General features: G+C 72.6%; 54 protein-coding genes and 1 pseudogene (2 of these 55 cut by a window edge). 19 read left to right on the top strand and 36 right to left on the bottom strand.

Translation table 11 applies throughout. The annotated features are described in order from the left end of the window. Window positions 1–682, top strand: partial view of a cobyrinate a,c-diamide synthase gene (locus ACZ7IF_RS09030; RefSeq protein ID WP_470965549.1) — the 3' portion only. Its footprint begins 692 nt before the window's first position; 682 of the gene's 1,374 nt are visible here — the last part of the coding sequence; the start codon falls outside the window, past its left edge; the stop codon is at window positions 680–682. Between the two features lie 20 nt (window positions 683–702). Here ACZ7IF_RS09030 and ACZ7IF_RS09025 read toward each other — a convergent pair whose 3' ends face one another. Further along, window positions 703–1,458: a ZIP family metal transporter gene (locus ACZ7IF_RS09025; protein ID WP_470965346.1), complete on the bottom strand. Its 756-nt coding sequence runs from the start codon at window positions 1,456–1,458 to the stop codon at window positions 703–705. Between the two features lie 119 nt (window positions 1,459–1,577). On the opposite strand from ACZ7IF_RS09025, the gene cobC reads away from it, so the two are divergent. Beyond that, window positions 1,578–2,987: an Rv2231c family pyridoxal phosphate-dependent protein CobC gene (gene cobC, locus ACZ7IF_RS09020; protein WP_470965546.1), complete on the top strand. Its 1,410-nt coding sequence runs from the start codon at window positions 1,578–1,580 to the stop codon at window positions 2,985–2,987. A 116-nt stretch (window positions 2,988–3,103) separates the two neighbouring features. Beyond that, window positions 3,104–4,288 (top strand): CapA family protein, encoded by a 1,185-nt coding sequence (locus tag ACZ7IF_RS09015; protein ID WP_470965343.1) that lies wholly within the window; start codon window positions 3,104–3,106, stop codon window positions 4,286–4,288. 13 nt (window positions 4,289–4,301) lie between these two features. On the opposite strand, the gene ACZ7IF_RS09010 is transcribed toward ACZ7IF_RS09015, so the two are convergent. Next, window positions 4,302–5,225, bottom strand: a complete 924-nt coding sequence (locus tag ACZ7IF_RS09010) for an SCO1860 family LAETG-anchored protein (protein ID WP_470965341.1) — start codon at window positions 5,223–5,225, stop codon at window positions 4,302–4,304. 205 nt (window positions 5,226–5,430) lie between these two features. Further along, on the bottom strand, window positions 5,431–6,525 hold the full coding sequence (locus tag ACZ7IF_RS09005) for an amidohydrolase family protein (protein ID WP_470965339.1): 1,095 nt from the start codon (window positions 6,523–6,525) through the stop codon (window positions 5,431–5,433). Between the two features lie 64 nt (window positions 6,526–6,589). On the opposite strand from ACZ7IF_RS09005, the gene ACZ7IF_RS09000 reads away from it, so the two are divergent. Next, window positions 6,590–7,660: a pyridoxal-phosphate-dependent aminotransferase family protein gene (locus ACZ7IF_RS09000; protein WP_470965336.1), complete on the top strand. Its 1,071-nt coding sequence runs from the start codon at window positions 6,590–6,592 to the stop codon at window positions 7,658–7,660. A 60-nt stretch (window positions 7,661–7,720) separates the two neighbouring features. Here ACZ7IF_RS09000 and ACZ7IF_RS08995 read toward each other — a convergent pair whose 3' ends face one another. The 9 genes from ACZ7IF_RS08995 to ACZ7IF_RS08955 form a co-directional block, all read right to left on the bottom strand. Further along, window positions 7,721–8,788: an aminotransferase class V-fold PLP-dependent enzyme gene (locus ACZ7IF_RS08995; protein WP_470965333.1), complete on the bottom strand. Its 1,068-nt coding sequence runs from the start codon at window positions 8,786–8,788 to the stop codon at window positions 7,721–7,723. A gap of 93 nt (window positions 8,789–8,881) precedes the next feature. Then, complete coding sequence (locus tag ACZ7IF_RS08990; RefSeq protein ID WP_470965330.1) at window positions 8,882–10,774, bottom strand: DNA/RNA non-specific endonuclease; 1,893 nt, start codon at window positions 10,772–10,774, stop codon at window positions 8,882–8,884. Window positions 10,775–11,020: 246 nt separating this feature from the next. Next, window positions 11,021–11,728, bottom strand: a complete 708-nt coding sequence (locus ACZ7IF_RS08985) for a DsbA family oxidoreductase (protein WP_470965327.1) — start codon at window positions 11,726–11,728, stop codon at window positions 11,021–11,023. 61 nt (window positions 11,729–11,789) lie between these two features. Next, complete coding sequence (locus tag ACZ7IF_RS08980; protein ID WP_470965324.1) at window positions 11,790–12,281, bottom strand: GNAT family N-acetyltransferase; 492 nt, start codon at window positions 12,279–12,281, stop codon at window positions 11,790–11,792. Between the two features lie 63 nt (window positions 12,282–12,344). Then, the gene (locus ACZ7IF_RS08975) at window positions 12,345–13,793 is read right to left on the bottom strand and encodes a peptidoglycan D,D-transpeptidase FtsI family protein (protein ID WP_470965322.1); all 1,449 of its coding nucleotides are present in this window, start codon (window positions 13,791–13,793) and stop codon (window positions 12,345–12,347) included. Between the two features lie 62 nt (window positions 13,794–13,855). Continuing rightward, entirely contained in the window at window positions 13,856–14,521 is a 666-nt protein-coding gene (locus tag ACZ7IF_RS08970; RefSeq protein WP_470965319.1) for a response regulator, read from the bottom strand. Next, on the bottom strand, window positions 14,518–15,849 hold the full coding sequence (locus tag ACZ7IF_RS08965; protein ID WP_470965317.1) for a sensor histidine kinase: 1,332 nt from the start codon (window positions 15,847–15,849) through the stop codon (window positions 14,518–14,520). Before ACZ7IF_RS08965 ends, ACZ7IF_RS08970 begins: the two co-directional genes overlap by 4 nt. Window positions 15,850–15,909: 60 nt before the next feature. Beyond that, window positions 15,910–16,992, bottom strand: coding sequence for a hypothetical protein (locus ACZ7IF_RS08960; RefSeq protein ID WP_470965314.1), 1,083 nt, complete (start codon window positions 16,990–16,992; stop codon window positions 15,910–15,912). A gap of 93 nt (window positions 16,993–17,085) precedes the next feature. Further along, on the bottom strand, window positions 17,086–17,886 hold the full coding sequence (locus ACZ7IF_RS08955) for an IclR family transcriptional regulator (RefSeq protein WP_470965311.1): 801 nt from the start codon (window positions 17,884–17,886) through the stop codon (window positions 17,086–17,088). 136 nt (window positions 17,887–18,022) lie between these two features. On the opposite strand from ACZ7IF_RS08955, the gene ACZ7IF_RS08950 reads away from it, so the two are divergent. The 4 genes from ACZ7IF_RS08950 (at window position 18,023) to ACZ7IF_RS08935 (ending at window position 21,363) form a co-directional block, all read left to right on the top strand. Beyond that, window positions 18,023–19,549, top strand: coding sequence for an aldehyde dehydrogenase (NADP(+)) (locus ACZ7IF_RS08950; protein ID WP_470965309.1), 1,527 nt, complete (start codon window positions 18,023–18,025; stop codon window positions 19,547–19,549). Window positions 19,550–19,590: 41 nt separating this feature from the next. Continuing rightward, the gene (locus ACZ7IF_RS08945; RefSeq protein ID WP_470965306.1) at window positions 19,591–19,812 is read left to right on the top strand and encodes a hypothetical protein; all 222 of its coding nucleotides are present in this window, start codon (window positions 19,591–19,593) and stop codon (window positions 19,810–19,812) included. Window positions 19,813–19,865: 53 nt separating this feature from the next. Next, window positions 19,866–21,074, top strand: a complete 1,209-nt coding sequence (locus ACZ7IF_RS08940; RefSeq protein WP_470965304.1) for a TerD family protein — start codon at window positions 19,866–19,868, stop codon at window positions 21,072–21,074. Window positions 21,075–21,186: 112 nt separating this feature from the next. Next, complete coding sequence (locus ACZ7IF_RS08935; protein ID WP_470965302.1) at window positions 21,187–21,363, top strand: hypothetical protein; 177 nt, start codon at window positions 21,187–21,189, stop codon at window positions 21,361–21,363. 51 nt (window positions 21,364–21,414) lie between these two features. Here the strand turns inward: ACZ7IF_RS08935 and ACZ7IF_RS08930 are convergent, their stop codons facing one another. Both ACZ7IF_RS08930 and ACZ7IF_RS08925 read right to left on the bottom strand, forming a co-directional pair. Further along, window positions 21,415–22,863, bottom strand: coding sequence for an alkaline phosphatase PhoX (locus ACZ7IF_RS08930; protein WP_470965300.1), 1,449 nt, complete (start codon window positions 22,861–22,863; stop codon window positions 21,415–21,417). Between the two features lie 299 nt (window positions 22,864–23,162). Further along, window positions 23,163–24,659, bottom strand: coding sequence for a hypothetical protein (locus ACZ7IF_RS08925; RefSeq protein ID WP_470965297.1), 1,497 nt, complete (start codon window positions 24,657–24,659; stop codon window positions 23,163–23,165). 322 nt (window positions 24,660–24,981) lie between these two features. On the opposite strand from ACZ7IF_RS08925, the gene ACZ7IF_RS08920 reads away from it, so the two are divergent. From ACZ7IF_RS08920 to ACZ7IF_RS08905, 4 genes are all read left to right on the top strand, one after another. Further along, a complete protein-coding gene (locus ACZ7IF_RS08920) occupies window positions 24,982–26,823 on the top strand; it encodes an endonuclease/exonuclease/phosphatase family protein (protein WP_470965293.1) in 1,842 nt (613 codons plus the stop codon). A 58-nt stretch (window positions 26,824–26,881) separates the two neighbouring features. Further along, on the top strand, window positions 26,882–27,343 hold the full coding sequence (locus tag ACZ7IF_RS08915; RefSeq protein WP_470965290.1) for a GNAT family N-acetyltransferase: 462 nt from the start codon (window positions 26,882–26,884) through the stop codon (window positions 27,341–27,343). A 124-nt stretch (window positions 27,344–27,467) separates the two neighbouring features. Beyond that, window positions 27,468–27,722, top strand: coding sequence for a hypothetical protein (locus ACZ7IF_RS08910; protein WP_470965287.1), 255 nt, complete (start codon window positions 27,468–27,470; stop codon window positions 27,720–27,722). Window positions 27,723–28,047: 325 nt separating this feature from the next. Continuing rightward, the gene (locus tag ACZ7IF_RS08905; RefSeq protein ID WP_470965284.1) at window positions 28,048–28,623 is read left to right on the top strand and encodes an RICIN domain-containing protein; all 576 of its coding nucleotides are present in this window, start codon (window positions 28,048–28,050) and stop codon (window positions 28,621–28,623) included. A 131-nt stretch (window positions 28,624–28,754) separates the two neighbouring features. Here the strand turns inward: ACZ7IF_RS08905 and ACZ7IF_RS08900 are convergent, their stop codons facing one another. From ACZ7IF_RS08900 to ACZ7IF_RS08885, 4 genes are read right to left on the bottom strand one after another with little or no spacing between them, the layout of a single operon-like run. Continuing rightward, window positions 28,755–29,996: a tyrosine-type recombinase/integrase gene (locus ACZ7IF_RS08900; RefSeq protein ID WP_470965281.1), complete on the bottom strand. Its 1,242-nt coding sequence runs from the start codon at window positions 29,994–29,996 to the stop codon at window positions 28,755–28,757. Beyond that, window positions 29,996–30,190: a helix-turn-helix transcriptional regulator gene (locus ACZ7IF_RS08895; protein WP_470965279.1), complete on the bottom strand. Its 195-nt coding sequence runs from the start codon at window positions 30,188–30,190 to the stop codon at window positions 29,996–29,998. Before ACZ7IF_RS08895 ends, ACZ7IF_RS08900 begins: the two co-directional genes overlap by 1 nt. After that, entirely contained in the window at window positions 30,187–31,581 is a 1,395-nt protein-coding gene (repSA, locus tag ACZ7IF_RS08890) for a replication initiator protein RepSA (RefSeq protein WP_470965543.1), read from the bottom strand. Before repSA ends, ACZ7IF_RS08895 begins: the two co-directional genes overlap by 4 nt. A 26-nt stretch (window positions 31,582–31,607) precedes the next feature. Beyond that, the gene (locus ACZ7IF_RS08885) at window positions 31,608–31,949 is read right to left on the bottom strand and encodes a hypothetical protein (protein WP_470965275.1); all 342 of its coding nucleotides are present in this window, start codon (window positions 31,947–31,949) and stop codon (window positions 31,608–31,610) included. A 167-nt stretch (window positions 31,950–32,116) separates the two neighbouring features. On the opposite strand from ACZ7IF_RS08885, the gene ACZ7IF_RS08880 reads away from it, so the two are divergent. Beyond that, window positions 32,117–32,476, top strand: coding sequence for a GntR family transcriptional regulator (locus tag ACZ7IF_RS08880; RefSeq protein WP_470965273.1), 360 nt, complete (start codon window positions 32,117–32,119; stop codon window positions 32,474–32,476). A 129-nt stretch (window positions 32,477–32,605) separates the two neighbouring features. On the opposite strand, the gene ACZ7IF_RS08875 is transcribed toward ACZ7IF_RS08880, so the two are convergent. The 4 genes and pseudogenes from ACZ7IF_RS08875 to ACZ7IF_RS08860 all read right to left on the bottom strand — a co-directional run. After that, a complete protein-coding gene (locus ACZ7IF_RS08875) occupies window positions 32,606–33,811 on the bottom strand; it encodes a helix-turn-helix domain-containing protein (RefSeq protein ID WP_470965270.1) in 1,206 nt (401 codons plus the stop codon). A 590-nt stretch (window positions 33,812–34,401) separates the two neighbouring features. Continuing rightward, entirely contained in the window at window positions 34,402–34,956 is a 555-nt protein-coding gene (locus ACZ7IF_RS08870) for a hypothetical protein (RefSeq protein WP_470965267.1), read from the bottom strand. Window positions 34,957–35,174: 218 nt separating this feature from the next. Continuing rightward, window positions 35,175–36,155 carry a 2,3,4,5-tetrahydropyridine-2,6-dicarboxylate N-succinyltransferase gene (gene dapD / locus ACZ7IF_RS08865; RefSeq protein WP_470965264.1) on the bottom strand — a complete coding sequence of 327 codons (981 nt, stop codon included), beginning with the start codon at window positions 36,153–36,155 and terminating at the stop codon, window positions 35,175–35,177. A gap of 9 nt (window positions 36,156–36,164) precedes the next feature. Next, window positions 36,165–37,403 (bottom strand): annotated as a pseudogene (locus ACZ7IF_RS08860) (MFS transporter); the annotation flags it as partial. 87 nt (window positions 37,404–37,490) lie between these two features. Between ACZ7IF_RS08860 and ACZ7IF_RS08855 the strand changes: the two are divergent. Further along, window positions 37,491–38,369, top strand: coding sequence for a winged helix-turn-helix transcriptional regulator (locus ACZ7IF_RS08855; RefSeq protein WP_470965261.1), 879 nt, complete (start codon window positions 37,491–37,493; stop codon window positions 38,367–38,369). Window positions 38,370–38,536: 167 nt separating this feature from the next. On the opposite strand, the gene ACZ7IF_RS08850 is transcribed toward ACZ7IF_RS08855, so the two are convergent. Beyond that, entirely contained in the window at window positions 38,537–39,067 is a 531-nt protein-coding gene (locus ACZ7IF_RS08850) for a TetR/AcrR family transcriptional regulator (protein WP_470965259.1), read from the bottom strand. Continuing rightward, window positions 39,067–39,390: a DMT family transporter gene (locus tag ACZ7IF_RS08845; RefSeq protein ID WP_470840915.1), complete on the bottom strand. Its 324-nt coding sequence runs from the start codon at window positions 39,388–39,390 to the stop codon at window positions 39,067–39,069. The genes ACZ7IF_RS08850 and ACZ7IF_RS08845 overlap by 1 nt, the downstream gene beginning before the upstream one ends. A gap of 106 nt (window positions 39,391–39,496) precedes the next feature. Between ACZ7IF_RS08845 and ACZ7IF_RS08840 the strand changes: the two genes are divergently transcribed. Beyond that, window positions 39,497–40,339: a hypothetical protein gene (locus tag ACZ7IF_RS08840; RefSeq protein WP_470965257.1), complete on the top strand. Its 843-nt coding sequence runs from the start codon at window positions 39,497–39,499 to the stop codon at window positions 40,337–40,339. On the opposite strand, the gene ACZ7IF_RS08835 is transcribed toward ACZ7IF_RS08840, so the two are convergent. The 9 genes from ACZ7IF_RS08835 to ACZ7IF_RS08795 form a co-directional block, all read right to left on the bottom strand. After that, window positions 40,326–41,699: a hypothetical protein gene (locus tag ACZ7IF_RS08835; protein WP_470965254.1), complete on the bottom strand. Its 1,374-nt coding sequence runs from the start codon at window positions 41,697–41,699 to the stop codon at window positions 40,326–40,328. The two genes, ACZ7IF_RS08840 and ACZ7IF_RS08835, sit on opposite strands and share 14 nt — an antisense overlap. A gap of 163 nt (window positions 41,700–41,862) precedes the next feature. Then, window positions 41,863–42,207, bottom strand: coding sequence for a metal-sulfur cluster assembly factor (locus ACZ7IF_RS08830; protein WP_007263433.1), 345 nt, complete (start codon window positions 42,205–42,207; stop codon window positions 41,863–41,865). Continuing rightward, a complete protein-coding gene (gene sufU, locus ACZ7IF_RS08825; RefSeq protein ID WP_470965251.1) occupies window positions 42,204–42,665 on the bottom strand; it encodes a Fe-S cluster assembly sulfur transfer protein SufU in 462 nt (153 codons plus the stop codon). The genes ACZ7IF_RS08830 and sufU overlap by 4 nt, the downstream gene beginning before the upstream one ends. 25 nt (window positions 42,666–42,690) lie before the next feature. Then, the gene (locus ACZ7IF_RS08820) at window positions 42,691–43,947 is read right to left on the bottom strand and encodes a cysteine desulfurase (RefSeq protein ID WP_031149087.1); all 1,257 of its coding nucleotides are present in this window, start codon (window positions 43,945–43,947) and stop codon (window positions 42,691–42,693) included. Then, window positions 43,944–44,711: a Fe-S cluster assembly ATPase SufC gene (sufC, locus tag ACZ7IF_RS08815; protein WP_007263436.1), complete on the bottom strand. Its 768-nt coding sequence runs from the start codon at window positions 44,709–44,711 to the stop codon at window positions 43,944–43,946. The genes ACZ7IF_RS08820 and sufC overlap by 4 nt, the downstream gene beginning before the upstream one ends. Window positions 44,712–44,718: 7 nt before the next feature. Continuing rightward, window positions 44,719–45,036: a bifunctional 3-phenylpropionate/cinnamic acid dioxygenase ferredoxin subunit gene (locus tag ACZ7IF_RS08810; protein WP_042820167.1), complete on the bottom strand. Its 318-nt coding sequence runs from the start codon at window positions 45,034–45,036 to the stop codon at window positions 44,719–44,721. Then, window positions 45,036–46,214, bottom strand: a complete 1,179-nt coding sequence (gene sufD / locus ACZ7IF_RS08805) for a Fe-S cluster assembly protein SufD (RefSeq protein ID WP_469113056.1) — start codon at window positions 46,212–46,214, stop codon at window positions 45,036–45,038. The genes ACZ7IF_RS08810 and sufD overlap by 1 nt, the downstream gene beginning before the upstream one ends. A 107-nt stretch (window positions 46,215–46,321) precedes the next feature. After that, a complete protein-coding gene (gene sufB, locus ACZ7IF_RS08800) occupies window positions 46,322–47,737 on the bottom strand; it encodes a Fe-S cluster assembly protein SufB (RefSeq protein ID WP_365179148.1) in 1,416 nt (471 codons plus the stop codon). After that, window positions 47,734–48,477 carry a helix-turn-helix transcriptional regulator gene (locus tag ACZ7IF_RS08795; protein WP_470965540.1) on the bottom strand — a complete coding sequence of 248 codons (744 nt, stop codon included), beginning with the start codon at window positions 48,475–48,477 and terminating at the stop codon, window positions 47,734–47,736. The genes sufB and ACZ7IF_RS08795 overlap by 4 nt, the downstream gene beginning before the upstream one ends. Window positions 48,478–48,737: 260 nt before the next feature. Here ACZ7IF_RS08795 and ACZ7IF_RS08790 point away from each other — a divergent pair, with 260 nt between their 5' ends. The 4 genes from ACZ7IF_RS08790 to ACZ7IF_RS08775 all read left to right on the top strand — a co-directional run bounded on the left by ACZ7IF_RS08790 (window position 48,738) and on the right by ACZ7IF_RS08775 (window position 52,778). Beyond that, a complete protein-coding gene (locus ACZ7IF_RS08790; RefSeq protein WP_470965248.1) occupies window positions 48,738–49,664 on the top strand; it encodes an ABC transporter ATP-binding protein in 927 nt (308 codons plus the stop codon). Further along, window positions 49,661–50,428 carry an ABC transporter permease gene (locus ACZ7IF_RS08785; protein ID WP_470965246.1) on the top strand — a complete coding sequence of 256 codons (768 nt, stop codon included), beginning with the start codon at window positions 49,661–49,663 and terminating at the stop codon, window positions 50,426–50,428. Before ACZ7IF_RS08790 ends, ACZ7IF_RS08785 begins: the two co-directional genes overlap by 4 nt. A 219-nt stretch (window positions 50,429–50,647) precedes the next feature. After that, the gene (locus ACZ7IF_RS08780) at window positions 50,648–51,784 is read left to right on the top strand and encodes a hypothetical protein (RefSeq protein WP_470965243.1); all 1,137 of its coding nucleotides are present in this window, start codon (window positions 50,648–50,650) and stop codon (window positions 51,782–51,784) included. Between the two features lie 4 nt (window positions 51,785–51,788). Continuing rightward, window positions 51,789–52,778, top strand: coding sequence for a COX15/CtaA family protein (locus ACZ7IF_RS08775; protein ID WP_470965239.1), 990 nt, complete (start codon window positions 51,789–51,791; stop codon window positions 52,776–52,778). A gap of 29 nt (window positions 52,779–52,807) precedes the next feature. Here ACZ7IF_RS08775 and ACZ7IF_RS08770 read toward each other — a convergent pair whose 3' ends face one another. The 3 genes from ACZ7IF_RS08770 to ACZ7IF_RS08760 all read right to left on the bottom strand — a co-directional run. Then, on the bottom strand, window positions 52,808–53,902 hold the full coding sequence (locus tag ACZ7IF_RS08770; protein ID WP_470965236.1) for an amidohydrolase family protein: 1,095 nt from the start codon (window positions 53,900–53,902) through the stop codon (window positions 52,808–52,810). A 122-nt stretch (window positions 53,903–54,024) separates the two neighbouring features. Further along, window positions 54,025–54,402: a hypothetical protein gene (locus ACZ7IF_RS08765; protein WP_469113063.1), complete on the bottom strand. Its 378-nt coding sequence runs from the start codon at window positions 54,400–54,402 to the stop codon at window positions 54,025–54,027. A 15-nt stretch (window positions 54,403–54,417) separates the two neighbouring features. Beyond that, window positions 54,418–54,770 carry the 3' portion of a heme o synthase gene (locus tag ACZ7IF_RS08760; protein ID WP_470965233.1) on the bottom strand. It continues 589 nt past the right edge of the window, so 353 of the gene's 942 nt are visible here — the last part of the coding sequence; its start codon lies beyond the right edge, outside the window — the gene reads right to left on this strand; it ends in the stop codon at window positions 54,418–54,420.

Here is a 54,770-nt window from a genome sequence, read left to right as displayed (position 1 = left end):
GCCGCTGGACTGCGCGGCGTGGTCCCCGGAGGAAGCCGTCTCCACCGTCCCGGCCGCCGTCGGTCCCGGGGGGCGGCGCCCCGTCGTCGCCGTCGCCGGCGGAGCGGCGTTCACGTTCTCGTACGCCGAGCACGCGGAGCTGCTGACGGCCGCCGGAGCCGAGGTGGTCGCCTTCGACCCGCTGCGGGACGAGGCGCTCCCCGAGGGCACCGCCGGGCTGGTGATAGGCGGCGGGTTCCCCGAGGTGTACGCCCCGGAGCTGTCGGCGAACGAGCCGCTGCGGGGGGCCGTCGCGGACTTCGCGGCTGCCGGCGGGCCGGTGGCGGCCGAGTGCGCCGGGCTGCTGTACCTGGCGCGCTCCCTCGACGGGAAGCCGATGTGCGGGGTGCTCGACGCCGACGCCCGGATGTCGGAGCGGCTGACGCTCGGCTACCGGGAGGCGGTCGCGGTGTCGGACAGCTCGCTCGCCGCCGCGGGGACGCGGCTGCGGGGGCACGAGTTCCACCGGACGGTGGTCGAGCCGGGCGCCGGAGCGGCGCCGGCGTGGGGGTTCACGCATCCCGAACGCCGCGTCGAGGGCTTCGTACGGCAGGGCGTGCACGCCAGTTACCTGCACACCCACTGGGCGGCGCAGCCCTCGGTCGCCCGGCGCTTCGCGGAAGCCGCGGCAGCGCACCGGTGACCGGTCTCCCCGGCCGGGGGTCAGTCCGCGAGGCCGATCACGAGCCAGATCCCGGCCACCCCGCCCACCGTGCACATCAGCGTGGACAGGGCGGGGTGCTCGTGGTGCGCCTCGGGGAGGATCTCGGCGGCGGCCAGGTACAGCAGGGCGCCGCCGAAGAACCCGAGGTATGCCCCGAGGGGTTCCTCCGGAAGGGTGAACAGCAGGGTGGACGCGGCGCCGACGACCGGGGCCACGGCGTCCGCGAAGAGCATCAGCAGGGCCTTGCGGCGGGCGTTCCCGTAGAGGCGGGTGAGCGTGTACGTGTTGAACCCGTCGGCGAAGTCGTGGGTGATGACGGCCAGTGCCACGGCCACGCCCATGCCGCCGCCGACCTGGAAGGCGGCGCCGAGGGCCACCCCGTCGGCGACGCTGTGGCCGACCATCGCGGCGGCCGCGGTGAGGCCGACCTGCGGGACGCGGCCGCCGCCGTGGCCGTGCCCGTCGTGGCCGCCGTCGTCCGCGGCACCGTGCGCGGCCTGGCGTACGGCGAGCAGGCGCTCCACCACGTGGGCGACCAGGAAGCCGCCCACGAAGAGCAGCAGGGCGAGCGGGACGCCGAACACCTCCTGGCGGGCGGCGTGCAGGGCCTCCGGGAGCAGGTCGAGGCCGACCACGCCGAGCATCAGCCCGCCGGCCAGGCCGAGCACCAGGTGGCGGCGGTCGGTGACGCGTTGCGCCGTCCAGCCGCCCGCCAGCGTCATGAGGAACGCGCCCAAAGCCACGATCACCGCCATGTGCCCCTGAATACCGACTGGCGGCCGGGTGCGCACTTCCGCGCGCGGGTGGCGGGCGGCAGCGTGTTGACGACGAGAGACGGACGACGGACGGAGGAGGGATCCCGGTGGGCGAGTACGTGACGCGGCTGGTGGTCGGGGTCGGCGGGCGCGCGGGGGTCTCCGTCGAGGAGGTCTGCGCGCTGGTCGAGGAGACGCTGCGGGGGGCCGGGCTGGCCACCGGGGCGGTGGCGGCGCTCGCCACGGTGGAGTCGAAGACCGGGGAGCCGGGGATCGCGGGGGCGGCGGAACGTTTCGGCGTGCCGTTGGTCGGCTATCCGGCGGAGCGGCTCGCGCTGATCCCGGTACCGCACCCCTCTGCGGCGGTGCGGGACGCCTCCGGCACGGCCTCGGTCGCGGAGGCGGCGGCCCTGGCGGGCGGCGGGGAACTCCTCGTGCCGAAGCGGCGGTCGGTGGCGGCGACGTGCGCGGTGGCCACCGCCGAGGAGCACGACCTGCGCCACCACGGGGACGCGGAGGTGGCGGACGCGGGCGGCGCGCTGGTCGACCTCGCGGTGAACGTGCGCTCCGACACGCCGCCGCAGTGGCTCAAGGAGCGGATCGCGGCCTGCCTGGGCGACCTGGCGGCCTACCCCGACGGACGCGCGGCGCGCGCGGCGGTGGCGGCCCGGCACGGGCTGCCGGTCGAGCGGGTGCTGCTGACGGCGGGGGCGGCGGAGGCGTTCGTACTGATCGCGCGGGCGCTGGGGGCCGTACGGCCGGTCGTGGTGCACCCGCAGTTCACCGAGCCGGAGGCGGCCCTGCGGGACGCCGGGCACCGGGTGGAGCGGGTACTGCTGCGAGCCGAGGACGGCTTCCGGCTGGACCCGGCGGCCGTACCGGAGGAAGCCGACCTGGTGGTGGTCGGCAACCCCACCAACCCGACGTCGGTCCTGCACCCCGCGGGTGTCCTGGCGGCGCTGGCCCGGCCGGGACGGACCCTGGTGGTGGACGAGGCGTTCATGGACGCCGTCCCGGGTGAGCGGGAGGCGCTGGCCGGGCGGACGGACGTCCCCGGGCTGGTCGTCCTCCGCAGCCTGACGAAGACGTGGGGGCTGGCGGGGCTGCGCATCGGGTACGTCCTGGCCGAGCCGGAGGTCATCGCGAAGCTGGCCGCCGCGCAGCCGCTGTGGCCGGTGTCGACGCCGGCGCTGGTGGCGGCGCAGGCGTGCGTGTCGCCGGAGGCGCTGGCGGAGGCGGAGGCCGCGGCACGGCGGATCGCGGTGGACCGGGAGCACCTGCTGGCGGGGCTGGCGGAGTTCGAGGAGGTGCGGGTGTCGGGGGTGGCCGAGGGGCCGTTCGTCCTGGTCCGGATCCCGGGCGCGGCGGAGGTACGCACCCGCCTGCGCGCGCTGGGCTTCGCGGTGCGCCGGGGGGACACCTTCCCGGGCCTCGACGCCGACTGGCTCCGCCTGGCGGTCCGCGACCGGGCGACGACGGGCCGGCTGCTACAGGCCCTGGACCACGCCCTCACGCTGGCCGCGCGGTAGGGGCGGGGGCCGCTGCTTCACGGCTCGTGCCCGCCGCCTCCCCCTCGGGGGCGGGGGCGGGGCGCCGGGCGGCGCGCCTAACATGGCGGGAGCGAGCGACGAACGGGGGGCGGCACATGAGGACGGCGGCGCGGATAGGGGTCGGGGTGGCCGTGCTGGCCGTGGTCGGCGGGGGCGTCTACGCCGTACCCCGGATCATGGACCGTGGCGCGGACGCCACCGAGCAGCGGTTGCAGGGGAAGCCCGGGACCGCGAAGGGTCCGGCCGGGACGCCGTTCACGCTGGTGGCGACCGGCGACATCATCCCGTACCCCTCGATCATCCAGCGCGCGGCGGACGACGCCGGCGGCAAGGCCGGCGAGTACGACTTCCGGAAGATACTCGCGGGCGTCAAGCCCATCGTGTCCGCCGCCGATCTGGCGATATGCCACCACGAGATACCGTACGGCCGGCCCGGCGGCCCCTACACCGGATATCCCGCCTTCAAGGCCCCGCACCAGCTGGCCGACGCCCTCAAGGACGCCGGGTACGACAGCTGTTCCACCGCTTCGAACCACACCCTCGACGACGGCTACGACGGCCTCACCCGCACCCTCGACCACCTCGACCGGGTCGGCCTCAAGCACGTCGGCTCGGCGCGCAGCGCCGACGAGGCCAAGGCGCCGGCCGTGCTCTCGGCCGGCGGCGCGAAGGTCGCCCAGTTGGACTACACGTACGGGACGAACGGCATACCGGTCCCGGCGGGCAAGCCCTGGGCCGTCAACCTGATCGACCAGGCCCGGATCATCGCCGACGCCCGCGCGGCCCGGGCGGCCGGCGCGAACGTCGTCCTCCTCAGCGTCCACTGGGGCACCGAGTGGCAGACGGCGCCCGACCAGCAGCAGAAGGACCTGGCGCAGGCGCTGACCGCCTCGCGCGGGGCGGACGGCCTCCCCGACATCGATCTGATCCTCGGTACGCACAACCACGTGCCGCAGCCCTACGAGAAGATCAACGGCACCTGGGTGGTGTTCGGGATGGGCGATCAGGTCGCGAGCTTCTACGAGCCGGAGAAGGCGCGGGGCAACATGTCCTCGATCCCCCGGTTCACCTTCGCCCCGTCGGCCGGGAACAGTGGCCGCTGGGAGGTGGTGAAGGCCGAGTACCTGACGCAGTTCTCGGACATGAAGCCGCCGTTCCGGGTCGTCTGCGCCTCCTGTACGCCGGACCGTGCCGACTACGCCAAGGTCGACAAGGAGGTCACGGCGGCCGTCACCTCGCGCGGGGCCGTCGGCCAGGGGCTGGAGCGCGCCACCCGCTGAGGGGGCACGGCGGCTACCGGGTCCGGCCGCGCCGGGTCACGACGAGGGCGCCCGCGCCGATGCCGAGCAGGAGGAGGGCGCCGCCGGCGACGTACGGGGTGACCGAACCGGCGCCGGTCTCGGCGAGGTTGGCCTGCGTGGTGGTCTGCGTCGTGGTCCGGGCCGCGGTCTGCGGCTTGACGCCGGGCTTGGCTTCCGGCTCGGCGGCGGGGCTCGGCGCGGCGCCCTTGGGGGCTTCGCAGTGGGCTTCGGCCAGTACGACCTCGCCGTCGACCTGGGCCACGTTCAGGTCCAGCGGGTTGACCGCCACCTTCAGGCGCAGCGCGGCCGCCGCGGCGGTGGTGGAGGTGGTCTGCGTACCGGAGAGCTCCAGGGAGACGGATCCGACGCCGGGGACGTCGACCTTGGTGGCGGGGCCGCCGGCGGTGAGGGTGACCTTCTTGCCGAGGGCGGTGACCGTGCCGAGGACGTTCGAGGTGGCGACGGGCTTCCTGCCCGCTTCGCAGACGGCCTTGGAGGTGACCTTCTCGACCTCGATGAGGGAGAGCCGGGGCAGGCCGGGGACGTGCACCTTGGCGTGGGCGAGGTTCGATTCGGCCTGGGCGGCGTTCTTGTCGGCGGTCGCCCTGGCGGTGGCGACGTCGGCCTTCAGGACGCTGACGGGCTGTCCCTGTTCGGCGCCGTCGAGGGTGACGGTGAGGGCCGTCTTCTCGGCGGTGGCGGGGGCGGTGACCTCGTTGAGGGTGGCCTTCAGCGGGACGTGCACGGCCTTGTTGAGCAGGCCCACGTCCAGTCCGGCCCGCAGGACGACGGCTCCGGACGTTCCCTCGCTCCCGGCGCCGCCGCCCGTGGCGAGGGCGGGCGGCGCGGCGAGCAGGGCTACCGCCCCCGTGGCGAGCAGAACGGCCGCGGGCATGCGGAAGGTGTTGCTGTTCAAGATGGTGGAACCCCCGGGGAGATGGGTGCCGTCGCAGCGCCAATGGGGGACATCGCGCACGCCGACGGCTTCGACGTTCGAAATCCTTACGCACTGGGAGTGAACGGTCAGCAACCCGGGGTGAGTTCACCCCAAAGGGTGGTTTCCACTCGCATATTCGATTTGTTGCGCAACAGCCGGCTCAGGAGTCCCGTCCGGCACGCCTTCAGGCCCGGACCACGCCGTTCACGATCACCCGGTCCGGCTGCGCCAGGGCGCGTACGTCGGCCCGCGGGTCGGTGGCGTAGACGACGAGGTCGGCCGGGGCGCCCTCGGTGAGGCCGGGGCGGCCGAGCCATTCGCGGGCCGCCCATGCCGTCGCCGAGAGGGCGTCCAGCGGCGGGATCCCGGCCTTCACGAGCTCCTCGACCTCGGCGGCGACCAGGCCGTGCGGCAGGGAGCCCCCCGCGTCCGTGCCCACGTACACCTGGATGCCCGCGTCCCAGGCCGCCCGGACGGTGTCGTAACGCCGCTCGTGCAGCCGCCGCATGTGCGCCGACCAGCGGGGGAACTTCGCCTCGCCGCCCGCCGCCAGCTTCGGGAACGTCGAGATGTTCACGAGGGTCGGCACGATCGCCACGCCGCGCTCCGCGAACAGCGGGATGGTGTCCTCGGTGAGGCCGGTGGCGTGCTCGATGCAGTCGATGCCCGCCTCGACGAGGTCCCGGAGCGAGTCCTCCGCGAAGCAGTGCGCGGTGACCCGGGCACCCAGGCGGTGCGCCTCGGCGATGGCGGCCTCGACCTCGGCGCGCGGCCAGCAGGCCGTCAGGTCGCCGGCGTCCCGGTCGATCCAGTCGCCGACGAGCTTGACCCAGCCGTCGCCGCGCCGGGCTTCCCGGGCCACGTACTCGACGAGCTGCGGCGGCTCGATCTCGTGGGCGTAGTTGCGGATGTAGCGGCGGGTGCGGGCGATGTGCCGGCCTGCACGAATGATCTTCGGGAGGTCTTCCCGGCCGTCGATCCAGCGGGTGTCGGAGGGGGACCCGGCGTCGCGGACGAGGAGGGTGCCGGCGTCCCGGTCGGTGAGGGCCTGCGCCTCGGCCGTCGGGGCGTCGACCGGGCCGTGGGCGTCGAGGCCCACGTGGCAGTGCGCGTCGACCAGGCCGGGCAGGGCCCATCCGGTGACCGTGGTGACCTCGCGGGCGGCGGTCGGCCGCTCGTAGGAGATCCGTCCGCCGACGACCCACAGTTCGTCGCGCACCTCGTGGGGCCCGACGAGTACGCGCCCCTTCACATGGAGCACACCGTTGTGATCACTCATGTCCGCACTGTACGTGCGCGCTGGGTAGGCTCGGCCGGTAACCCCGGACGAAGAGAGCACCGACGTGACCCACCCCCTGCTGGACCTCCCGCCGCTGACCGCCGAGCACTTCGCGTCGATCGAGCGGGGGGTGGCGCGGCTGCTGGGCACCCGGCACGACGTGGTCGTCACCCAGGGCGAGGCGCTGCTCCCGCTGGAGGGGTGCATCCGCTCGGGGGCGCGGCCGGGTTCGACGGCGCTGAACATCGTCACCGGGCCGTACGGGACCACCTTCGGCAACTGGCTGCGCGACGCCGGGGCGAACGTGGTGGACCTGGCGGTGCCCTTCGACACGGCCGTCAGCGGCGAGCAGGTGGCCAGGGCGCTGGCGGAGCACCCGGAGATCGACTTCGTCTCGCTGGTGCACGCCGAGGCGGCCACCGGCAACACCAATCCGGTCGCGGAGATCGGCGAGGCGGTACGGGCCCACGGGGCGCTGTTCATGCTGGACGCGGTGGCCTCGGTGGGGGCCGAGCCGCTGTTGCCGGACGCGTGGGGCGTGGACCTGTGCGTGATCGGCGCGCAGAAGGCGATGGGGGGCCCGGCCGGGGTCTCGGCGGTGTCGGTGAGCGACCGGGCCTGGGAGCGGTTCGGTGCCAACCCGGCGGCGCCGCGCCGCTCGTACCTCTCGCTGCTGGACTGGAAGGAGCGCTGGATCGACGGCGGCCGCAAGGCGCTGCTCCACGCGCCCGCGCAGCTGGAGATGCTCGCGCTGGAGGCCTGCCTGGACCGGATCGCGGCCGAGGGTCCGGCGGGCTTGCTGGAGCGGCACGCCGCGGCCGCCCGGGCCACCCGGGCGGGCGCGGCGGCACTCGGTGTCGCCCCGTGGGTCGGCGACCCCGCGCAGGCCGCTCCGGTGGCGACCACGCTGCGGGTCGCGGACGCCTCGCTGGTGGTGGCGAAGGCCCTGGCCGCGGATCCGGCGGCCCCGCTCGCGGCGGGCGGAGGGGCGCTGGCCGGGGAGATGGTCCGGGTCAACCACTACGGTCCGGCAGCCTCTCCGGAGGCGGTCGGGGCCGCGCTGGGGGCGCTGGCCCGTGCCCTCGGCGCCGATCCGGCGCCGGCCCTGGCCGCGGCTTCCGCGGCCTGGGCGTAGCCTCCGCGGCCTGGGCGTGGCTTCTGCGGCCTGGGCGTGGCTTCCGCATCCGCCGGCCGGTCAGCCGGCCAGCGCGTCCAGCAGCCGGTCCACCTCCGCCTCGGTGTTGTAGAGGTGGAAGGAGGCCCGCAGGGCTCCGTCGCGGGCGGAGGTGTGGATCCCGGCGGCCGCCAGGTCGGGCTGCCGGTGGGCCAGGCCCGGTACCGAGACGATCGCGGCGTCGCCGGGGACGGGCTCGTGGCCGAGGCGGGCGAGCCCTTCCCGGTAGCGGGCGGCGAGGGCGGTGTCGTGGGCGTGGACGGCGTCTATGCCGATCCGCTCCAGCAGCGCCAGTGAGGGCTCGGCGGCGTGGTAGGGGAGGAAGGCCGCGGACTCGTCGAAGCGGCGGGCGTCCCCGGCCAGTTGCCGCATGGGGCCGTAGACGGCGTCCCACTTGGACTCGGCCGCCACCCAGCCGGCGTGCAGCGGGGTCAGTCCGGGCTGGGCCTCCTCCGAGACCGTCAGGTACGAGGCGCCGCGGCCGCCGAGCAGCCACTTGTAGCCGCCGGTGACGGTGTACTCGTACGGCGAGGCGTCGAAGGGCAGCCAGCCGGCGGCCTGGGTGGCGTCCACGAGCATCCGCGCCCCGTGCGCGGCGGTCGCCGTACGGACCGCCGCGAGGTCCGCCGTGCGGCCGTCGGCGGACTGGACGGCGCTCAGTGCGACGAGGGCGGTGTCGGGGCGGACGGCTTCGGCGAGGGATTCCAGCGGGGCGAAGCGGACCTTGAGGTCGCCGCGGAGCACGAAGGGGTTCATGACGGAGGCGAAGTCCCGCTCGGGCACCAGGATTTCGGCGCCGACGGGCAGGGAGGCCGCGATCAGGCCCACGTGAACGGCGACGGACGAGCCGACGGCGGCGCGCCGCGGGTCGACCGAGACCAGCCGGGCGAAGGCGGACCGCACCCGCTCGACGACGCCGAAGTCGCCGGCCCCGGCGGGCAGTCCGGCCCCCGCGGCCTCGGCCAGCTCCCGTACCGCGGCGACGGAGGCCCGTGGGAGCACTCCGGCGCCAGCGGTGTTGAGGTAGGTGGTGGAGTGCGCGAACTCGGTGGCGCACACGCGGGACACGTGGGAGAGCGGAAGATCCATGCCGTCCACTCTGCGCCGACGTCAACTGAAAGTCCATTGCCGAGTTTTGCGTACAGAGCCAAAGTGACACTTATGCGGTGGCGGCCGGGCGGCTCAGCTCCAGTCGATGTCGGCCTGGCTCTCCAGCGGGGCCCGCTCCTCCAGGGATTCCGGTACCACCAGGGTGTCCGCGTCCGTCATCACGGCGGGGAAGCGGATGTGGGCCTGCTTCTGGACCTCCGCGACCTTGACCTGGAACACCCGGAACTCGTCCAGTTCCAGGGCTTCCGGCAGGACGATGTTCTGCGCCAGCAGGAAGGCCTTGGCCTTGAACGTGCCGTGTTCGGAGTAGGCGATGACCTTCCAGAACGCGCGCGGGAGCCGCACGCCGCGGAATTCCCGGTCGTCCTCCTGGAAGACCGGCCCGCCGAACACGCTGACCTTGAGGTCGTCGACCTGGACGTCCTCGAACACCGCGTCCTCCAGCTTTCCCCAGATGCCGCCGCGCAGGCTCTGGTTGAAGTCGTCCATCTGCGGAGCGATGTTGGTGTAGAAGAAGGAGTCCTTGTTGGCCCGCTGCGCCTCGGGCAGCGGACCCCAGCAGAGGTCCGCGCGGCGCGCTATGTGGCCCCGGTCGAGGCGGTTGACCTTGCCGCCCTTGTCCTTGTACAGGTCGTTGTCGACCTGGACCCCGGACGGCAGGCGCGGGTCCTTGAAGAAGTCCCTCGGACGGTCGAGCGCCTTGAGGGCGCCGCCGTCTATGTTCCAGGCCACCCAGATCGCGAAGCGCCGCGGCTTGCTCAGCGTCAGCGAGAAGTGGGTGTACGGAATCACCTCGGAGCCGTCGAGCAGTACCGCGGTGTCCTTGATCGACGGGTTGAGCGACGGCGTGCCGACCGGTACGGCGAGGAATCCCGGGTCGTACCCGGTCAGGGATTCCAGCGAGGCGGTGGACGGCGCCTCCAGGGTGACCTTCAGCTGCTCGAACACCGCGCGCGGGAAGCAGGCGAGCGCCCGGTCCACGGGATCGGATTCGTCCTCGCCGCCGAAGTGCAGGCCTGCCAGGACGTCCGAGGGCCTGCCCGAACGCGTCTTGAACATCCAGGCCGAACCGGAGTCGCCGAAGGTGCTGATCTCACCGCCGGCCGGCGGGTGGCGGGGGTCGGGGCCGATCTCGAAGCACTCGATCTCCTTCGTCCCGACCGGCGGCCCGTAGGGGACGCTGACCTTGACGAAGGGACGGGTCACGATCCCGTGGGTGACGCCGGTGGTCCGCCCGGACTTGACGACCTTGTCGCCGATGTGCGGCTCGCCCAGCTGCTTCGGCGTGACCCCGAGGCCGAGGATGTCGGTCTCGACGCCGCGGTCGGTGATCGTCGACACGGCGCAGTCGCCGACCGTGCCGAGGTGGGCGCGCCGCAGGGCGCCGAGGCGGTTCGCGGCGAAACGGCTGTCGTCGTCCGTGCCCGGCTGGACGATCTCGTCGCCCGCCTGGCCCTCCCGGCCGTTCAGGACGTGCCAGTTGCTCAGCATGCAGGTGGCGCCGTCGTTCTTGTCGAAGACGATGCATCCGAGGGTGCCGGCGTGCAGACGGACGCTCCCGACGCTCACTCCGGGACGCACCGGGTCGACGCGCTTCTGCCGTTCCGGCGTCTGGGCCTCGGCGACGACGAGGAAGTGCGGCTGGTAGCTGCGTTCGATCACGTCGGTGTGCAGCACGAGGCCCTCGCCGATGTCGATGGCCGGGGGTATCTCCGTGGTGCCCAGCGCCCGCATCCCCTCGGGCCGCACCTTCGTGTCGACCGTGAACTGGAGGGTGAGTTCCTTGGTCCGCTTCCCCTTTGCCGTCTCCTTGTAGCCGATGCCTATCGAGGAGATGTTCGGGTCCTTGAGGTACGCGGACCCGTGGGTACGGATGTACTGCTTGGCCAGGCCGATGAGCCTGTCCTGCCCGTCCGCCGACGTGGCGGCACGGGACTTGGCGGACGAACGCTTCTTGGCGGTCATCGGGGCCTCCTTCCGCAAAGGAGTCGGGTCCCCGAGTTGGTTGAAACCGAAGCGAACTGACGCGCCCCCAGCCACCGCTGGGAGGCGCCCCCGGCGAGCAGGCCTGGGCCCGCGCCGTGCGCGTGTACGTCCAGCCTACGGCCGGGCCGCCGGGCGGGCGCGCCGAGCGGCCCCGGGCGCTGTGCGTCACGCCGCGGGGCGCCCGGTACGGAGGTACGCGGGCGCCCCGGCAGAGGGATCGGCGGTTCAGCCCTGGGGGACGGCGCAGGCCCCGTCGGGCTCGCAGGCCTCGGCGTCGGGGGCCGTCTCCACGGTCTCGCGCCCGGCCCAGGCCTGCTCCAGCGCGCGGGTGAACACCTCGGCGGGCTGGCCGCCGGAGATGCCGTAGCGGCGGTCGATGACGAAGAACGGCACGGCGTTGGCGCCCAGTTCGGCGGCCTCGCGCTCGTCGGCCCGTACCCGGTCCGCGTAGGCGGAGTCGTCGGCGAGGACCTCGCGGGCCTCCGCCTCGTCCAGTCCGGCCTCCACGGCCAGGGCGAGCAGTACCCGGGGGTCGAAGACGGACCGCTCCTCGGCGAAGTTGGCCCGGAACGCGAGGTCGAGGAGCTGCTCCTGCCGGCCGCGGGCGGCGGCCAGGTGCAGCAGGCGGTGGATGTCGAAGGTGTTGCCGTGGTCACGGCCGTCGGTGCGGTACTCCAGTCCCTCCGCGCGGGCGCTGGCGGCGACGTGCTCCTCCATCGCGCGCGCCTCGTCGAGGGTGCGGCCGTACTTGCGGGCCAGCATCTCCAGGACGGGGGCGGTGACTCCCTTGGCGCCGTTCGGGTCCAGCTCGAAGGACCGGAAGACGACCTCCACCTCGTCGCGGTGCGCGAACTCGGCCAGCCCCTTGGCGAACCGGGCCTTGCCGATGTAGCACCACGGGCAGGCGATGTCGCTCCAGATCTCGACGCGCATGTTCCTTCTTCTCTCCAGGGACGGCCAATCGGTTTCCGGTTCAACCATCCGGGGTCGCGTCTCATTCCCCGGACGCCGGGCCGACCTCCAGCCAGAGCGTGCGGTGGGAGCCCGCGGGGGTGGCGGCCGGGTCGGGGCGCCAGCCGTGGGAGGCGTAGAAGGCCTGGGCGCGCAGGTTGTGCTCGTAGACCTCCAGGCGGACCCGCTCGATCCCGGCCCGCCGCCAGGCGGCGAGGCACGCCGCGTGCAGGGCGGCTCCGGTGCCCCGGCGCCAGTGGTCGGGGTCCACGTGGAGCTGGGTGAGGGTGGTCACGCCGTCGGCCGTGAGGAAGGCCGCCACTCCGGTGACCCGGCCGTCCCGCTCGGCGCACAGCACCTGGCCCTGCGCCGCCGGGCGGGCCACCGCCCGCGACCAGCCCTCGCAGGTGCGCGCCGACTCGGCCTCACCCGCGTAGGCCACCTCGGGGACACGGCCCCGGTAGTAGGTGGCCCTGGCCCTGGCGTGCAGGGCGGCGATGGCGTCGAGGTCGCTGGTGAGCGCGGTCCGGATCATGGGATGGGGAACGCGCCGGGAACCGTGTCGGTTCCCGGCGCGTCCGCCCCGTGCGCGCGGCGGCTACTTCTTCAGCCACGCCGCCATCATCTTCTGGGCGATCGGCGCGGCCAGCTTGCCGCCGCCGATCTCGGAACGGTCGGTGTCCGAGTTCTCGATCATCACGGCGACGGCGATCTGCTTGCCGCCCGCCTTGGCGTACGAGGTGAACCAGGCCAGCGGCGGGATGTTGTTGTTGACGCCGCGCTGGGCCGTACCGGTCTTGCCGCCCACCTCGGCGCCCGCAACCTGGGCGGGCTTGCCGCCGCCCTCGGTGGCCACCGTGCGCATGGCGTCCTGGAGCATGGAGGCCGTCTTCGGGCTCATCACCTGCTCCGTCTTCGGGTCCTTGAAGTCCTCCAGCACGTTGCCGTCGGCGTCGGTCACCGCGGAGACCATGTGCGGGGCGACGAGCTTGCCGCCGTTCTCGATCGCGGCGGTCACCATGGCCATCTGGAGCGGGGTGGCCTGCACGTCGAACTGGCCGATACCCGTCTGTGCGACCTGGTCGACCGACATCTTCTTCGTGGGGTACTTGCTCGGCGGGTTGGTGCGGACCGGGGTGTCGATCTGGGTGTTGAAGCCGAGCTTCTCCGCCATCGCCCGCATCTTGTCCTGGCCGAGCTTGGAGGCGAGCTCCGCGAAGACGTTGTTGCAGGACAGCTTCAGGGCGGTGCGCGGCGAGACGTTGTTGCAGGCCTCGTTGCCCGCCTCGCTGGGCAGCGGTGTGCGGGTGCCGGGGATGGTGTACGCGCCCGGGACGCCCGTCGGCGTGTCGATGCTCGTCACCAGGCCGTTCTCGATCGCCGCGGCGAGGGTGACCAGCTTGAAGGTGGAGCCGGGCGCCTGCGGCTTGCGCAGTGCCACGTTCTCCATGGCCTTGCCCTTGTCGGCGGACAGCTCGCCCCAGGCGGCGGAGTCGTTGGCGCCCGTGATCCGGCCCGGGTCGTAGGACGGGTTGTTGACCACGGCGAGGATCTGGCCCGTCGCCGGGTCGATGGCCACGGCCGCGCCCTGCTTGCCGTTCAGGGCGTCGTAGGCGGCCTTCTGCACGCCCTTGTCGATGGTGGTGAGGACGTTGCCCGGATCGGCCCGCTTGTTGGTGAGCATGTCCATCACCGTCTTCAGCCGGGTGTCCGAGCCGTTGAGGACGTTCTTGTAGACCCCCTCCAGCATCGTCGTGCCGAAGGCCTGGGAGCTGTGGCCGGTGATCGGGGCGTAGAGCGGGCCGTCCACATAGGTCCGCTTGTAGCCGAAGTCCTTGCCGCCCGTCTTCGTGGAGCCGGTGATCGACTCACCGCCCACGATGATGTTCCCCAGCGGGTTCTCGTACTGCCCGATGAGGTTGCGCCGGTTGTTCTTGTCGTCTGCGAGGGCCTGGCCTTGGTATGCCTGCACCCAGGTGACCCGCACCATGAGGGCCAGCACCATAAGCAGACAGAAGACCGACGCACGCCTGATCGTCTTGTTCATCCCCCAGAAGGACGTACCAGCGGCCGCACCCGTTCCGCTCTGCCCCGATTGTGGCCGGGTTCTCAGGCTTTCTTCATGATGAAGCCCCCCTCGTAGGCCGCTATGACGGCCTGGGTGCGGTCGCGGGAGCCGGTTTTGGCGAGGACCGCGGCCACATGGGTCTTGACCGTCTGCGCGCCCACGCCGAGGTGCTCGCTCACCTCCTGGTTGGACAGCCCGGTGGCCATCAGGCGCAGGACGTCGGCCTCCCGGTCGGTGAGCCGGGCCGCCCAGGCGGGGGCCGCGGGCGGGGCGGCCGCCGTGTGGGCGGCGGCCAGGGCGCGGACCGCCGCCGGGAAGAGCAGCGAGTCCCCCCGGGCGACGAGGCGGACCGCGCCGATCAGCTCGTCGGGGTCGGCCCGCTTGAGGAGGAAGCCGGAGGCGCCGGCGCGCAGCGCGTCGTAGACGTAGGAGTCGTTCTCGAAGGTGGTGACGACCACGATCCGGGGCGGGTCGGGCATGGAGCGCAGGATCTGTCCGGTGGCCCGGATGCCGTCGATCTCCGGCATGCGGACGTCCATGAGCACCACGTCGGGGGTCAGCGAGCGGACCAGCGGGACGGCCTCGGCGCCCGTGGCCGCCTCGCCGACGACCTCCATGTCGGGTTCCGCGTCGAGGATGACCCGCAGGGCGGTGCGGACCATCCGCTCGTCGTCGGCGACGACGATGCGCAGCGGCGGCCGGCTCATCGCCCGGCTCCGCCGGCCGCGGCGGCCGCGGAGCCGAGCGGCAGGACCGCGCGCAGCCGCCACCGGCCCTCGTGCGGGCCGGCCTCGACGCGGCCGCCGAGCAGGGCGGCCCGCTCGGCGGCGCCGCGCAGTCCGCGGCCCCCGGTGGTGCGCCGCCGCTCGCCCTCGGGGGCGGACGGCGCCTGGGCGGGCGGGTTGGTCATGGTGATCTCCAGTTCGCGGTGGCCGTCGGGTGTGTGGACGCGGATCAGCAGGGCGATGGGGCCCAAGCCGTGGCGCAGGGCGTTGCTCAGGCCCTCCTGGACGATCCGGTAGGCCTCGCGGGAGGCGATGGCCGGGAGCTGCTCCCAGTCCCCGGCCGGGCCGGGGTCCTGCTGGACGGTGACGGTGGTGCCGCCGGCCCTGGTGCGGGCCAGCAGCCCGTCGAGGTCGGCGGCGAGGGTCGGGGCGGGCGCGGCGTCGGCCCGGGCGGGGTCCCCGTCGCGCAGCAGGCCGAGCACCGTGTCGAGCTCGCCGACGGTGCGCCGGGTGGTCTCCTCGATCGCGGCGAGCGCCTCCCGTACGAACTCCGGGTCGCGGTCGAGCACCCGCCGGGCCGCGCCCGCCTGGAGGGTGACGGCGCTCAGGGCGTGCCCCACGGCGTCGTGCAGCTCTCGGGCCAGCCGGTTGCGGACGGCGAGGTCGGCGGCCCGTTCCTCCGCGGCGGCCAGCCGGTCCGCCGCTGTCGGTCCGAGGAGCACGGGTGCGAGCCGGGCCAGCAGTGCCCCCGCCGCGGCGGAGCTCAGGGCTACCAGGGCCAGCAGCCCCACCCCGAGGAAGGGGGCGAGGTACGGGTTCGCCTCGCTGCTGAACCAGCCCGCCCCGAGGGGTGCCCGGCGCAGGGTGGCGGAGAACGGCACCAGGATCAGCACCAGCGCCATGGGTGTCGCCGCGAGGCTCATCCCGCTGATCACCGCCCCGACCCCCAGGTGCAGGGTCCACCAGGCGGAGGCCCGCCATCGGGAGCCCCACGAGCGGGCGGGCCCGTCGGCCAGCAGGTCCCCCGGTATCCCGCACATGGCCCGCACGGCGGTCACCGACAGCGGCCGCACCAGCCCGAACAGCCCGGTGACGGCGGCCAGCGGCAGCGCGGCGGCGTAGGAGGCGAGGGTGAGCGGCAGGGAGGACAGGACGCTGCCCCTGCCGGCCACGACACCCACCCACACCTGGCTGAGGAGGAAGTACGGCATCAGCAGGGCGCCGCCGAGTATCAGGTACACCCAGCGCAGCCTGGCCCGTGCCCCCAGTGCCGCCCCGGGCAGCCGGCGCACCGCCGCGGTCCCGCTCATGTCCCTCCCCCTCTTTCCTTCCCGAGCCCCTCGTCCCCGTCCCTCCGGAGGCCTGCCGCCTCAGCGTGACCTGCGCGCGAGGAGGTGCCGGGTGAGCACCGCTCCCGCGAGCAGTCCGGTGATCATCTGGCCAGCGTAGGTCAGGTAGGTGACGGCGGTGGGCTGTTCGTCCGTTCCGAGATTCACTCCGAGAGAGGCGGTCAGCATCCACGCTCCCCAGCTCAGCGCCGCCCCCGAGCCGATCCAGGCGAGGGCCAGCGGCCACCGCGCCGGCATCGCGCCGCCCCGGGCCAGCAGCACCGCCCCGACCGCCGCGGCGAGCGCGCACACCCCGTGCGCCGCCGACACCACGCCCGTCTCCGCCGAGTACGCGGCCACCTGCCGGGCGGGCAGCCCGGCGCTCCCTCCGAACGCCCAGTACAGGAACGCCGCGCCCACCGCCGTGCCCGCCAGCGCTGCGGCTCCCGCCACCACCCCCGTGGGAGACGGGAGCCGCCGCTCCGGCGCGCCCTGCCGGGCCCCGCCCCAGCGCTCCCGCGCATAGGCGGCGAACAGTCCGGCGAGGGCTATCCCCTGGAGGATGAAACCGCCGTAGACGACGGTGAACACCCAGGGGTCGAGGAAGGGTTCCCGGGCCGCCTTCGCGGCTTCCCCGGCGCCCATGCCCAGGGCCTTGACGAGGGTCTGGGCCGGGAACCCGAGGGCTATCGGGGTGAGCAGGCCGGTGGCGACGTACGCCGGGACGACCAGCAGCCATCCCGGCAGCCGTCTGCCCCAGGGGCTGGTGAGCGCCAGTACGAGCACGATGACGGTGGCGTCCATGGCCAGCGTCACCGCGTTGGCCACGGTGATCGGCAGCCTGTCCGTCAGCAGCACGCTGCCGTCCGGTATCCCGATGTGGCTCCCGGCCAGCCAGGCCGTCTTGAGCGTCAGGTAGGGGACGGTGGCCGCCAGCGCGACGGCCCGCAGGACCCGCCGCCCGGTCCCGGGGCGAAGGGAGGGTGGCCGCCCCGCCCCGCCGGGGCGCGTCACGGACGTCGCGGCCGCTGCGCTCGCGCTCGTCGCGTTGGTCGCGTTGGTGGTGTCGGCGGTGTCGGTGGTGTCGGTCGGCTTGCCCGCGCGGACTGCTCGTGTCGTCGTCATGTCCCCACGGTCGCCCGCGCCGGCCCCCCGCCGCCTCCCCCACGAAGGTGAACCGCCTCCCCCGCACGGGGGAGGCGGTTCCCGACGAGGCCGTCACATGCGCCGGGTCACGACCGACAGCCGGTCCCGCGCCTCGAACAGCGCCGCCTTGATGGCCCGTTCGTGCTCCTCCGTCAGCCGCGCCACCGGCACCGAGCAGCTCACCGCGTCGCGGGCCGGCGTCCGGTACGGGACCGCCACGCCGAAGCAGCGCAGGCCGAGCGTGTTCTCCTCCCGGTCCACCGCGTACCCCTGCTCCCGCACCAGCGCGAGCTCCTCCACCAGCTGCTCCCGGTCGGTGATGGTGTGCTCCGTGACCGCCTCCAGCCGCTTCGGCAGCAGCGCGCGCACCTCCTCGTCGGTGTGCGAGGCCAGCAGCGCCTTGCCGAGGGCGGTGGAGTGGACGGGGAGCCTGCGCCCCACCCGGGTGAAGGGCCGCAGGTAGTGCTGGGACTGGCGGGTGGCGAGGTAGACCACGCTCGTCCCGTCCAGCCGCGCCAGGTGGATGGTCTCGGTGGTGTCGTCGGAGAGCCGGTCCAGGGCGGGCCGGGCCGCCGCCACCACCTCGTCGCCGTCGATGTACGAGCTCCCGACCAGCAGGGCCCGTACGCCGATGCCGTACCGCGTGCCGGTGGCGTCGGTCTCCACCCAGCCCAGGTTCACCAGCGTGCGCAGCAGCATGTACAGGCTGGACTTGGGCAGGGAGAGGTCGTTCTGGATGTCGGCGAGGCTGTGCAGGCCCGGCCGTGCCGCGAAGTGCTCCAGCAGCAGGACGGTGCGCACCGCCGACTTCACCGGCGCCGCCGTCGCGGGGACCCCCGGCTCGGCCGGGCCGGCCGTCTCGGCTGTCGTCATACGCCTCTTCCCCTCTGGTCGGCTCTGATCGCCTCTTGTCACCCGGTGGACGCGGAAATAGAGTCCGCAGCAGAAGTGATCATTCATCCACCGGAACGGCGTTCAGAATACTGAACGGTCCAGGAGGTAGCGGGCCATGGCAGCGACACCAGTCTGGAGTGTGGACCCCCGCACCGGGAAGCAGCGCGGACAGGTTGCGGTGGAAGCCACACCCGAGGACGTGGACCGGGCCGTACGCGCGGCCCACGCCGCCCGCGGGACCCTGGCGGACGCAGCCGTCCGGGCCGGCTTCCTGCGCACCGCCGCCGAGCTCCTCGACGGGGCGGGGCCGGCCGTGGTGGAGGCCGCCGACGCGGAGACCGCGCTGGGCGCCGGCCGACTCACCGGCGAGCTGGCCCGCACCACCGGCCAGCTGCGCGCCTTCGCCGACGCGGTCGAGGAGGGCTCCCACCTCGACGTCCGGATCGACCGGGCCGACCCCTCCCTCAGCCCGCCGCGCCCCGAACTGCGCCGCTACAAGGTGCCGCTGGGCGTGGTCGCCGTCTACGCCGCCTCCAACTTCCCGCTGGCCTTCTCCGTGCCCGGCGGCGACACCGCGAGCGCGCTGGCCGCCGGCTGCCCGGTGGTGGTCAAGGCCCACCCCGACCACCCGGCCACCTCCGAGCTGTGCGCCTCGCTGCTGCGCCGGGCCGCTGTGGCGTGCGGGCTGCCGGCGGAACTGGTCACCGTGGTCCACGGCTTCGACGCCGGGGTGGAACTGGTCCGCCACCCCCTGGTGGCCGCCGCCGGGTTCACCGGTTCCATCCGGGGCGGCCGGGCGCTGTTCGACGCGGCCGCCGCACGGCCGGTGCCGATCCCCTTCCACGGCGAGCTCGGCTCCCTCAACCCCGTCGTGGTCACCCCGGCGGCCGCCGCCGAGCGCGCCGAGGAGATCGGCTCCGGGCTCGCGGGCTCGGTCACCCTCGGCGTCGGCCAGTTCTGCGTCAAGCCCGGCCTGGTGCTGGTCCCCGAAGGCCCCGACGGCGACCGGCTCGCCGGCTCGCTCGCCAAGTCCCTCGGCGAGAGCGGCCCCGGGGTGCTGCTCGACCACCGGATGCGGGAGAACTTCCTGACCGGTGTCCGGGAGCGGTCCGCCCTCCCCGGTGTCACCGCGCCCGTCACCCCGGGTCCGGGCGGCGAGCACACCGTCGGCGCCGGCTTCCTGAGCGTGCCGGCGGCCACCCTGCTGGAGGGCGGCGCCCACGAGGTGCTCCTGGAGGAGTGCTTCGGCCCGGTCACCGTGGTCGTGCGGTACGCCGGCCAGGGCGAGGCCGCCGCGGTCCTGGACCGGCTCGGCGGGAACCTGAGCGCCACCCTCCAGCTCTCGCGGGCCGAGACCGAGGGCGCGCCCGGACCGGCCGCCGCGCTGATCGCGCAGGTCACGGGGCTGGCGGGGCGGATCGTGGTGAACGGCTGGCCGACCGGCGTCGCGGTGGCCCCGGCCCAGCACCACGGCGGCCCGTACCCGGCGGCCACCTCGCACTCCACCTCCGTCGGCGGCACCGCGATCGAGCGGTGGCTGCGCCCGGTGGCCTACCAGTCGGTGCCGGAAGCGCTGCTCCCGCCGGAGCTGCGCGAGGCCAACCCGCTGGGCCTGCCGCGCCGCGTCACCGGCCCCGCGTAATTGCGTTGCCGCCCCGCCTCCGGCGGGGCAGGCTGCGCTCCATGCCGAAGCCGCAGGGGTTCACGTACGAGGTGCACAGCGACCGCACCGTCCGCATCACGCACCGGGGGCGCGCCGCGGGCACCCTGCGGGGTGCCCGGGCCGACAAGTTCCTGGCCGAGGCCGAGTCCGGTGACGCGCAGCTGGTGATGGCCCGCTGGACCGGCGCCTACAAGTTCGGCAACGAGCGCACCGCCCGCGACCACCCCCGCAACCGGCGCTGAAAATCCCGCCGAGGGTAAGGGAACGGCAAAGCGGCTCCGGTCGTTCTCCGGGCATGACCGCTATGACCCCTGGTTCCAACCTGCCGCTCGACACCGTCCGCGTGACGGTGGACGTGGCTGCCCCGGTGCGTCTCGACGTGTCGGGGCTCCTGCTCGCGGCGGACGGCAAGGTGCGCTCCGACGCCGACTTCATCTTCTACAACCAGCCCTCCGGGCCCGGTGTCAGCCACCGGTCCGGCGGCGGTTCGGCGCCGGACTCCATCACCGTGGACACCGGCGCGCTGCCGCCCGGCATCGAGCGGATCGTGGTCACCGCCAGTCCCGACGCGGCCGGGCAGACCTTCCAGGGCATCGAGCCCACCGCCACCGTGCGGGACGCGGCCGGAGGTGCGGTGATCGCCACTTTCACGCCGCCGCGGCTCGGCCCGGAGACCGCCCTCGTGGTCGTGGAGATCTACCAGCGCGGCGGTGCCTGGAAGGTGCGCGCGGTCGGCCAGGGGTACGCCAACGGCCTCGCGGGTATCGCCACCGACTTCGGGGTCTCCGTGGACGAGGAGCCGGCCCCGCCTGCGGCGGCCACCCCGGCCGCCCCGGTCACCCCGGCCGCTCCGGTCGCCGCCGCTCCGGTCACCCCGCCGGCCCCCGCCGCGCCGCCCGCCCCCGCCCCCGCCCCCGTCGGCGGCGGGAAGATCAACCTCGACAAGGGCCGGGTCAGCCTCCAGAAGAACCAGACCGTGTCCCTGGTCAAGGGCGGCCGCCCGCTGCTCTCCCAGGTCAAGATGGGTCTGGGCTGGGAGCCGGCCTACGGCGGCCGCGACATCGACCTCGACGCGTCCGTCATCGCCTACGGCCCGCAGCGCAATTTCATCGACAGCTGCTACTTCGGCAAGCTGTCGATCCTGGGCGGCGCGATCAAGCACTCGGGTGACAACCTCACGGGTGACGGCTCCGGGGACGACGAGGTGATCGTCGTGGACCTGGGCCGGCTGCCCGCCGAGGCCACGGGGCTGGTCTTCACGGTGAACTCCTTCTCCGGCCAGAAGTTCACCGAGGTCGCCAAGGCCTACTGCCGGCTGATCGACGCGGCGAGCGGGGAGGAGCTGGTCCGCTTCGACCTGACCGGCGCCGAGCCGCAGACCGGGGTCATGATGGCCAAGCTCATCAAGCAGTTCTCGGGCGAATGGGAGATGACGGCCATGGGCGAGTTTGTGAAGTCACGCACAGTGCGCGGCATGGTCAAGCCCGCTTCGCAGGCACTCTGAGCAGGTGGGCGGGCATATGCCGAGACCATGGAGCCGCCGGGCGGCCTCCGGGTGATGGATGCCACGCGTAATCCGGAGGTGGCTGTCAGTGCCCGCCCGTAGCCTTGGACCCATGCAGAACACACTCCAGCCCGCGGGTCCCGCGCGCCCGTCCGCCGCCGAGGCGAACGAGGCGATACGGCACCTCGTCGAGACCTGGGACGGGGAGTGGCCCTCGGAGGCGTACGAGTTCCTGCTCGAGGAGTGGGCAGCGGCCTCCCGCGCCGAGGAAATGGCCGCCGTCCAGTAGTCGGTGTCCCGGGGCACAGGGGTGCCCCGGGGCCGCCGACCGGCGCCCGCGTCAGCGCGGGGAGCGCCGCCAGGGGCCGGTGATGGCCAGCATGATGCCCGGGTCCTGGATGTTGGCGTACAGGGTGCGCCCGTCCGGGGAGAAGCAGACCCCGGCAAATTCCGAGTACTCCGGCTTCTCGGCCGTGCCGATGTTGAGCTCGTTGCGCGCCAGCGGGTAGACGCGGCCCGATTCCGTGGCGCCGAGCAGGTGTTGCAGGCCCTCGCCGTCCTCGGCGATGACCAGGCCGCCGTACGGCGACACCGTGATGTTGTCGGGGCCGTCGTAGCCGCCGTCGGCGGCCGGATCCCGGTTGACGCCGATCAGGACGACGAGCCGGACCGTGCGCCGCTTGGGGTCGTAGAACCACACCTGGCCGTCGTGCGCGGCGCCCGGGCTCTCCTCGCGCGCGTAGGAGGAGACGAAGTAGGCGCCCCCGTCGGCCCACCACATGCCCTCCAGCTTGCGGGCCCTGGTCACCGCGCCGGCCGCGAACTGCTTGCGCACCGAGAGGCTGCGCGCGTCGCGGTCGGTCACCTCCACCCAGTCGACCCCGTACACGGTGCCGGTCTTCGTGGCGCGCGAGAGGTCGTCCACGAACCGGCCCTGGCTGTCGAAGCACTTGGCTGCCGCGAGCACCCCGGCGTCGGCGGCGAGGGTACGCAGCCGGCCGCGCCCGTGCCGGAAGCCGTGCGGCGGGGTCCAGCGGTAGAGCAGCCCGTTGGGGCCGGAGGCGTCCTCGGTCAGGTAGGCGTGGCCCTGGCGCGGGTCGATGACCACGGCCTCGTGGGCGTACCGCCCGAACGCCTTGACCGGCTGCGGGTCGCGGTTGGCCCGGCGGTCGTGCGGGTCGACCTCGAAGACGTAGCCGTGGTCCTTGGTCATGCCGTTCTTGCCGGCCAGGTCCTCGGTCTCCTCGCAGGTCAGCCAGGTGCCCCAGGGGGTGGCCCCGCCCGCGCAGTTGGTCGACGTGCCCGCGACGCCCACCCATTCGGCGACCTCGCCGCCGCGCCGGACCTCCACGACGGTGCAGCCGCCGGACGCGGCCGGGTCGTAGACGAGGCCCTCGGCGAGCGGTACGGGATGCGCCCAGCCGCCGCGCGGGCCCTTCAGCTCGTGGTTGTTGACGAGGAGGGTGACCCCGTGGTGCCCCTCGAAGGCGGCGGTCCCGTCGTGGTTGGACGGGGTGCTCTCACCGGATTCGAGCGTGGTGACACCGCTGCGGGTGATCACGCGGTAGGTGAACCCCGCGGGCAGGGCCAGCAGTCCGGCGGGGTCGGCGAAGAGCGGCCCGTAGCCGGGGGCGTGCGGGCGGCCGTGGGCGTCGAGCGCGTCGGTCCGGGGATCGTCCGCGGCGAGTGCCCCGGGGGCGGTGGCGAGGGCGCCGACCGTCCCGGTCAGTGCGACGCCCGCACCGGCGATGACGGTGCGGGCGGTGAAGTCTCTGCGGCTGAGGGGCATCGGGTCTCCAGGGGTGGGGAGGTGGTGCGCCTGACGTACGGTCGCAGGCGCACACGCTCCCGCCCGCACGTGAACGGCGGCTGAACTACCCGCGAATGCGGGCCGAGCCCTTGCCGGTCGCCGGAATGGCGGACACCCACCGCGGAATCGGCCTGTTGTGCACCTCGCCGAAGCCTCCCCCGCCCTCCCCGCAGGCCCCCCGGCTCCCCCGCCGGAACACCCGTCCGGGCGCCCGCCGTCCGCCGACGGGCGCCGCACGGGGTGCCGTGCGGGCGGCCTCGCGGGCCGCCGCACCGGGGTCAGGACTGCCGGGAGCGGGCCTTGAACGCGGCCTTCCGCGCCTCCTTCGAGGCCTTCTTGTCCGGGTGCAGCCGGCCCATGGCCTCCAGGACGTACGCGGTGGCGGGGTGCTCCACCCGCCACGCCTGCTCGAAGAAGCCGGTGTGGTGCTCCGTCAGGCTCCGCATCAGCAGCGGCAGCTCCTCGGTCTCCCCGTCCGCCGCGAGCTGCGCCGCGATCGTGTCCACCGTCAGCCAGAACACCATCGCCTCGTCCGGCGCCGGTACGTCGGCCACCCCGTGCTCGGCGAGCCAGACCCGGGCGAGCCCGCCGAGCTCCGGGTCGTCCAGGACGGCGCGGACCGCCGGCTCGGCCTCCGGCCCGGCCGGGGCGAGGGCCTGCTGGCAGCGCAGCCGGCGCAGCGGGGCGCCCTCGTCGTCACCGCGGGCGGCGGCCAGCAGTTCGGCGACGGCGTCCGGCAGTTCGCGTCCGGCCAGCCACTGCTCGATCTCGGCGTGGGCGGCGTCCTCCGGGTAGAAGGAGACGGCGTCGAGCAGCGCGTCGGCGCCCTTGTCGGCCAGTTCCCCGACGGCGGGGGCCTCGACCCCGGCTTCGAGCATCCGGGCGCGGACGCCGTACAGGCCGAGCGGGGTCAGCCGCACCATCCCGTACCGGGACACGTCCTCGTCGTCCTCCGGTCCCGCCCCCGTCCCTCCGGCGGCGTCGGCGGACTCGTCCGCCTCGGCGAGCAGCGCCTCGTCCACGGGGCGGTACTCGACCAGTCCGATCGGCTCCAGCTGCCGGAACTGGTCGTCGAGGCGCATCATCGCGTCCGACACCTGTTCCAGGACGGCGTCGGTGGGATCGCCCATATCGTCGGGCACGATCATCGAGGCGGCGAGCACCGGCAGCGGCACCGGGCCCTCGCCGGCGCCGCCGTCGGCGACGGTGAGCAGGTAGAGGTTGGCGAGGACCCCGTCGAGGAAGTCCGCTTCCCGCTGGGGGTTCCAGTCGAGGCGGTCGAAGTCGATCTCGCCGCCCGCGTCGAGGGCGTCGACGAGGTCGTCGAGGTCGGGCACGGCCGCGTCCGCGAGGACGGTGTCCAGGGCGGCGAGCCACAGGTCGAGCACGTCGCCGGGTGCGCCGCCGGCCAGCAGCGCGAGGTCCTCGCCGGGGGTGGCGGTGCCGTACTCGGGCTCGCCCGCCTCGGCGCCGTCGCCGCTGTCCTCCTCCGGCTCGGTCACGTCGACGAGGCCGGTGTCCACGGCGACCCGCCAGGCCTGGCTCGCGTACACGGGCGAGTCCTCGTCGGCGGCGTCGAGGCCCAGGACGGCGACGGCCTCGGGCAGCTGGTCGGGGGCGAGCTCGCCGCCGACGTCCACGCGGGTGTCGGGGCCGGACCAGCGGGCGAGGCGTACGGCGCGGGCGAACAGCGGGGCGACGAGGGCGTCGCGGGCCAGCTCCGCATCGGAGTGCAGCCGTACCGGCGGCAGCGTGGGGTGCGGCTCTGCGGACATGGGGTGGTTCTCCTCGGACGGGACGCACGGGGCGGCTGAGCGGTGGGGCGAGCGGGTCGGCGGCGTCCGGACGACGGGATGCCATCCGGCCGTGTGGCCGAAAACACACGCGGACGGGCCGTCAGGCCCGTTGCGGCGACCCAGCGTAGACGCAATCGGGGCGCACCCGGCGGCCATCACCTTTGGTTCATCCCACAGTCGGCTTCCGTATCCCCTGGAGGCCTTGACAACTTCCCTGGTCACCCAGGAAATTGACGCGCGTAGATGTACACGGGCCGTCAAGAGCCCGCACTTTCTCCTCCACACACCGGAGTTCCCGCCCATGCGCTCCTCGCATCCCCGTTCCGCCGCCGTCGCGGCCCTCGTCGCCACCGCCCTGGCCACCGGCCTGCTCGCGGGCACCGCCGACGCGGCCGAAGGCGCCGTGTCCGCCGATCCGATACGCGTCCACGACATCCAGGGCACGACCCGGATCTCCCCCCTGAACGGCAAGCAGGTCGCCGACGTCCAGGGCATCGTCACGGGCGTGCGCACCTACGGCTCGCGCGGCTTCTGGATCCAGGACCCGGACGCCGACGACAACCCGGCCACCAGCGAGGGCGTCTTCGTCTTCACCAGCTCCGTCCCGACCGTCGCCGTCGGCGACGCCGTGAAGGTCTCCGGCACGGTCGGCGAGTACGTCCCGGGCGGCGTGAACTCCGGCAACCAGTCCGTCACCCAGATCGCCAAGCCCACGGTGACGGTGCTCTCCTCGGGCAACGCGCTGCCCGCGGCCACCGCCGTCAACGAGTACTCCGTCCCCGCGGAGTACGCCCCCGCGGGCGACCCGGCGGCCGGCGGCAGCATCAACGGCCTGACCCTGGAGCCCTCCCGCTACGCCCTGGACCACTACGAGTCCCTGGAGGGCATGAACGTCCGCATCGGCACCTCGCGCGTGGTCGGCGCCACCGACGCGTACGGCGAGCTGTGGGTGACGGTGAAGGGCTGGGAGAACGCCGCCAAGCGCGGCGGCACCGTCTACGGCTCGTACGAGTCCCAGAACACCGGCCGCCTCCAGATCCAGCAGCTCGCGCCGCTCGCGCAGCAGCCCTTCCCGGTGGCCAACGTCGGCGACAGGCTGACCGGCACCACCGAGGGTCCCCTGGACTTCAACCAGTTCGGCGGCTACACGCTGGTGGCGCGCACCCTCGGCACGGTCAAGGCGGGCACCCTCGCCCCGGAGAAGACCAAGGCCCAGTCGCCCGGCGAGCTCGCGGTGGCCACGTACAACGTGGAGAACCTCGACCCGAGCGACCCCCAGGAGAAGTTCGACAACCTCGCCAAGGCGGTCGTGACCAACCTGGCCTCGCCCGACATCCTGGCCCTGGAGGAGATCCAGGACGACAACGGCGCCAAGAACGACGGCACCGTCTCGGCCGAGCAGACGCTGACGAAGTTCACCGAGGCGATCAAGGCGGCGGGCGGCCCGGCCTACCAGTGGCGCTCCGTCACCCCCGAGAACAACAAGGACGGCGGCGAGCCCGGCGGCAACATCCGCCAGGTGTTCCTGTTCAACCCGGCGCGGGTCTCCTTCACCGACCGGGCCGCGGGTGACGCGGTGACGGCGACCGGTGTGACGACGGAGCGGGGCAAGGCCGCCCTGACCCACTCCCCCGGCCGGATCGACCCGGCGAACCCGGCGTGGGCCGACAGCCGCAAGCCGCTGGCCGGCGAGTTCCTCTTCCGCGGCCGCACGGTCTTCGTGATCGCCAACCACTTCGGCTCCAAGGGCGGCGACGAGGGCCTGACCTCGCACCACCAGCCGCCGGTGCGCAAGTCGGAGGAGAAGCGGCTCCTGCAGGCGCAGGCGGTCAACGGGTTCGTCAAGCAGCTGCTGGCGGTCGACAAGAACGCTGCCGTGCTCGCGGTCGGCGACATCAACGACTTCGAGTTCTCCGGGACGGCGAAGGCGCTGGAGGACGGCGGCGCGCTGTACTCGGCGATCAAGTCGCTGCCGAAGGCGGAACGTTACTCGTACGTCTACCAGGGCAACGCCCAGGTGCTGGACCAGATCCTGACCAGCCCGTCGATCAAGAACTTCACCTACGACAGCGTGCACATCAACGCCGAGTTCGCCGCGCAGAACAGCGACCACGACCCGCAGGTGCTGCGCTTCCGTCCGTAACCCGGACCGCGGGGGCCCGGCCGTCTTCCCGGGCCGGGCCCCCTGCCACAATCCCGCCATGATCTTCCGCATCGCCACCCGCCGGGACCTGCCCGCCGTGCTCGCCCTGCTGGCCGACGAGGAGCGGGGCCTGGACCCGGCCTCGGTCACCGTCGGCGAGGAGCACGAGCGGGCCTTCGCCGCCATCGCGGCGGACCCGCGCAACGAGATGCTGGTCCTGACGGACAGTGAAACGGACGGGGAAGCGGTCCTGGGCTGTCTCCAGCTGACGTACGTCCCGGGCCTGGGCCAGGGCGGCCGCGAGCGGGCCCTGGTGGAGGCGGTACGGATCCGCGCGGACCGGCGCGGCGGGGGCCTGGGCGCGGAACTGATGCGCCTCGCGGTCGAGCGGGCCCGCGAGCGGGGCTGCGGACTGGTCCAGCTGACCAGCAACAAGCGGCGCGGCGCCGCGCACCGCTTCTACGAACGTCTGGGCTTCGCGCGCAGCCACGAGGGCTTCAAGCTGGTCCTCGAACCGTAGGTCGGGACTTTCGGCCCTGGCGTGACGCTGGACACACAGGGGCCAAAATCTTCCGGTTGTGGTGTTGAGTGTCCCCACGCCCGAACTTGCCCTCCTTGTACCCCCGCACTCCCGGGAGGACCGCGTGTTCCCGTCCATCTCCCTCGCCCAGGAAATCGGCCTCGCCGTCCTCGCCGTGGCCGCCCTCGTCTGGGTCTTCGGCCTGGGCCACATGCTGTGGGACAGCCGCTTCCACCACCCGGAGCCGGCCGCCTACGAGGGCCTGCCGGCGATCCCGGCCCAGCGCGGCGCGGACACGCACCCGATGGAGTCGGTGGAGCTGACCGAGGCGGAGGAGCGGGCCTTCGCGGGCCTGATCCGCACGATCGCCCCGAACTGACCGGGGGCGCCCCGCCCCCGGAACCCCCTGGAACCCCCCGGAACGCCCCTCGCCCTTGCGGTGCGAGGGGCGTTCCGGCGCGTCCGGGCGGCGGCGTCGCCCTCGGTTGCGGGGCCGGTCACGCGCGCCGATAGTGGGAGAGGCAGCCGCGCCTTGATCACCGGGGCCCGGGCGCCGGACGCGCGCCGCGGACGATCCGGCCGGCCGCGACGGCATGAGCCCCTGGGCGCTCCCCCTCCCGCTCCACACCCGGCGACCGGCCGGGTCACCCCCGCACGGCGCGGCGCCCTGCCGATCCCCTTCACAGGACCGAGAGGAGCACCCCATGCGCCCCATGCGCGAGAAGGCCCGGGTACGCCGCCTCCTGGCGACAGCGTCGGTTTTCGCGGCCGGAGGCCTCATGCTGCTGCCCGCGCCCACGGTGGCGCAGCCGGCCGCACCCATGGCCACGGTGGCCGACATACCGGAAGCCACGTACCAGCTCGTGAACGTCCAGACCGGCAAGTGCGCCACCGTCGCGGGCGGGTCCACCCCCGCCAACAACCACCCGCTCGTCCAGTTCGACTGCGACACCCACCCCTCACGCCGCTGGCAGGTGACGAACGAGGAGGACGGCGCCTTCCAGATCGTCAACGGACAGACGCGCAAGTGCGCCACCGTCGCCGGCGGATCCACCACCGCCAACAACCACCCCCTCGTCCAGTTCGACTGCGACGAGCACCCCTCGCGCCGCTGGCACATCACGAACGGCGACGGCACCTCCTTCCAGCTCGTGAACGCGCAGACGGGCAAGTGCGCCACCGTCGCCGGCGGGTCCACCACCGCCAACAACCACCCGCTCGTCCAGTTCGACTGCGACACCCACCCCTCACGCCGCTGGTTCCTGCGGCTGGTGGGCTGAACGGCTCCGCCGTGCCGGAAAGCCGAGTGCCCTCCCGCGTCCTGCGGGAGGGCACTCGGTGGTGACGTGGGGCGGGCGCTGCCCGCGCGGCGTCAGTTGTGGCTGTTCTGTCGTTCGTGCAGGTCAGCGGCTCAGTTCGGGCCGTGGGCCGTGTCGGGGCCGTGGTCTGCTTCGGGTGCGGCCCGGAAGACGCGATCGACGGCGGCGCGGGTCCTCGTCTCGCTCGCCGGCATCAGGTGCGTGTAAGTGCGGAGCGTGAAACTCGGATCGTGATGGCCGAGGTATTCGCTCAGTGCCTTGATACTCTCCCCCGCGTCCAGGAGGACGGACGCGTAGAAGTGCCGAAGGGCGTGCATTCCGTTCTCGCGCCCCGCTTCGACCCCGGCCTTTTGAAGGGCCGGACGCCACACTCGTTCGTTGAAGCGGTTCCGGTGCGGAGGCTTCGCATTCGGACCCATGAAGAGGAGTTCCGCCGTGACGGGCGCCCCGTCCGGCATCTTCCACGGCAACGAAGTCGCGGCCGGCGCGTGGCGGGTGATGTGCGCGGCAAGTGCGAAGGCCACCGATTCCGGCAGGGGGACGTGCCGCTCCTTGCCGCCCTTCGGCGGGGCGAACACCATCTGGGTACCTCGAATCAGCTTGACCTGCCGGACCACGCGAACGATGCCGCTGAGGAAGTCGACGTCCTCGACTGCCAGGCCGAAGATCTCTCCCTGCCGCAGCCCGCAGCCCGCGCCGAGGGCGACCATCTCCTGATACTGCTGCGGCAGGGCTTCGTGCACGGCCATCACCCGGTCGACAGTCCAGGGCTTCACCTTGCGCGGGTCGATCCGCGGGGCCCGGACGGACCGTGCCCGGCACGGGTTCTCCGCGATGATCCGGTCCTCCACTGCGGCGGTGAAGACGGCGGAGACGTTCGCGAAGATCGAGCGGCGGTAGGAGGCTGCGCGGCCGGTGGCCTCCAGCTCCCGCATCCAGGCCCGCAGGTGTGAGGGGCGGAAGGACGCCATGGGCCGGTCGCCGAGGTGGGGCAGCGCGTGCACGCGGAGCCGGATCTCGACGCTCTCGCGGGTCACGGGGTCGATGGTCAGCGCCGCCATCCACCCCTTCACGTACTGGGCGAAGGTCACCGCGCCGGCCGCCGGGTCGATGTACCGACCTTGGGACATGTCGGCTTCGATGTTCGCGAGCCAGGCGTCTGCCTTGCGCTTCTGGCGGTCCGGGAACGAACGGCTCTTCTCCGAGCCGTCGGGGCCGATGTACCGGGCGCGGTAGCGGAGGCCGACCCCGAAGCGGTCCGTCTTCACCTTCACCGACTTGCCGTCCGGGCCCGGTTCGGTCTTGTACCAGCGGTCTTGGACATGTCCGGCCATCAGGCGGCCCTTTCCATCAGAGAGTGGACCCAGAGGCGAACGTCCTCCGGGTCGTAGCGGAGGTGCCGACCGACCTTGAAGCCGCGCGGGCCGGTGCCCTTGCGCCGCCACTGGTAGACGGTTTCGAGGGGGATGCCGAGCAGATCGGCCAAGTCCACCGGGGTGAGGTACCGGGTGGGCAGTGCGCGCTTCATACGGCCGTCTCCCAGTCGTCGGAGCTCAGTTCGGAGAGTGCTTCGCGGGCGGTGTCTCGGTTGGTTCGGATGTCGCGGGCGATGGTCTGGGCGAGCCAGGACTCGCCGGGGGTGTGTCCGTGTCCGGCGTAGGTCCAGTGGGCGAGGACGAGCGTGGAGCCCTCCGGGGTGTCGTCGGGGTCGGGAAGTCCGCGTTCCCGGCGTTCCTGGGCGGCGCGGTAGTCGGCGCGGGTCTGGCGGAGGGTGCCGAGGGTGGTGGAGTAGGCGCGGGACTTGGTGGAGAAGTGGCCGCGGAAGCCGAGCATGTGCGACCAGTGGGCGAGGAGCCGGTCCGGGTAGGCGGAGTCGAGTGCCCAGCAGGCTTCGATGAGGCGGCGGGTGTGGGCGGGCAGGTGGAGCTTGTCCAGTTCGGCGAGTTCGCCGATGCGGCGGTCGGCGGTGCCGGTGGTCTCTGCGGCCTTGGTGGCGTACTTCGCCACGTAGGAGGCCACCGCGGCTTCGGTCAGGTCCTCGTGCCCGAGCCCACCGATCGGCTGGACGTCCACCTGTGTGCCCCAGCCGAGGGTGCGGGCGGGGAAACCTGCGGAGGCGGGGATGCTCACGGCGACTCGGCCGGCGGCGGCCCGGATCGCGTCGTCCAGCAGCGCGACGCAGGCCCAGGCGGGTGGAGGAGTCTGCGGTCCGTCCGGTCCGTCGAGGCGTATGACGGTGTGGAAGTGGACCGCTCCGCGCTTCTGGAACTCGGCGACCTTCCCGAAGGAGACCCGGCAGGACTCCTTCAAGGCCGTCTGCGTGATCCCGGCACGGGCGGCGATCTCGCGGCGCAGGTAGATCGTGAAGCGCTGCCAGAGCTGACCGGCGTGGTTGTTCCAGAGCACCGCGCCCGCGTAGTCGTACCGCTCCGGGTTCAGGGCCGTGCCCAGGAGAGCGTCTGTCTCGGGGTGGGTGGTGCCGCAGCGGCAGCGGCCGGAGGCGGGGCGGTTGTGGACGGGGCCGAAGGACGGGGCGGTGAGGGTGGCGAAGACCCGGGGGTGGGAGCGGACCGTAAGGGGGACGTCCTTGCCCTCGTCGCCGGTGATCCCGGCGCGGATCAGGTGGTAGGTGTCCCCGGCGTAGGTCCAGGCGCAGGAGGGGCAGCGGGAAGCCCTCCGGTTCCCGCACGCGACCCGTAACCGGCCACCGGGTTCGTCGGCGGTCGAGTACGAGTACAGGACGTCCCCGGTGCGGCGGTCGCGGGTGACGGTGGAGCCGGACAGGTGGACCGGGTCCGAGCAGCCGCCGGTCCGGCGGACCTGTTCCTGCCAGCGGTCGAAGCCTGGCGTGGAGGCGACCCGCAGGAGATCGGCGAGGGTGAGCGGGTCGGTGCCCAGAGAGGCCGCAGCACCGGCCACAGCCTCAGGGGCGACGGGGAAGCGGGTCACGCGGCCACCGTCACGGGAGCCGGGGACACGGGTACGCGCGCGGTGAGGCGGGCGACGTGAGCCGCGTGCCGCTTCCTGGCGCCCTCGCTGACTTCGATCAACGCGACAGAGCGGACGGTGTGCTCGTTGAGGCCGGAACCCCCGCAGTACTCGCAGAAGACCAGCGCCGGATCAGCGTCCTCACCCGCCCAGCCAGAACCCTCACAGGCGGAGCAGTCGGCCCACGGACGCGAGGTCAGGAAGTACAGGCACTCAGCGGGATCGGCACACAGGCCCTCCAGGCACGCGGGGCAGGCCCCTAACGCCGACCGGCGGTAGACCACAGCAGAAGCAGGCATGATGGAAGCTCCCTTCCAGGGACGGGAGCGGCGGACTGCTTGGCGGTAGGGCGCCGCTCCCAGCGAGATATCTCTAACTTCTCTTGTGTTACCTAGATTAGTAGAGATGTCGAAGAGCACAAGCCCTCGGGGCAGACTTCTTTAGATCACTTAGATAACCTGGGTTTGTGACCGTGAGCCCAGATGATCCCCGCAGCGCCTACACGCAGGTAGCCGACGACCTTCGACGGCAGATCGCCAGCGGGGGGCTGAAGGCCGGCCAGCGGCTCGACACGAACGCCAAGTTGGCCGAGCGGTACGGCGTCGCGCCCATGACCGTCCGGCACGCGCTGGACATCCTTCGCGACGAAGGCCTGATCGTGAGCCAGCAGGGACGCGGGACCTTCGTCGCCAGCGACCCGCCTGCCGGTGGGACGCCGGAAGCGGCTTCGACCTTGGCCAGCGAACTGGCCGAGATCAAAGCCGCGTTGGCACTCATCAACTCCCGGCTCGACCGCCTTGAAGGGCACGTGGCCGATCTGCCGTGACGGCAGCGGAGAGCCGGTCCACCCGCTGCGCCGCCTCGGTTAACTGCTTCCGGATCTCGTGCAGCTCCACGAGTAACCGCGCTTTCTCTGCCACCCTCACGGCGACGGCCCCCTCTCCGTCCAGGCTGATCAGCTGAGCTTCATGTGCCCGGCCAGGCGCCGGATCTCTTCCGTGCGTGCGTTCCGGTTGGCGGACCGCAGGTCGTCCACGAGGTTCCGGGCGACGGGGCGATTGCGTACGTGCTGAGGGGCAACCGCGTCGGCACGGAGGATGGAATTCGCAGCAGCCTCGGCCTTGCCGTTCATCATCTGACCGGCGGCCGTGCAGACCCAGAAGTGCGACTGGCGCTCGCCGGAGGCGATGTGCATGACATCCACAAGTTCGGCGCGAGACAGGACGTCGCGCGGGTGACCTAGCTCCAGGCTGACTTCGACGCTGTGGATCTCGGCGTTCACCGCGTTGAACTGGGTCTGGAAGACGTTGCCGTCAGCGGGAAGATTGGCCGCGATCCGGCGCGCCTCGGCCAGGTGGGATTCAGCCTCCGAGCGGTCCCAGAGTCGCGACCATGCCACGGCGGCTCGAAGGTGCATGGCACCCCACAGGGAGCGGATGTTCTGGTCAGCGGTCGAGAGGTCCGGTTCCAGATCGTCCAGGGCCCGGAGTGCCATGTCCCTTGCCGCGGCTACTTCTCCTTCGTAGAGCCAGACACCGCAGAGGTCCCAGCGGGCAGCAGCCCGAAGCGCCGGCGACTCGGCCCGCTCAGCCGCGACCAGCTCACGCTGCACAGCGCTCCAGCCGAGGTCGTGATGACCGAGCAGGTTGGAGGAGACGCGGGCCATGTGGCTGGCCCGGAGCATGAGGGATTCTGCGCGGGCGAGGTCGTCGCCGTCCGCGATATCGCAGGCGACGATGAGGTCCCGCAGGATCTGAGGGAGGACATCCCCGAGTGCCGTGAACTTGGCGTCCTGGCGGAGTTGCTCGGCCGCTTGTACCCGGACCGCGATCTCCGCGAGGGACGGGGGTTCGACAGCGCCGAGGAGGAGCGCACCGCCGGGCATGGTGGCCTGCTGGAGAGCGAGGCGGAGCCCGGGAATTGCGGCGTGGCCCGAGTCGAGTTCCGAGGAGTCGTGGCGGTAGGGCTGGCCCGTCAGCTCGACGACCTCGACGTCGAGGACTTCGGCAAGCTGCCCGAGGACGCTCATGCGGTCTAAGGGGAGGCGCCCAGTCTCCACCTTCGACACCCAGCTGATCGAGCGCCCGACAGCTGCGGCCAGCTGCGCTTGATCCCAGCCAAGTCGGCGGCGTGCCCGCGCCACCCTTTGCCCCGTGCTCATTTCCGCCCCCACGATGGGCTCCCTTCGACTCTACGAAGGTACCCATGCCCCCAGGAGGGCACTGTCAGAAAAAGTGCCAGTGGTCGCACGAAGCCCCTTGGCCCATGGGCCTGTTACAGGTTTCTCTACCTCATCAAGGCGGCTCGCTCCGCTCGCCGCGCGCGTTCCCGGCTCACCGCCAGGCCCCGACGCTCCCCGCCTTCGGCGTCCGCTCTGGGCCCGGCTACGCCGGACGCGCGGCTGATCGAGCACGCCATAGGCGGGACGGTAGCCCATCAGGGCCGGGACGGGAACGCCTCCTCGGCTTTGCCGTGCCGCCTGAGCTGGGTGTTCGGAGCGAGCGAACCTCCGTTGAGCCGCTCTGTCCACAGTCTCAGGTGCACAGCCCGCCCCGCTGACTGCTCAGCTCCTCGGCCAGCCGTCGCGGCACGGTCAGAACAATGCCTCCGGCGGGGGCTCTCAGGCTCCGGGATGGAGAGGGCAGGCCGGCGGGTGCGGGTTGGTTGGTGGTGGGGGTGTGGGATGGGAGCTAGCGAGGTGTACTGGTAACTGTCCGCCAGGCCAGCCCCTTTACCACCACCCGGCATACATCAGAAAGTGGTACCCAACATATCCCGCGCGGTGTCGATAAAGGCGTCTCGCACATCGATCCGACCATTATGGTCGTTCACTCCCATATCCGAATCGCAACGCTGAGGAGTTCTATCGCTGGTCTCGTTAGCCTCGACCACGCCCAGCAAATTCGCCATGCTCCGCGACTCGAAGGCCATGATCCGCGCGGCCCGGGTAGCAACGTCGAGCGGACCTTCCAGCTCAGCCAGATGAAGCTTTTCCTGGAGGAGATTCACCTCCCTGACGACCTCAGCGTAGCGCCCGGACGACTCGAAATCGACGCATGGCGTTTCTTCCCAGGCGACCCTCATCGCCCGCTCTACGACTGAGTGCTGGTTCAGTACCGCAACATAGGCACTACGCCTCAGCTCGCGGATAGCAGCCGCCCGCTCTTCACTCACTTGCCCATGCTGGAGTAGCGCTTGAGACTTCAACTGCTGCTTACCGGCCAGGAATGCCAAAGTACCCGTAACGCCACTAGCGAGAAGGGTGGAGGTAGCAGTGATAAGAGCAACCCAAGTCGTATCTGTCACACGGTCATTCTCATGGAAGCGGAGATGCTCCGTGCCACAAGTAAGGTCCCTGGCAGGTCGCAGTCTTCACAGGAACCCACATCGTAGAGCGCCCTCCCGGGCCGTGGTGGGGCCGTGGGAGGGCGCTCGTTGGTGACCAACGTTGACAACTGGTGGCGGCTCAGCCGCTGGTCAGGGCGTTGGTCGGTTGCTCAGCCGCAGGTGAGGGCGGCCGGGCGTCAGTTGTGGCTGTGCAGGACCTCGTTGAGGCCGCCCCAGTTCGCCTTGTACGGGCGGGCCTCGACGGCGCCGGTGACCGAGTTGCGGCGGAAGAGGATGTTGTCGGCGCCGGAGAGCTCCAGGGCCTTGACGATCTGGCCGTCCGGCAGGGTCACCCGGGTGCCCGCGGTGACGTAGAGGCCGGCCTCGACGACGCACTCGTCGCCCAGCGCGATGCCGATGCCCGCCTCGGCGCCGACCAGGGTGCGCTCGCCGATCGAGATGATCTGCTTGCCGCCGCCCGAGAGGGTGCCCATGGTGGACGCGCCGCCGCCGATGTCCGAGCCGTCGCCGACGACGACGCCCGCCGAGATGCGGCCCTCGACCATGGAGGTGCCCAGGGTGCCGGCGTTGAAGTTGACGAAGCCCTCGTGCATGACGGTGGTGCCCTCGGCGAGGTGCGCGCCGAGGCGGACGCGGTCGGCGTCGGCGATGCGCACGCCCTTGGGGGCGACGTAGTCGGTCATGCGCGGGAACTTGTCGATCGAGGTGACCTGGAGGTGCAGGCCCTCGGCGCGCGCGTTCAGCCGCACGGTCTCGACCTGGTCGACGGCGACGGGGCCGAGCGAGGTCCAGGCGACGTTGGTCAGCAGGCCGAAGACGCCGTCCAGGTTCTGGCCGTGCGGCTTGACCAGGCGGTGGCTCAGCAGGTGCAGGCGCAGGTACGCGTCGTGCGCGTCCAGCGGCTTGTCCTCCAGGGAGGCGATGACGGTGCGGACGGCTACGACCTCGACCCCGCGGACCGCGTCCGAGCGGATGGCCTTGGCCGCGGCCTCGCCGAGGAGCTCCACGGCCTGCTCGGCGGTGAGGCGCTCGGTGCCGGCCGGGCCGGGCGCGTCGGCCAGCTCGGGGGCGGGGAACCAGGTGTCGAGGACGGTGCCGTCGGCGGTGATGGTGGCAAGTCCGGCGGCGACGGCGCCGGTGGTACGCGTAGCAGTCATATCCGAAACCTAACCGGCGACGGCCTCCGGTCGCGAACCGGTCTCATGTGCCGGTCGCGCGGGTCGCCGCACCCCGCGCGCACCCTGGACCAGCACGATCAGCCCGGCGGCCGCGCCGAGCGCCGCGCACAGCGGCCACAGCAGCTCCGGCGCGGCGTCGTACAGGGCTCCGCCGAGGGGCGCGGCGAGGACGAAGCCGCTGATGGAGACACCCGCGTACAGGCTCTGGAACCGGCCGATGGCGTGCGCGGGCGACTCGTCCGCGACGTACGCCATGGCGGTGGTCTTGTAGAGGATCTCGCCGAGGGTGAGCAGCAGCATCATCGCGACGGCCGTCGCGGTACCGACTCCGAGCACCAGCACCGCGTAGCCGCCGCCCACCAGCACCAGGCCGCTGCCGATGACGTGCAGCGGGGAGCGCCCGCGCAGGGCGAGCGCGGCGGGGATCTCCAGGAACAGGATGACGCCGCAGTTGACCGCGATGAGCCATCCGTACGCGCGGGTGTCCAGGCCGTGGTCGGCGAGGTAGACGGGGAAGGTCGTGAGGTGCTGCCGGTAGACGACGTCGATGACGAAGATCGCACCGAGCAGGACCAGTACGGCCGGCCGGGTACGCAGCTCCCGCCACAGCCCTCCGCGGCCCAGACCCCCGTCCGGGGCCGCGGAGGGGGCGGTGGCGGCCCTGGCCGGGACGACCCGGGCGGTCCAGAGGGCGAAGAAGAGGGTGCCGAGGCCGTCCGCGACGAAGAGCCAGTCGTACGAGAGCCCGGTCGCGATGAGGGCCCCGAGCGGTCCGCCCACCGCGAAGCCGCCGTTGGACAGGCAGCGGGTGACGGCGAAGGCCTGGCGGCGGGAACCCTCCGGCACGGTGACGGCGACCAGCGCGGAGTTGGCGGCGCGGATCACCCCCGAGGCGTACTGCGCGAGCGGCAGGAGGACGGCCAGCAGGCCGGTGGGGGCCGCCGGCAGGGCGACGAGGGCGGATCCGCCGAGGGCCGAGGCGGTGAGCAGCGCCCGGCGGTGGCCGAAGCGGTCGCCGTACCAGCCGCCGGTGAAGTTGCCGGCGACCAGGCCGATGCCGCCGATGCCGACGATCAGGCCCGCCTGGGTGGTGTCGAGGCCGCGCGGGCCGGTCAGGTAGAGGAAGACGAAGACGACGGTGAAGCCGGCGACGGTGTTGACGAAGATCCCCGCGGCCAGCAGCCACACGACCCTCGGTACGTCCTTGAACCCCTGCAGCACACCCGTTTCCCCCGCGTCCGTCCGTGGTGAGTTCCTTTTGGGAACGGACTATGTCAGCATGACAGCCTTGGGTCAACGGACAAAGGAGTTCCCATGGCCCAGCGCACGCACCTCGGCGACGCGGACTGCTCCATCGCCCAGGCCCTCGACGTCGTGGGCGACTGGTGGACGCTGCTGATCGTGCGGGACACCGCGCGCGGCCTGTACCGCTTCGACGAGCTCCAGCGCGAGCTGGGGGTGTCCCGGAAGGTGCTCGCCGAACGGCTGAAGCTGCTGGTCGAGGCCGGGGTGCTGACGCGCGAGCCGTACCAGGAGCGCCCGGTGCGGCACGAGTACCGGCTGACCCCGCGCGGGCGGGGGCTGCTGCCGGTCCTGGTGGCCCTCCAGGACTGGGGAGACACCTGGGTCCTGGGAGAGGGAGAGATGACGGCGACGACCGAGGAGTCCTCGAAGGAGGCCGTACGGGTCCACGCGCTGCGCGGCACCCGGCTGCCGGAGCTGCTGCTGCCGGACCGTTTCGGCGAGCTCCGCGACCCGGTGGCGGACACCCCGTTCACCGTCCTGTACTGCTTCCCCGGCGCCTACGCCCGGGCCGAGTCCTACCCGCCCGGATGGGCCGGGATCCCGGGGGCGAAGGGCTGCACGCTCGAATCGTGCACGTTCCGCGACCAGCTGGCGGAGTTCACCGCCGCCGGCGCCACCGTGCACGGGGTCTCCACCCAGCGGCCGGACGAGCAGCGGGAGTTCGCGGAGCAGGAGCGGCTGCGCTTCCCGCTGCTGTCGGACGCCGGGCTGGACCTGGTGACGGCGCTGCGGCTGCCGACGTTCCGCGCGGCGGGGGTGAGCCGGATCAAGCGGCTGACGCTGGTCGTGGACCGGGACCGCACGGTGCGGGAGGTCTTCTATCCGGTGACCGACATCGAGGCCAGTGTGGCCGCGGCGCTGGCGGCGGTCCGCTCTGCGGCGGCCTAGCGGTCCCGGGTCCGGTGCGGGCGACCGCTGCGCGGAGCCTCTCCCCGCCCCGCCCTTTCTCCGTATCCCGGGGCTCCGCCCCGGACCCCGCGCCTCGGACGCGGGCGGGGCTGGAGAGGGGGCGGCCAGCCCGGATGGGGGCGCCTCAAACGCCGGCGGGGCTGGTCCTACCCCAGCACCCGGGCCAGGATCTCGCGGGCGTACGGCTCCTCGTACGGGGCGCCCGTCAGCAGCACCTGGAGGCTGATGCCGTCCATCACCGCCACCAGCGCCCGCGCCGTGACCGGGTCGGTGTGCTCCGCCAGGGCCGTGGTCACCGTCTCGCACCATTCGGCGGCGACCGGCCGCAGCGCGGGACGGCGCAGGGCGGCCAGGTACAGCTCGCACTCCAGCTCCGCCCGCCCCCGGTCCGCCTCCAGGATCTCGCCCAGCAGCCGTGCCAGCGCACCGGCGAGGTCCTCGCCCTCGCGCACCGCCAGCGCGGGCGCGTAGCCCTCGTTGGCCTGCCGCAGGGCGGCGATCAGCAGGTCGTCCAGGGTCTTGAAGTGGTAGGTGGTCGAGCCCAGCGGCACGTCCGCCTCCGCCGCCGCGCTGCGGTGGCTGAGCCCCGCGATCCCCTTGGCCCCCACCACCCGGATCGCGGCGTCGATGATCCGCTGCCTGCGGTCGGGGTCGTAGCGGCGCGCTCCGGCGGCCATCAGTGCGCCGCCCCGCCCAGGTTCAGCAGCACCACGCCGCCGATGACCAGCGCGATCCCGGCGATCTTCGCGGCGGTGGCGGCCTCCCCCAGGAACACCATCCCTATCGCGGCGATGGCGGCGGTGCCGACCCCGGCCCAGATCGCGTACGCGGTGCCCACCGACATCGACTTCAGCGTCTGCGCGAGCAGGGTGAAGGCGATGACGTAGCCCAGCAGGGTGCCCAGCGAGGGCCACAGCCGGGTGAAACCGTCGCTGTACTTCATGGCGGTGGTCCCGGCGACCTCCGCGGCTATGGCCATGGCGAGCAGTACGTAAGGCATGTGTACGACAGTACACATCGATGCGTACACATGTACACGCGCACGTCCGGGTACGCCCGCGCGCATCGGGGCTACGGTGGCCCCCTCAGGGGACGGGGGGCCGCTCATGGCGCAGCATTGGACCCACGCGGGCGGCGGCTGGCTGCCCCCGCGGCGACCCCGGCCCGGCGTGGTGCCCCTGCGGCCCCTGGGACCCGGAGACATCCTCGGCGGCGCCGCCACCACCCTGCGCCGGTACGGCGGAACGCTGTGCGGCGCGCTGCTCCTCGGCCAGCTCGCGGGCGCCGCGGCGGCCGGGGCGGCCACCCTGGCCTCCCTCAGCCGCAGCTCCGGCAGCCGGGTCTTCGTCTGGACGCTGTTCCCGGCGGCGGCCCTGTTCCTGCTGTTCACCTGCGCCCTGGCCACCGCCCTGATCGCGGTGCTGCTGCGGCCGGCGGTGCTCGGCCGCGCCGTGACCGTGCCGGCGCTGCTGCGGGCGGCGCTGGCCCGGACCCCGGCCGTACTCGGCGCGCAGCTGCTGGCGCTGCTCACCGCGGCGGCCCCGGTCGTGGCGGCCGGGGCCGCCGGGCTGCCGGCGCTCGCGCTGCTGCCGCTGGTCCCGGTGGCCCTGTGGCTCGGGGTGCTGTTCGCCCTGGCGCCCACCGCCGCCGGGTACGAGGGGCTCGGGCCGGTGGCGGCGCTGCGGCGCTCGGCACTCCTGGTGCGGGGCGCGTGGTGGCGGACCCTCGGGGTCACGGCTCCCGCGGTGGCGTTCACCTGCGCGGCCGGGTACGCGCTCCAGGCCTGGTTCGGCCTGGCCGGGGCGCTGTCGGCGCTGGTGCTGCTGCCGGCCTTCCCCCAGCTGCCCGCCGGGCTGCTCTACGTGGACCGGCGGATCCGCCGCGAGCACCTCGCCGAGGCCCTCGCGACGGACACGTACCCGGCCGGCCCCGGGGTCAGTTCAGGGTGAACCAGGCCGCGCGGGCCTTCTTCCACTCCGGGTGCGTCAGGTCCTTGGCCTCGGTGCCGTCGCCGTACAGGTCGGCGGAGCCGCCGTCGGTGACCACCTGCACCCGGGCCCCGGGGGCGTTCAGGTCCGGCACCTCCACGATGGCCTCCCAGCCGCCGGGGTCGGTCGTGGGCAGGTCGGCCCGCTTGACGGGGGCGTGGCCCGGGACGCCGTCCCACTGGTAGAGGGCGTACGGGTCGGAGTTGTCGTCGGCCGCCCAGGAGCCGGCCAGGATCAGGTACTGGTCGGCGGCGTTCTTCTTGACGTCGCGCACCGACAGCCCGCCGAGGTCGAGCTCGACGCCGGGGCCGAAGACCGCCTTGGCGCCGCTCGCCAGCACCTGGTCGAAGTTGGTGACCGGCACGAGCAGGGCCCTGCCGCCGGGCACGGCCGGGGCGAGCGGGGCGCGGAAGCCCAGGTAGGCGGTGGTGGCCGAGCCGGGCGCGAACTCCAGGCCTTCCACGTTGAACCCGTCGATCTGCTTCGGCGCCTCCCCGGCCGCGGTCCCCGCCGCGAAGCCGTACCGGTTGCCGTTCGCGGTGTCCCAGGCGACCAGGTCGTCACGGAGCTTCTTGTACGAGCGCCCGTACGCCAGCTGCGTGCCCGGGCCGGAGCCGCTGACGGTGGTGGTGAACACCGTGTTGCGGGGCGCCTTGTACTCGCCGTCCTTGTTGTTGCCGAGGGAGCCGGTCCAGTAGACGGTGTTGCCGATCCGGGTGGCGCCCTCGATGTCCACCTCCTTGGTGACGCCGAGCTGGGAGCTGAAGTCCCAGGTGCGCACGGGGGCGGCGGAGCGGGAACGGTCGTACAGGCGCAGCACGTTGTTCTCGTCGTCGGCGACCACGGTGTAGCCGCCGCCCACGTCGACGGCGGCCGAGGAGTCGGAGGCGCCGCTGAAGTAGCGGGCGTCGGCCGGGTTCTGGACGGCGGCGGAGGCCGCGTAGGAGAGGGTCCTGGTGGCGGTCTTGCCGCCGAGCCCGGTGACCTTGACCGTCAGGTTGGTGTAGCCGCGGCCCTGCGCGGTGACGGCCAGCCGGCGCACCGCCCCGCTGCCGGTGACCGTGACGTCGCCGGTGCCGGCGACGGAGGCCTTGCTGGAGGCCGAGGCGCTGACGGTCAGCGCGGAGGCGTCGGCGCCGCTCTGCCCGACGGTCACGTCGACGGTCTGGTCGCCGACCCCGCTCACGGATCCCGAGAGGTGGGCGGCGGAGAGCGAGATGGTCGGCGTCCCGTAGGTGACCGCGTGCGCGGGCAGGACGGTGGCGGCGACGATCAGTGCGGCGGCGCCCGCGGTGCCCGCGATGCCGAGCTGCTTCTTCAAGGTGGCGTCCTCTCCCTCACGGCGCTCGCCGTGACGACCGTCGAGAAGATTCGGCCACCGTGGCCAACTCCCGGTGCACGTCACGCGTCGGCCCGGAGAACCCCGGAGAACAGGGAGGGCCCCCGGCACGACCGTGCCGGGGGCCCTCACGCGAAGACGTCGCTCAGACGTTGAAGCCGAGCGCGCGCAGCTGCTCACGGCCGTCGTCCGTGATCTTGTCCGGGCCCCACGGCGGCATCCAGACCCAGTTGATGCGGAGCTCGTTGACGATGCCCTCGGTCGCCGACTTCGCCTGGTCCTCGATGACGTCCGTCAGCGGGCAGGCCGCCGAGGTCAGGGTCATGTCGAGGGTGGCGATGTTCGCGTCGTCGATGTGGATGCCGTAGATCAGGCCCAGGTTGACGACGTCGATGCCCAGCTCGGGGTCGACCACGTCGTAGAGGGCCTCGCGGACCTCTTCCTCGGTGGCCGGCTTGATCGACGCCTCGGGCGTCGCGTTCTCGGTCATGCCGTCTTCCTCTCCGCGTCGCCCAGCACCTGGGCGGTCGCGTCCTTCCAGGCCATCCAGCTCAGCAGAGCACACTTCACGCGCGCCGGATACTTGGAGACGCCGGCGAACGCGACCGCGTCCTCCAGCACCTCCTCCATCTCCTCGTCGGGCTCCAGCTTGCCCTTGGACTGCATCAGCTCCAGGAACACGCCCTGGATCTTCTGCGCCTCCGGCAGCTTCTTGCCGACCAGCAGCTCGTTCAGCACGGACGCGCTGGCCTGGCTGATGGAGCAGCCCTGGCCCTCGTAGGAGACGTCGGTGAGCGTCTCGCCGTCGTACTTCACGCGGAGCGTGATCTCGTCGCCGCACGTCGGGTTGACGTGGTGCACCTCGGCGTCGCCGTCGCGCAGGCCACGCCCGTGCGGGTGCTTGTAGTGGTCCAGGATCAGTTCCTGGTACATCGAATCCAGCTTCACAGCGTCCTCGTCCTCGTCGCCTTCGTCAGCCGAAGAAGTTCCGTACGTGCTCCAGCCCGTCGATCAGCGCGTCGACATCGGCGGGAGAGGAGTACAGGTAGAACGACGCTCGCGTGGTCGCCGGAATTCCGTAGCGCAGGCAGACCGGTCGCGCGCAGTGGTGTCCCACGCGGACCGCGATGCCCTGCTCGTCCAGCACCTGGCCGACGTCGTGCGGGTGGATGTCACCCAGGACGAAGGAGATCGCGGCGCCGCGGTCCTCTGCCGTGGTGGGGCCGATGATCCGCAGGTCGGGCACCTCCGCGAGGCGCTTGATCGCGTACTCGGTGATCGCGTGCTCGTGCGCGGCGATCTTGTCCATGCCGATCGCGGTCAGGTAGTCCACGGCCGCGCCGAGGCCGACGGCCTGGGCGATCGGGGGCGTACCCGCCTCGAACTTGTGGGGTGCCGGGGCGTAGGTCGAGGCGTGCATCGACACGGTCTCGATCATCTCGCCGCCGCCGAGGAACGGAGGCAGGTCCTCCAGGAGCTCCTGGCGGCCCCAGAGGACGCCGATACCGGTCGGGCCGCACATCTTGTGGCCGGTGAAGGCCACGAAGTCGGCGCCGAGCGCCTGCACGTCGAGCGGCATGTGCGGGGCGGCCTGGGAGGCGTCGATCAGCACGAGGGCGCCGACGTCCTGGGCGCGCCGGACGATCGCCTCGACCGGGTTGACCGTGCCCATGATGTTGGAGACCAGCGTGAAGGAGACGATCTTCGTCTTCTCCGTGATGACCTCTTCGATGTTGGACAGGTCCAGCCGGCCGTCGTCGGTGAGGCCGAACCACTTCAGCTTCGCGCCGGTGCGCTGCGCCAGCAGCTGCCACGGCACGATGTTGGAGTGGTGCTCCATCTCCGTGATGGCGATCTCGGTCTCGCGGTCGACCCGGTAGGGCTCGTCCGCCCAGCCGAGCATGTTCGCGACCAGGTTGAGCGACTCCGAGGCGTTCTTGGTGAAGATCACCTCGTCGCGGCTCGGGGCGTTGATGAAGGCGGCGACCTTGTCGCGGGCGCCCTCGTACAGCGCCGTGGCCTCCTCGGCGAGCACGTGCACGCCGCGGTGGACGTTGGCGTTGTGCTGCTCGTAGTACTCGTTCAGCGCGTCGAGCACCTGGCGCGGCTTCTGCGAAGTCGCCGCGTTGTCCAGGTAAACGATCTTCTTCCCGTCGTGGACCACACGATCCAGCAGGGGGAAGTCCTTGCGGATCGCCTCGATGTCGAGGAGGCCAGGCAGCTGTGTCACGCGGTCGCGCCACCCTTCGTGCTGTAGGACTCGTAGCCTTCCGCCTCCAGCTTGTCGGCGAGCTCGGCACCACCGGACTCGACGATGCGGCCTTCCGAGAAGACGTGGACGAAGTCGGGCTTGATGTAGCGCAGGATGCGCGTGTAGTGCGTGATCAGCAGCGTGCCGACCTCGCCGGTCGCGCGGACGCGGTTGACGCCCTCGGAGACCTGGCGCAGCGCGTCGACGTCCAGACCGGAGTCCGTCTCGTCGAGGATCGCGATCTTCGGCTTGAGGAGCTCCAGCTGGAGGATCTCGTGGCGCTTCTTCTCACCGCCGGAGAAGCCCTCGTTCACGTTGCGCTCGGCGAAGGCCGGGTCCATCTGGAGCTGCTCCATCGCGGACTTGACCTCCTTCACCCAGGTGCGCAGCTTGGGGGCCTCGCCGCGGATGGCGGTGGCGGAGGTGCGCAGGAAGTTGGAGACCGAGACGCCGGGGACCTCGACCGGGTACTGCATGGCGAGGAAGACGCCGGCGCGGGCGCGCTCGTCGACGGACATCTCCAGGACGTCTTCGCCGTCGAGGGTCACGGTGCCACCGGTGATGGTGTACTTCGGGTGACCGGCGAGGGAGTACGCCAGGGTGGACTTGCCGGAGCCGTTGGGGCCCATGATGGCGTGCGTCTCACCCTGCTTGACCGTCAGGTCGACACCCTTGAGGATCTCGCGGGCGCCGTTCTCGGCCTCGACGGAGACGTGCAGGTCGTGGATTTCAAGCGTTGCCATGGGTACCTCAGGACTCCTGGGTGAGGGAGACGAGCACGTCGTCCCCTTCGATCTTTACGGGGTAAACGGGGACGGGGCGCGTCGCGGGCAGACCGGAGGGCTTGCCGGTGCGCAGGTCGAAGGCCGACCCGTGCAGCCAGCACTCGATCATGCAGTCCTCGACCTCACCCTCCGAGAGCGAGACGTTCGCGTGCGAGCAGATGTCGTTGATCGCGAACACCTCCCCCTCGGTGGAGACGATGGACACCGGCGTGCCGTCGAGTTCCACCCGCTTGGGGGTGTTCTCTTCCAGCTCGCTCAGCGCACAGGCCTTGACGTACGTCATCAGACGGCCGCCGCCAGCTCGGCCTCGATCTTCGCGATGAGGCGCTCCTCGATGTCCGCGACACCGATCTGCTGGACGAGCTCGGCGAAGAAGCCGCGCACGACCAGGCGGCGGGCCTCGTCGGCCGGGATGCCCCGGGCCTGGAGGTAGAAGAGCTGCTCGTCGTCGAAGCGGCCGGTCGCGGAGGCGTGGCCGGCGCCGACGATCTCGCCGGTCTCGATCTCCAGGTTCGGCACCGAGTCGACGCGCGCGCCGTCCGTCAGGACGAGGTTGCGGTTCATCTCGTAGGTGTCGGTGCCCTCGGCGGTCTTCTCGATGAGCACGTCACCGATCCAGACGGCGTGGGCGTCCTGGCCCTGGAGCGCACCCTTGTAGACCACGTTGGACTTGCAGTGCGGGGCGTCGTGGGTGACCAGGAGGCGGTGCTCCTGGTGCTGGCCGGCGTCCGTGAAGTACACGCCGAGCATCTCGGCCTCGCCACCGGGGCCCGCGTAGCTGACGCGCGGGTGCAGGCGGACCAGGTCGCCGCCGAAGGTCACGACGACGGACTTGAAGCTCGCGTCGCGGCCGACGAGGGCGTTGTGCTGCGAGGTGTGGACCGCGGTGTCGTCCCAGTCCTGGACGGACACGAAGGTCACCTTGGCGCCGTCGCCGACGAGGATGTCGACGTTGGCGGCGCGGACGCCGTCGCCGGTGTGGTCGATCACGATGATCGCCTCGGCGAAGGGCTTGATGTCGAAGACGGTGTGCCCGAAGGTCGTGCCGCCCTCACCGTGGAGCGCGACCCGGATGGGCTCGGCGAGCACGGTCTCCTTGGGCACGGTGACGACCGTGGCCTTGGCGAACGAGGAGAAGGCCTGCGCGGAGACCCGGTCGACGGGGGTGCCGGCCTTGCCGATCCGCTCGTCGCCGCGCTCGACGGACTCGACCGTCACGCCCTCGGGGGCGTCGATCTGGGCCTTCATGGTGCCGTTGGCGACCGCGGTGCCGTCGTGCAGTCCCTTGAGGCGGGCCAGCGGGGTGAACCGCCACTCCTCCTCGCGGCCGTGCGGAACGGGGAAGTCGGCCACGTCGAAGGACGGGGGCGCGCTCATCCGGGTGGCGACGGTGGACTCGGCGGCCACCGCGATCGCGCCGGCGGTGGTGGAGCCCGCCGGAATGTTCTGAGCCTCAGCCATGGCTGTCGTCTTGCTCACTCTCTGAAAAAGCACTGCCTGCATACGTGTGGCGGATGTGCTGCGGGACGGGGGCGGGGGCGGCCGGGGTGAGCCGGCCGCCGTCGGGACTAGCCGACCGAGCCCTCCATCTGCAGCTCGATGAGCCGGTTGAGCTCCAGCGCGTACTCCATCGGCAGCTCCTTCGCGATCGGCTCGACGAAGCCGCGCACGATCATCGCCATGGCCTCGAACTCGGTGAGCCCGCGCTGCATCAGGTAGAAGAGCTGGTCGTCGGAGACCTTGGAGACGGTGGCCTCGTGGCCCATCGTCACGTCGTCCTCGCGGACGTCCACGTAGGGGTAGGTGTCCGAGCGGGAGATCGTGTCGACCAGGAGCGCGTCGCACAGCACGTTGGACTTGGAGCCCGCGGCGCCCTCGCCGATCTCGACCAGACCGCGGTAGGAGGTGCGGCCGCCGCCTCGCGCCACCGACTTGGAGACGATGTTGGAGGAGGTGTTCGGCGCCATGTGGACCATCTTGGAGCCGGCGTCCTGGTGCTGGCCCTCGCCCGCGAAGGCGATGGACAGGGTCTCGCCCTTGGCGTGCTCGCCCATCAGGTAGACGGCCGGGTACTTCATGGTGACCTTGGAACCGATGTTGCCGTCGATCCACTCCATGGTCGCGCCCTCGTACGCCACGGCGCGCTTGGTGACCAGGTTGTAGACGTTGTTCGACCAGTTCTGGATGGTCGTGTAGCGGCAGCGGCCGCCCTTCTTCACGATGATCTCGACCACGGCGCTGTGCAGCGAGTCCGAGGAGTAGATCGGGGCGGTGCAGCCCTCGACGTAGTGGACGTAGGCGTCCTCGTCGACGATGATCAGCGTCCGCTCGAACTGGCCCATGTTCTCCGTGTTGATGCGGAAGTAGGCCTGGAGCGGGATGTCCACGTGGACACCCTTGGGGACGTAGATGAAGGAGCCGCCCGACCACACGGCGGTGTTCAGCGACGCGAACTTGTTGTCGCCGACCGGGATGACCGTGCCGAAGTACTCCTGGAAGAGCTCCGGGTGCTCCTTGAGCGCGGTGTCCGTGTCGAGGAAGATGACGCCCTGCTCCTCCAGGTCCTCGCGGATCTGGTGGTAGACGACCTCGGACTCGTACTGGGCCGCGACACCGGCGACGAGGCGCTGCTTCTCCGCCTCCGGGATGCCGAGCTTGTCGTACGTGTTCTTGATGTCCTCGGGCAGTTCCTCCCAGGAAGCGGCCTGCTTCTCGGTGGAGCGCACGAAGTACTTGATGTTGTCGAAGTCGATGCCCGAGAGGTCGGAGCCCCAGTTCGGCATGGGCTTCTTGTCGAACAGCTTGAGACCCTTGAGGCGGAGCTTCAGCATCCACTCCGGCTCGGACTTCTTCGCCGAGATGTCGCGCACGACATCCTCGGACAGACCCCGCTTGGCAGCGGCGCCGGCCGCGTCGGAGTCGGCCCAGCCGTATTCGTAGGTGCCCAGGCCATCGAGCTCAGGGTGAGCAGTCTCCGTGGTCATGCGGGGTTCCTCCCGGCCGTACTTGCAGATACTGATGTGTCGGTCTGTGCGGCGCTCGCGCTACGCGGGATGAACGTGGTGCACACCCCGTCGCCGTGGGCGATCGTGGCGAGGCGCTGCACATGCGTCCCGAGCAGGCGGGAGAAGACCTCGGTCTCCGCCTCGCAGAGCTGCGGGAACTGCTCGGCGACATGTGCGACCGGGCAGTGGTGCTGACAGAGCTGTTCACCGCTGTGCGGACCGGGAGCGCTCTTCGCCGTAGCAGCGTACCCGTCCACGGTCAACGCCTTGGCCAGGGCCTCGGTGCGGGCCGCGGGCGCGGCCGCCTCCACGGCTTCCCGGTAGGTGCGCGCCTGGGTCTCCATCCGCGCCCTCGCGAAGGCGGCGACGGCCGCCTCGCCCGCGTCGCCCCCGCCGACGGACTGCGCGATCCAGCGCAGGGCGTCAGCGGCGAGGGTGTCGTAGGACTGGTCGAAGGCGTCGCGGCCGCAGTCGGTCAGCGCGAAGACCTTGGCGGGCCGGCCCCGGGTGCGCGTGCCGTACACACGCTGCTCACGGGGTGCGACCACGTCGTCGGCGACGAGCGTGTCGAGGTGGCGGCGGACGGCGGCCTGGGTGAGGCCTAGGCGCTGCGCGAGGTCGGCGACGGTGGAGGGGCCGTGGTCCAGGATGGACCTCGCGACCCGGTTGCGGGTTGACCGCTCCCCGGTCGCGAGCTCCCCCATGGGGGCCTCGCTCATCCGTTCGCCGTTTTTCACAACGCCATTGTTGCGTAATTAAGCGAGCCCCGACAAGCCGTGACGGACGCCACGCCCGGTGGCGTCCATCACTAAGGGTTACCTTATTTATCTACGGAGAGTTAATCGGTAGATGGAATTCCGCTTCCATTCCCGTCGAAAGGCGCCGCTCCCGCGACATGGTGCTGGAATCAATTCCGCCTTCCCACCTCGTACACCCCGGGGCCGAGGCCCTCTTCCCGGGCTCCGTAGACTCAGTCACCATGAGCAACGACCCCGCCGTGGAGATCCGCGGACTGGTGAAGCGGTACGGCCCCAAAACGGCGGTGGACGGCCTGGACCTCACCGTCCCGCGCGGCTCCGTCACCGCGGTCCTCGGCCCCAACGGCGCGGGCAAGACCACCACGGTGGAGACCTGCGAGGGCTACCACCGCCCCGACGCGGGCACCGTCCGCGTCCTCGGCCTCGACCCGGTCGCCCAGGCCGAGCGGCTGCGCCCGCGCATCGGGGTGATGCTCCAGTCCGGCGGGGTCTACTCCGGCGCCCGCGCCGTGGAGATGCTGCGCCACATGGCGAAGCTGTACGCCGACCCGCTCGACGTCGACACCCTCGTGGAGCGCCTCGGCCTCGGCGGCTGCGGCCGCACCAGCTACCGCCGGCTCTCCGGCGGCCAGCAGCAGCGGCTCGCCCTGGCCATGGCCGTCGTCGGCCGCCCCGAGCTGGTCTTCCTGGACGAGCCCACCGCGGGCCTCGACCCGCAGGCCCGCCGCGCGACCTGGGACCTCGTACGCGAACTGCGCGCCGACGGCGTCACCGTCGTCCTCACCACCCACCACATGGACGAGGCCGAGCAGCTCTGCGACGAGGTCGCCATCGTGGACACCGGCAAGGTCATCGCGCACGGCAGCCCCGAGCAGCTGTGCCGGGGCGGCGCCGAGAACACCCTGCGCTTCACCGGCCGCCCCTCCCTCGACCTCGCCTCCCTGCTGAAGGCCCTGCCCGACGGCACCCAGGCCGCCGAGCTCACCCCGGGCGCCTACCGGGTCACCGGGGACGTGGACCCGCAGCTGCTGGCCACCGTCACCTCCTGGTGCGCCCAGCACGGGGTCATGCCCGACACCCTCTCCGTGGAGCGGCACACCCTCGAAGACGTCTTCCTGGAACTGACCGGTAAGGAGCTGCGCGCATGAGCGCCGGTACGTTCACCCCCCGGCCGGGGGCCGCGCCGGTGTCCCGGATGATCTGGGCGCAGACCGCGCTGGAGACCCGGATGCTGCTGCGCAACGGCGAGCAGCTGCTGCTGACCGTGATCATCCCGGCCCTGCTGCTGACCCTGTTCTCCGCCGTCGACATCGTGGACACGGGGGAAGGGAAGTCCGTCGACTTCCTGGCGCCGGGCGTCCTCGCGCTCGCCGTGATGTCCACCGCCTTCACCGGCCAGGCCATCGCCACCGGCTTCGACCGCCGCTACGGGGTGCTCAAGCGGCTCGGGGCCTCTCCGCTGCCGCGCTGGGCGCTGATGGCCGCCAAGACCCTGTCGGTGCTGGTCACCGAGGTGCTCCAGGTGGCCCTGCTGACGGTGATCGCCCTCGCGCTGGGCTGGTCCCCGCACGGGAACCCGCTGTCGGTCGCGGCGCTGCTGCTGCTCGGCACGGCCGCCTTCTCCGGGCTCGGGCTGCTGATGGCGGGGACCCTCAAGGCCGAGGTGACGCTGGCCGCGGCCAACCTGGTGTTCCTGCTGCTGCTGGTCGGCGGCGGGGTGATCGTGCCGCTGGAGAAGTTCCCCGAAGCGGTGCGGTCCGTGCTCGGCCTGCTGCCGATCTCGGCGCTGTCCGACGGGCTGCGCGAGGTGCTCCGCAACGGGGCCGCGCTGCCGTGGGGCGACGCGGCCGTACTGGGCGGCTGGGCGGTCCTGGGGCTGGGCGCCGCCGCGAAGTGGTTCCGCTGGGAGTGAGCCGCGCCGGTGGGCCCGGCCCGCTCGCGCCCGGTGTACGCGGCCCGCTCGCGCCCGGTGTACGCGGCCCGCTCGCGCCCGGTGTACGCGGCCCGCTCCGCCGGGCGTGAGCCGCCGCACCGGGCCCGCGGCCGCGCCGGGAGTGAATCGGCGCCCCGGATCGTTGGCCCGGCGGGAGGATGACCAGCCTCCGCACATCGGAACGCCGGGGGACGTGGCATGGCGCAGCGGGAGGCCGCTCTGCGGCTGGACGAACAGTGGGCACGGATCAGGTCGGGGGCCGAGCCGGCCGGGCCCGCCGAGAGCGAGCGGCTGCTGCGCGAGCTGATCGGCGCGCTGCGCGGGCCCGCGCGGACCGACCCCGAGTGCGCCGCCCGGCTCGGGCTGCGCCTGGGCGACCTCGCGGCGCGCCGGTTCGGGGGCGGTGACCGGGCCGGGGCGCTGGCCGCCGTGGAGGAGGGGCTCGGCCACGCGCGGCGGGCCGCGCCGCACGCGCCGGAGTACGCCAGGTGGTACGCGCGGGGCCTGATCAACCAGGGGGTCTGGCTGGCGTGGCCGCTGAGCGACGGGGCCCGGCTGCCCCGGCACCCGCTGGGCCGGGTCGGCGAGAGCGGCCCGGGTGCGATGGAGCGGGCGTCCGGCGAGCGCGCCCGTGACGTGACGCGGGCCGCCGTCGAGGTCTGGGCCGGGCTGGACCAGGAGGACCCGGTCAACCGGCGGGGTCTCGCGCAGGCCAAGGTGTTCCTCGCGGACCGGCTCGCGGAGCTGGGGTCCGCGACACAGGCGGTCGCCTGGGCGGTGGACGCCGAGGCCGGGTTCCGCCGGCTGCTGCTCGCGGAGCCGGGGCCGGAGGCCGCGCAGGAGGCCGAGGAGGCCCTGGACCACATCGGCCGCCAGCTGGAGCTGCGGCTGCGCTTCCTGGGCTTCGACGCGCTGGCGGGGCTCCGGGCCGACGGGCTGCTGCCCGAGCGGCTGCTGCCGCAGGCGGTGGTGGCGGCCCGGATCCAGGGCGTGCCCGAGGCGGTGATCGGGGGCCGGCTGGGGCTGGACGCCGAGCAGGTGGCCACGATGCTGGAGGTGACCCCGTGGCTGGCGGTGTGGCGGGTCGAGGTGCGGGGCGCCGACGGGCTGTGGAACGTACAGCCGGATCCGTGGCAGGGGTCGGCGCAGGTGCGGGGGCTGACCGCCGAGGAGGTGGGGGCCGACCTGGTGCGGGGGTTCGCCGGGTCTCCGCTGCACCCCGGCGAGGGCGGCCTGTGGCGGGTTCTCGTGTGGTGGCACGAGGAAGGGGATCCGGCGGGGGCCAGGTTCCGCTCGACGCTCGGGCCCGACGCCCCCGTCGGCACCCCCTCGTGAAACTTTGCACAAGGCGCCGCATACGATAGGCGCCGTGTTGAACCCATTCGCATACATCGCCGACCGCTGGACGCCGTCACCCCGGACCGTCCGGCGGGCCGCGTCCGCCGCGCTCCTGATGAGCGTGGCCATCATCGTCACCGGCGGCGCGGTGCGGCTGACCGGATCCGGTCTCGGCTGCGACACCTGGCCCAAGTGCACCGACGACAGCCTGGTCGTCACTCAGGCCCAGGGCTTCCACGGAGCCATCGAGTTCGGCAACCGGATGCTGACGTACGTGCTGAGCGCGGCCGTCGGCTGGTTCATCCTCGCGGCGCGCGCGGCGAAGCCGTGGCGGCACTCGCTGACGCAGCTCGGCTGGATCCAGTTCGTGCTGGTGATGTGCAACGCGGTCCTCGGCGGCATCACCGTCCTGACCGGGCTCAACCCGTACAGCGTCGCCGGGCACTTCCTGCTCGCCACCGGCCTGATCGCGGTCACCACCGTCTCCTGGCAGCGCACCCGCGAGGGTGACGGCGCCCCCCGGCCGCGCGTGCCCGGGCCCGTGCGCAAGCTGTCGTGGGCGCTGATCGCCACCACGCTGGTGCTGATCGCGGCGGGCACGGTCGTGACGGGCTCCGGTCCGCACGCCGGCGACAAGAGCGAGATCAAGCGGATGCCGTTCGACTGGGCGGCCACCGCCCACGTGCACGCGATCGCCGCCTGGCTGGTCTGCGCGCTCGCCGTCGCCATGTGGCTGGTGCTGCGGGTGGTGGACGCCCCCGCCGACACCCGGGCGCGCGCCCGCGACCTGCTGGTCGTGCTGCTCGCCCAGGGCGCGATCGGCTACGTCCAGTTCTTCACGAAGCTGCCCGAGGTCCTGGTCGCCGCGCACATGCTGGGCTCCTGCCTGGTGTGGATCTCGGTGCTGCGCCTCGCTCTGAGCCTGCGCGAGCGCTCCGCGGACCCGGCGGAGGCCCCGGCGCGGGACGAGGAGCAGCTCTCGGCGCTCTGACGCCGTCCGGCCGGCGTCGCCCGGCGCCGTCAGCCGCGCTCGTCGAGCCGGTAGACGCGCCGGGCGTTGCCGGCCGCGAGCATTCCCGCGACGCGCTGCGCGTCCTGCCAGGACCAGGCGCCCTCGGCGACCCAGCCCCCCAGGACCCGGCCGAGCGCCTCGCGGAACACCAGGGCGCCCACCGCGTGCAGCTCGGGCAGGTCGCGCCCGCCGCTGGAGAAGAGCAGCTTGCCGAAGGGCGCGAGCTCCAGCATCTCCGCCAGTACGGCGGCGGCCCGCGCCCCCGTGCGTGCGAGGGCCGGGCCGAGGTCCGCGTGGACGTGCGGGTGCTCCGCGGCCAGCCGGGCCGCCTGCCGGTGGTACGGGTACCCGCCGCTCAGCACCAGCCGCGCGCCCAGGCCCGAGGTGGCCCGTACGAACCCGGCCAGCGGCTCGGGGTCGGCCCCGCCGGTGTGCAGCTGGAGCGGCAGCCCGGAGGCCACCGCGCTCCACACGAGGTGCCGCAGGAGCACGGGGTCCCGTAGCTCCCCTCCCCTGGTCCGCCCGGCCAGCCAGCGTCCGGCCGCCGCCCGGACCTCCCCGGGTCCGGGCGGTTCCGGGGAGCCGGCCAGGACGGCCGCGGATCCGGTGCGGGCCCCGCAGGCGAAGCCGACGGCTCCGGCCGCGGCGTGGTGGACGGCTCCGGCGAGGTTGGCGAGGAAGGCGGCGACGGTCCCGGAGGTGTCGGCGGCCTGCTCGGCCAGCAACTCCAGCCGGACCACCTCGAAGGTGTCCGCGTCCCCGGCGAGGGCCAGCTCCTTGAGCCCGGTGAGGTCTCCGGGGGCTCCCGTGTCGACGAGGTACGCGCCCGTCCCCGAGCCCCGCAGCAGCCGTCTGGTGCTCTCCGCGGTGCCGAGCTCGCGCCGCCGGGCCAGGTAGCGGGCGGGCGGGCAGTGCGGCTCCAGGCCGAGCAGGGGCGGGCACCAGCGGCGCACGGCGAAGCCGGTCTGGGTGTCGAAGAAGGTGGTGCCCGGGGCGGGCGGGCCGGCCGAGCGGATCAGCTGGGCCTCGAAGGTGGCGATGCCCAGCTCCGTGCGGAACACTCCGCGGCAGTGCTGGTCCACCAGGGGCGGCGTTTCGATCATCCGGTCATCCCGTTGCGGACGTGGGGAAGCGGCTTCCACACGTCCTAACGGGTGAGCGGGGTGTGAAGTATCGCCCGCTCTGTTGACCGACCCACGTTCTGACGATTCGGGCGGCCGGTGATTCAGGCGGCCGGGTTGGCGGGGCCGCCGATCTGGATTCCGGCCATCCGCGTCCACTCGTACGGGCCGGTCTTCACCCGGGCGGCGAACTCCCCGTCGAACTCCTCGTGGAGGGTCAGCCCGGCCTGCTCGGCGGCGAGCTGGGCCACGGCGTACGTCGGGGCCACCAGGTCGCCCCAGCCGCCGTCGGTGCCCACGAGCACGATCCGGGTGCCGGCCTGGCCGATGTGCGCGAGCTGGCCCTCGGCGCCGCCGTGCTGCTTGGCGAACGCGCCGATCTGCCGGGCCAGCTTCGCGGCCGTGCGGCTGTGCTTCTTGTCCGCGGGCGCTGCGGCCCCGGAGGTGTCTGCGGTGTCTGGGGTCTCTGCCATGGACGGCATGCTACCGGCGAGTAATCAACGGAGGAAGGGATCCACGGCCACGGCGACGAAGAGGAGCGACACATAGGTGATCGACCAGTGGAACAGCCGCATCTCCTTGAGCTTCGCGCCCGTCACCCCGGCCTTGGCCCGGGCGCTCAGCGCGTGCGCCTCCCACAGCCACCAGCCGCCGGCCAGCAGCGCGACCGAGGTGTAGAACCAGCCGGTGTACCCCAGCGGGGTCAGCAGCAGCGAGACCGCCACCATCACCCAGCTGTAGAGGACGATCTGGCGCGCCACGGCCTTGTTGCCCGCCACCACCGGCAGCATCGGCACGCCGACCCGCGCGTAGTCGTCCTTGACCTTCATGGACAGCGGCCAGTAATGCG

It is taken from the genome of Streptomyces sp. NPDC037421, assembly GCF_055602105.1.
Note: the sequence above shows the minus strand (reverse complement) of the source record. Positions and strands in the feature narration are given on the sequence as shown.

Bases quoted from the DNA above. Each gene is read 5' to 3' on its own strand.
- sufD (WP_469113056.1), bottom strand. From the start codon at position 46,214: ATGGCTGAGGCTCAGAACATTCCGGCGGGCTCCACCACCGCCGGCGCG.
- ACZ7IF_RS09015 (WP_470965343.1), top strand. From the start codon at position 3,104: ATGAGGACGGCGGCGCGGATAGGGGTCGGGGTGGCCGTGCTGGCCGTG.
- ACZ7IF_RS08875 (WP_470965270.1), bottom strand. From the start codon at position 33,811: ATGAGCACGGGGCAAAGGGTGGCGCGGGCACGCCGCCGACTTGGCTGG.
- ACZ7IF_RS08925 (WP_470965297.1), bottom strand. From the start codon at position 24,659: ATGTCCGCAGAGCCGCACCCCACGCTGCCGCCGGTACGGCTGCACTCC.
- ACZ7IF_RS09005 (WP_470965339.1), bottom strand. From the start codon at position 6,525: ATGAGTGATCACAACGGTGTGCTCCATGTGAAGGGGCGCGTACTCGTC.
- ACZ7IF_RS08845 (WP_470840915.1), bottom strand. From the start codon at position 39,390: ATGCCTTACGTACTGCTCGCCATGGCCATAGCCGCGGAGGTCGCCGGG.
- ACZ7IF_RS08785 (WP_470965246.1), top strand. From the start codon at position 49,661: ATGAGCGCCGGTACGTTCACCCCCCGGCCGGGGGCCGCGCCGGTGTCC.
- ACZ7IF_RS08920 (WP_470965293.1), top strand. From the start codon at position 24,982: ATGCGCTCCTCGCATCCCCGTTCCGCCGCCGTCGCGGCCCTCGTCGCC.
- ACZ7IF_RS08840 (WP_470965257.1), top strand. From the start codon at position 39,497: ATGGCGCAGCATTGGACCCACGCGGGCGGCGGCTGGCTGCCCCCGCGG.
- ACZ7IF_RS08945 (WP_470965306.1), top strand. From the start codon at position 19,591: ATGCCGAAGCCGCAGGGGTTCACGTACGAGGTGCACAGCGACCGCACC.
- ACZ7IF_RS08765 (WP_469113063.1), bottom strand. From the start codon at position 54,402: ATGCCGTCCATGGCAGAGACCCCAGACACCGCAGACACCTCCGGGGCC.
- ACZ7IF_RS08955 (WP_470965311.1), bottom strand. From the start codon at position 17,886: ATGACGACAGCCGAGACGGCCGGCCCGGCCGAGCCGGGGGTCCCCGCG.
- ACZ7IF_RS08950 (WP_470965309.1), top strand. From the start codon at position 18,023: ATGGCAGCGACACCAGTCTGGAGTGTGGACCCCCGCACCGGGAAGCAG.
- ACZ7IF_RS08780 (WP_470965243.1), top strand. From the start codon at position 50,648: ATGGCGCAGCGGGAGGCCGCTCTGCGGCTGGACGAACAGTGGGCACGG.
- ACZ7IF_RS09025 (WP_470965346.1), bottom strand. From the start codon at position 1,458: ATGGCGGTGATCGTGGCTTTGGGCGCGTTCCTCATGACGCTGGCGGGC.
- ACZ7IF_RS08930 (WP_470965300.1), bottom strand. From the start codon at position 22,863: ATGCCCCTCAGCCGCAGAGACTTCACCGCCCGCACCGTCATCGCCGGT.
- ACZ7IF_RS08970 (WP_470965319.1), bottom strand. From the start codon at position 14,521: ATGAGCCGGCCGCCGCTGCGCATCGTCGTCGCCGACGACGAGCGGATG.
- ACZ7IF_RS08790 (WP_470965248.1), top strand. From the start codon at position 48,738: ATGAGCAACGACCCCGCCGTGGAGATCCGCGGACTGGTGAAGCGGTAC.
- ACZ7IF_RS08830 (WP_007263433.1), bottom strand. From the start codon at position 42,207: ATGACCGAGAACGCGACGCCCGAGGCGTCGATCAAGCCGGCCACCGAG.
- ACZ7IF_RS08795 (WP_470965540.1), bottom strand. From the start codon at position 48,477: ATGAGCGAGGCCCCCATGGGGGAGCTCGCGACCGGGGAGCGGTCAACC.
- ACZ7IF_RS08855 (WP_470965261.1), top strand. From the start codon at position 37,491: ATGGCCCAGCGCACGCACCTCGGCGACGCGGACTGCTCCATCGCCCAG.
- ACZ7IF_RS08935 (WP_470965302.1), top strand. From the start codon at position 21,187: ATGCAGAACACACTCCAGCCCGCGGGTCCCGCGCGCCCGTCCGCCGCC.
- ACZ7IF_RS08965 (WP_470965317.1), bottom strand. From the start codon at position 15,849: ATGAGCGGGACCGCGGCGGTGCGCCGGCTGCCCGGGGCGGCACTGGGG.
- ACZ7IF_RS08885 (WP_470965275.1), bottom strand. From the start codon at position 31,949: ATGCCTGCTTCTGCTGTGGTCTACCGCCGGTCGGCGTTAGGGGCCTGC.
- ACZ7IF_RS08990 (WP_470965330.1), bottom strand. From the start codon at position 10,774: ATGACCGCCAAGAAGCGTTCGTCCGCCAAGTCCCGTGCCGCCACGTCG.
- ACZ7IF_RS08960 (WP_470965314.1), bottom strand. From the start codon at position 16,992: ATGACGACGACACGAGCAGTCCGCGCGGGCAAGCCGACCGACACCACC.
- ACZ7IF_RS08995 (WP_470965333.1), bottom strand. From the start codon at position 8,788: ATGGATCTTCCGCTCTCCCACGTGTCCCGCGTGTGCGCCACCGAGTTC.
- ACZ7IF_RS08810 (WP_042820167.1), bottom strand. From the start codon at position 45,036: ATGACGTACGTCAAGGCCTGTGCGCTGAGCGAGCTGGAAGAGAACACC.
- ACZ7IF_RS08985 (WP_470965327.1), bottom strand. From the start codon at position 11,728: ATGCGCGTCGAGATCTGGAGCGACATCGCCTGCCCGTGGTGCTACATC.
- dapD (WP_470965264.1), bottom strand. From the start codon at position 36,155: ATGACTGCTACGCGTACCACCGGCGCCGTCGCCGCCGGACTTGCCACC.
- sufB (WP_365179148.1), bottom strand. From the start codon at position 47,737: ATGACCACGGAGACTGCTCACCCTGAGCTCGATGGCCTGGGCACCTAC.
- ACZ7IF_RS08980 (WP_470965324.1), bottom strand. From the start codon at position 12,281: ATGATCCGGACCGCGCTCACCAGCGACCTCGACGCCATCGCCGCCCTG.
- ACZ7IF_RS08770 (WP_470965236.1), bottom strand. From the start codon at position 53,902: ATGATCGAAACGCCGCCCCTGGTGGACCAGCACTGCCGCGGAGTGTTC.
- ACZ7IF_RS08975 (WP_470965322.1), bottom strand. From the start codon at position 13,793: ATGAACAAGACGATCAGGCGTGCGTCGGTCTTCTGTCTGCTTATGGTG.
- ACZ7IF_RS08900 (WP_470965281.1), bottom strand. From the start codon at position 29,996: ATGGCCGGACATGTCCAAGACCGCTGGTACAAGACCGAACCGGGCCCG.
- ACZ7IF_RS08850 (WP_470965259.1), bottom strand. From the start codon at position 39,067: ATGGCCGCCGGAGCGCGCCGCTACGACCCCGACCGCAGGCAGCGGATC.
- ACZ7IF_RS08905 (WP_470965284.1), top strand. From the start codon at position 28,048: ATGCGCCCCATGCGCGAGAAGGCCCGGGTACGCCGCCTCCTGGCGACA.
- ACZ7IF_RS08940 (WP_470965304.1), top strand. From the start codon at position 19,866: ATGACCGCTATGACCCCTGGTTCCAACCTGCCGCTCGACACCGTCCGC.
- ACZ7IF_RS08895 (WP_470965279.1), bottom strand. From the start codon at position 30,190: ATGAAGCGCGCACTGCCCACCCGGTACCTCACCCCGGTGGACTTGGCC.
- sufC (WP_007263436.1), bottom strand. From the start codon at position 44,711: ATGGCAACGCTTGAAATCCACGACCTGCACGTCTCCGTCGAGGCCGAG.
- ACZ7IF_RS08915 (WP_470965290.1), top strand. From the start codon at position 26,882: ATGATCTTCCGCATCGCCACCCGCCGGGACCTGCCCGCCGTGCTCGCC.